Below are 56,071 nucleotides of genomic sequence, written 5' to 3'. Positions count from 1 at the left end.
CATGCCGAAAAAGCTGACGTTGGCGATATGAGGAAGCCGAAGCTCTTGATGTCCGTTTAATTGGAAAGCGTCTTCGCCCAGTTCGGCCTGAAGCGCCTGCAGAAAGGAGTCCCGAACGTCGCGGACATGGCGTATCCTCTCGTCCATGTTGCGGAAGGCGATGTTGGCCGCTTCCGCGAAAGCCGAGATGCCGGGCACGTTCTCGGTGCCGGCTCGGCGGGCGCGTTCTTGCGTGCCGCCGTGGAGCAGCGGCTGAAACGGCGTTCCCCGTTTGACATACAATAAGCCGACCCCTTGCGGGCCGTTGATTTTGTGGGCGGACACGCTGATCAGATCGACGGGGAGGCTTTGTAAGTTCCATCGCTCATAGCCGAACGCCTGGACGGCGTCGACATGCATGACCGCGCCGCGTTCCCGGGCGATCCTGCCGATCTCCTCGTACGGTTGCAGCGTGCCGGTCTCGTTGTTGCCGGCCATGACGCTGACGACGGCCGTCGATTCGTCGATCGCCGCCGCCGCGGCTTCCGGGGATACTCGTCCCGTTTCGTCGGCGGGAAGCACGGTCAGGCGAAACCCTTGCTTTTCCAGCTGCAAGCAAGCATTCAGCACCGCATGGTGTTCCACGGCCGTGGTCACGATGCCTGTCCGGCCTTTGGCGCGCTGGGCAACGGCGGCGCCGAACAGCGCCGAGTTGTCGCTTTCGGTCCCGCTGCCCGTGAACACCAATTCGGAAGGCATACAGCCGAGCAGCCGAGCGAGCGTATCCCGCGCGGCCGTCACCCGGCTTCTCGATGCCCGTCCGAAAGCGTGCAGGCTGGACGGGTTCCCCGGTCCGGCGCCGGCCGCTTCCGCATAAGCGGCGACGGCCTCCGGAATCATCGGGGTCGTCGCCGCGTGGTCGAAATAAATGGAGGTCATGTCTTTCCCTCGCTTAGATGTAGAACATGTAGCTGTCCGGCGTACCTTCGCCTTTGTAGTGGATCAGGTCGGACAGGGTCGTGGAGTCGAGAACGTCCGCGATGCTGTCGCGGATGCGAAGCCATAAGTCCCGTTTGGCCGGATCGTCTTCCTCGGTGAAATCCACCGGGCTGATCGGCCCTTCCAGAATCCGGATCACGTCTCCGGACGTGATGCCTTCCGGATCTTTAGACAGCACATAGCCCCCGTAGGCGCCGCGGACGCTTTTGACGAGTCCGGCGTTGCGGAGGGGAGCGATCAATTGTTCGAGGTAATGTTCGGAAAGCCCGTTTCTTTCGGCGATGCTTTTGAGCGACGTTGGTCCTTCGCCGAATTTGGCCGCCAGTTCCATCATGATCGTTAAGCCGTAGCGGCCTTTGGTTGATATTTTCAAGAGAGAACACCCGCTTTCTTGCCGACAGACAGCACGTAATCGATTGGGGATCGAAAAAGGCAGTATCCCTATTCCAAATCTATGGTAACACATCTGTTCTCTTTGTGGTCAAAAAAAACTTGACATATTCATGAAACGCCCATAAGTGAGTTTATCGAGGGGTTGTGTTAAAATAGGAGAACTTGCGGCCATGTCCGCAGGGAAGGAGGTTGTCATGCAATGGTGTTAAACGATAATCGGTTCGAGGATCCCTCGAAAGTGCGCGTCGTCGTCGGCATGTCGGGCGGCGTCGACTCTTCGGTATCGGCTTTGCTGCTGAAGAAGCAAGGTTTCGACGTCATCGGCGTGTTCATGAAAAACTGGGACGACACCGACGAGAACGGCGTATGCACCGCCGAAGAGGACGCGGAAGACGTCCGGCGCGTGTGCGACGAAATCGGGATCCCTTATTATACGGTAAACTTCGAGGAACAGTATTACGACAAAGTATTCGAATATTTTCTGGAGGAATACCGCCGAGGGCGGACGCCTAATCCTGACGTCATGTGCAACCGGGAGATCAAATTCGGCGAATTCCTGCAAAAAGCGCTGGCGCTCGGCGCGGACGTCGTCGCCATGGGCCACTATGCGCAGGTCGAATTGCGAGATGGAGCTTATCGGCTGCTTCGCGGCGCGGATGCCAACAAGGATCAGACGTACTTCCTCCATCAGTTGGACCAAAACCAGCTGTCCCGGGCGATGTTCCCGATCGGGCATCTCCAGAAGCCGGAGGTTCGCCGGATCGCCGAAGAGGCCGGGCTGTACACCGCGAAGAAAAAAGACAGCACCGGCGTTTGCTTCATCGGCGAGCGGAACTTCAAAGAGTTCCTCAGCCAGTATCTGCCCGCCAAGCCTGGCGACATGGTGGACATCGTCACCGGCGAAGTCAAAGGCCGGCATGACGGCCTGATGTATTATACGCTGGGCCAGCGCCAAGGATTGGGCATCGGCGGATCCGGCACCGGCGAACCTTGGTTCGTCGCCGACAAGGATTTGGAGCGCAACGTGCTGTACGTCGTGCAAGGTGACGTTCATCCGAGCCTGTACTCCGTCGGCCTGACGGCGACGGGCGTGAACTGGATCCGCCCCGTGTCGGGCGAGCCGTTCCGCTGCACGGCGAAGTTCCGCTATCGCCAGCCGGACCAAGGCGTCACCGTCACGCCGCTCGGCAACGGCGAGTTCAGCGTCGATTTCGATCAGCCGCAGAAGGCGGTCACGCCAGGCCAAGCCGTCGTTTTCTATGACGGCGACGAATGCCTCGGAGGAGGCACGATTGACCAAGTCCGCAAGCTCGAGCCCTCCGTCGCGGGGGTATGAGCAGTCGGCATTCACGAGGAGGCTCCCGTTAAGGGAGTCTCTTTTTTGTGCCTCCGTTAACCGTCCTCACCGCCCTATTTATGTAACTATTGGACCTACGTCAAGAAAGTGGACACCAATTAACTAGCTTTACTCTTACTGAAACTGGAAGCGAAACGAACTGGTGATAAATATCCCAGTGCACCGTGGATCCGTTTGCGGTTATAAAAGAACTCAACGTACCGAAACATCTCGTTGTATGCTTGTTGCTTCGTTCTAAATCGTTTGCAGTAAATAAGTTCTTTTTTAAGGATGCTGTGGAATGATTCAATGCACGCATTGTCATAACAATTGCCTTTTCGACTCATGCTTGCTTTCATTCTGTAAGCTTTAAGTTGCTTTTTGTAGTCATCGGATGCGTACTGGCTCCCGCGATCTGAATGGTGGAGAAGCCCCTTCTTCGGCTTCTTGGCTGCATAGGCATCTTGCAAAGCACCGAGCACCAGATCGGTCGTCATACGGTCCTCAAGGCGCCAGCCCACGATCTCACGGGTGCAAAGATCAAGGACGCTCGCGAGATACAGCCGGCCTTCTTTGCACGGAATGTAGGTGATGTCAGCAACCCAAACTTGATTGGGCCGCTGCGTTTCAAACTGTTGATTCAGAATGTTTGGAGCGATCGGCAAGTCGTGATTAGAGTCGGTTGTTTGAACCTTGTATTTACTCGAGACACAGGAACGCAGGCCGAGTTCATGCATGTACAAACCGACTGTCCGCTCAATTACCGTATAACCTTCCTCGCGCAGTAAAAAAGTGATTTTGGGAGCGCCGTAGCGCTTCTCTGAGTCGTTAAAGTGATACGTAATACGCCCCATCAGTTCACGCTTACGTAGTTCCTGATTACTTGGACCAGCAGACCGCCATTTGTAGTAACCGCTCCGGGAAACCCCCATTAATTCGCACATCTTCTCCAAATTGAACTCGGAGCGATGATCTTCAATGAACTGAAATCTTAGTTCTTTGGCTTGCTGAAGATGTGCACTGCCTTTTTTACAATCGTTAGCTCTTCTTCGACATCAGCGATCTTCCGATCTTTCGCGTGAAGTTCACGTTGCTGCTCTTTGACGAGTTGTTCGAGTTCTTTAATGCGATCCAGTGAGGCAATGGGTTCATTCTTAAAATCACGATATTTCGCTTTCCATGAATGTAATGTTCTTGCTGGAATGTCGAGCTCCTGGGCGATCTCCTCGACCGTTTTTGCTTGCTCCTGAAGGAGCTTGATCGTCTGTTTCTTAAATTCCTCATTGAACCGCTGCCGTTGTTCACCCATGTGAACACCTCCTGAGATACATTCATTATTGTGTTCTCTTAACGAGGTGTCCACTTTTTATTCTAGTTGCATATCTTACACAACTCCCCCGTTCCTCCGCTACTTCGACCGATTTATGTAACTTTCTTGCACAACTCCCCCGCTCCCCCGCCCTTTCATCCGATTTATGTAACTTTCTTGCATAACTCTCCCATTCCCCCTGCCACTTCGACCGTTTTATGTAACTTTCTTGCATAACTCCCCCGCTCACCTGCCACTTGGACCGAATTATGTAACTTTCTTGCACAACTCACCCGCTCACCTGCGGGTAGCCTCTTCAGAGAGACGGAGCTTATGGAAGCGATGAGGACCTCCACCCTCCGGGACCAATAGACTTTTATCGACCAGGTTTCGCAACACCTGGCGGGTCGGACCGGCCCCCAATTGAAGCCATTGGCAAGCGTCCGAGATGGAGAAGGGACCGGGATGGATAGCGGCACATCGGATGATCTCGCGTTCATAAACGGGAAGCTCCATCCATTGAACACTCGCAGTATCCCCATACCGGCCCAACAATTCATACACCGACCTCGCGCACATGTCCGGCTTCTTGTCCAGCTCGTCCCAGCTGAACGGCATGTACTTGATGCCGTGCTTTACGAAAGACCTCACCCGCATCTGCTCGAAGGAGTGCCTTTCGCGGGTGATTTTTTCCGCGTGAACGACATAGCCTTCCGCTTCGAACACGATGCGCAAGATCCTGTGGTACACGTCCGCGTAAATTTTGACGCCGGTCTCGCTGACCAGCTCGAACTCCAGCACCAAATCGTCGAGCGTACCGAAAACCGTCCACAGCATCTCGCACAATTTGCGCGTACCCGTCAAATCCCGCTCCAGCAACTCCCTCCGCATGCCGGCTGCCTCATTTCTCTGCTGATCCAAAAACCGATCGAACGCTTCGTTAAACGACAATCGCATCACCGCACCCTCCCCGGAATCGCTGCTAAACAAAAAAAACGCCGCCTGCCCCTAGGGCAAACGGCGTGTGCTTCACGCTTTTCCGCTTTTAAAGATCCACGTTATGATACACCTGCTGCACGTCTTCCTGGTCTTCCAGCGCGTCGATCAGCTTCTCGAACGTGACTTGCGCGTCTTCGGGGAGCTCGACGTCCGTCTGCGGCAGCATCGTGATTTCCGCGACCGTGAAATCCGTGACGCCGGCGCCCTTGAACGCTTCCTGTACGGCATGGAACTGTTCCGGCGCGGCGTAAACGATAACGGTGTCTTCCTCTTCCACGATATCGCGCGCGTCCACGTCGGCTTCCAGCAACAATTCCAGCACTTCATCGGCCGACTTGTCCGCGACGCCGATAACGGCCGTCTCGTCGAACATGTAGGCAACGGAGCCGTTCACGCCCATGTTTCCGCCGTTCTTAGTGAAGGCCGCGCGGACGTTCGCCGCCGTACGGTTCACGTTGTTCGTCAGCGCGTCGACGATGACCATCGATCCGTTCGGGCCGAAGCCTTCGTAACGCAGCTCCACGTAGTTCTCGTCGGACGAGCCTTTGGCCTTCTCGAGCGCGCGGTCGATGATCGCTTTCGGAACGTTGTACGTTTTGGCGCGCTCCAGAACGACCTTCAATGCGCGGTTCGCTTCCGGATCCGGTTCGCCTTTCTTGGCGGCCACGTAAATTTCAACGCCGAACTTGGCGTATACGCGGCTCGTATTGGCGTCTTTCGTCGCTTTTTTGTTTTTAATGTTATTCCATTTGCGTCCCATGGTTTCAATCTCGCTTTCTATACTAGGCTTTAGCGCACTCCTTATATTTTAGCAGAAGATCGCGAAAAGAAAACAACGCAAAGACGAAAGCCCCCGGCTAAACGCCAGGGGCTTCGTGCTCTGTTCGTGATATGAAATCAGTCTTCGCTCAGCGCGAGACTTACAGTTTCACCACGTTGGATGCTTGCGGACCACGGTTGCCTTGCGTGATTTCGAATTCAACCGCTTGGCCTTCTTCCAAGGTTTTGAAGCCGTCGCCTTGGATGGCAGAGAAGTGAACGAATACGTCGTTGCCGTTCTCTACGGAGATGAAGCCGTAGCCTTTCTCTGCGTTAAACCACTTAACTGTTCCTCTCAAATGAAAAACCTCCTAAAATCTCGCCGTCATCGGCGAATGAGGTAATTATAACCGAATCCGCCTGAAGTTGCAATATCCTCAGCACCCGGGGGAAGTCCGCGCCCCGCTTGGGATTCAGCGCTTTCGCACCGCCGCCAGCACCTCGCTCGCGACGGGGGTGAACGGCAGCTTCGACGGCACTGTCCGAACGTCTGCAACCGCCTCCAGATCCTTCACGACGGCCGGCAGGAATGGGCTGGTTTCCCATTTCAGCGACACGAGCGGATACACCCGGATCTCGCCGCCCGGCCGTACGACCCGGAGCAGTTCGGACAACGCATCGCGATGGAACGTTTCGCCGAATTGATCCGCATATAAAAATAGGAAGTGACTGCACACGGCCAAAGCGAAAGTACCGTCCGCGAACGGCAGCTTCGGCAAGGACGCAGCCACGTAACGCTCGGCGGCATCCTCCCGGACGAAATCGGCGGCGAAGCGCTCGAAGGAGGCTTCCCTCAGCCGGCGGTGCCGCTCCGGCGAACCGTAATAGCTCCAATCGTACGAGGCTGCTGCGGCGGCGATCTTGGCCGACGACACTTCGATTTCCTTGCGCGACTCAGACAGGACGGCTTCCGCCGGCTTGCCGTACAGCGGATCCGCGGCGACGGCGGTTATGCCCATATCCCGAAGCTGCGCCGTGAACGACGAAGCCCCTCCCGCCACATCCAGCACGGGGCCTCTTCGCAGAAGCTCCTCATCTAGTGCGAACATGTCCATGTATTCCCGATACGACCTGCAGGTGTGGGCGACGCCCGTCTGTGGATACGCCTGCGGCTTGCCCGCTTGTTCTTTCCTTACTTCTTTGCTCATCTCGTCTCTTCTCCTCTCGGCTCTGCTCTACTCAACTCAACTGTACGCTAAACCCGCTCTCCCTCCGGAGGCGGATTTTCCATATCATGCCACGCGGGGCCCCTTCCGTCAACGGCCGCAACATTGATTTCTTCGCCCATCTCTTCTATGATGAGAAAAACGGCAGCCCCTGCCAAAAACAGGAGAGTCCCCATGTTCGAAAAACATACGGTATACAAGCTCGACAACTACAATATGCTGACGGTGGAAGTGCAAGGCAAAACGCTCGTCGTCCGGGAGATTTCCGACCAATGGGGCGAAGAAACGCACAAGTTCCTGAGCCGGCCCGAAATGATGGATTGGGCGAACCGGCGGTTCCGTCCCGACGACTTCCCGGGCGGAGAAGAGGAATACCGCAAAATCATGGACACCCTTAGAGCCATTTAAGCCATCCCCCGCAGGAGGTCGGATATCCGTTCATGGACAGTTCAACGCTCATTTTCATCATTTCAGCGTTCGCGCTCGGGGTCATTCTGATCCTCAGCCGCAACAAAATCCCGGCATCGCTGAGGCGCGGCATGGCCATCGCCTCGATCCTGCTGATCCTATTTGCTTTTTTCCTTATCGTTTACAGCTTCTTTACGGCCGGAACGTAAAGCTCCGCGCCGGCCGTTCATAAAGCCGTTCGGCAGGGACATACTAATCCGGCAACCATTTCCATTCCGCCGGAGGCCTTTCATGAAGCCGAAAACCCTGCCGATCGCCGCCGCCCTGGCGGCGTTGTCTTTATTGTGCATGACCCTAAATCCGAGGAGGGAACCCACCCCGATGACCCAAGTGCTGAAAAGAAGCGAAGTGCCGAAAGAATCGGTATGGCGGCTCGAAGACCTTTTCCCGAACCAAGCCGCATGGAACGACGAATACGCCAAGGTGAAGAAACTCATCGGAGACGCCGCCGAATTCCAAGGCAAGCTGAAAGACGCGGCCACGATCGCCCGCTGCTTCGCGCTGGAAGACGAAATCTCCCTCCACACGGAGCGCCTGTACGTCTACGCGAACATGCACCATCACGAGGACACGGCGGAGCCGGAGTTCCAGGCGCTGTCGGAGAAATCCAAAAAACTGAGCGTCGAAGTCGGCGAAGCCTTGTCATTCATCACGCCGGAAATTTTGAGCCTATCCGAAGACGCGCTCCGCGGCCTCATCGCCGATTCCTCCCTCGCCAAATACAAGCGGACGCTGGAAGAGATGCTCCGCCAGAAGCCGCACGTCCTGTCCAAAAACGAAGAATCGCTGCTGGCCCAGGTCGGCAACGTTTCGCAGGCGCCCGGCACGATTTTCAACATGATGAACAATGCCGACATGAAATTCCCGAAGATCAAAAACGACAAAGGCGAAGAAGCCGATCTGACCCATGGCAGCTATATCCAGTTCCTGGAGAGCCGCAATCCGGAGGTTCGCCGCAACGCGTTCAAGGCCGTATACGAAACGTACGGCAAGTGGAAGAACACGCTGGCGTCCACGCTGAGCGCGAACGTGACGAAGAACGTGTTCTACGCCAAAGCCCGCAAATACCCGTCGGCGCTCGAAGCGTCGCTCTACGGAGACAACATTCCGAAGTCGGTGTACGAGAACCTGATCTCCACGATCCACGAAAACTTGCCGCTCATGCACCGTTACATGGCGCTTCGCAAAAAGCTGCTCAAGGTCGAAGAGCTGCACATGTACGACCTGTTCACGCCGCTCGTCGAGGAATTCGACATGGACATCACGTACGACGAAGCCAAGAAGACGGTGTACGACAGCCTCTCCCCTCTCGGCGAAGATTACCGCAAAGCGCTGAAGGAAGGCTTCGAAAACCATTGGATCGACGTTTACGAGAACGAAGGCAAACGCAGCGGCGCATACAGCTGGGGCGCGTACGGCACGCATCCATACGTCCTGCTGAACCACAAGGACAACCTGAACAGCATGTTCACGCTCACGCACGAAATGGGCCATGCGCTGCATTCCTACTACTCCGACGAGAATAACGAATACCGCGACGCGCAGTACACGATTTTCCTCGCGGAGGTCGCCTCCACGCTGAACGAGGCGCTGCTCATGCATTACCTGCTGGAGAAATCCACGGATCCGAAGGAAAAAATGTACCTGCTCACCTACTACGCGGACCAGTTCCGCACGACCGTCTTCCGCCAGACGATGTTCGCGGAATTCGAGAAGATCATCCACGAGAAAGCGGAGCAAGGCGAAGCCCTGACCCCTCAGGAGCTGTCGAAGATTTATTACGACCTGAACGTCAAATATTACGGCAACGAAATGGTCGTGGACAAAGACATCGAGATGGAATGGGCGCGGATCCCGCATTTCTACAACAGCTTCTATGTCTACAAGTACGCGACCGGCTTTTCCGCGGCCACCAGCTTCGCCAAGCAGATCATCGACGAAGGCGCGCCGGCGGTCGACCGTTATCTCGGGTTCCTCAAAAGCGGCGGCAGCGACTTCTCCATTAACATCCTCAAAAAAGCCGGCGTCGACATGTCCTCCCCTGAGCCGATCCGCCAGGCGATGAGCGTGTTCGAAGGGCTGATCGAGCAAATGGAGCAAATGACGGCAAGCAAGTAACATTGCGCAGCAAGTAAAAAGGCTTGGAACCCCTTCCGCGCGGAGGGAGCTCCAAGCCTTTCGTCCGTTTACGGCAGCTACTACAGCAAATCCTTGATCACTCGCCAAGCCTCCAGCTTGTCCGGGAATCCCCGATACCGGGGCGTAGGAACGGGACTGGTGGACGGCAGCTTGAGCACCTGCCGTTCGGCGACCTCCGGAGAGGCGCCGTGATGCTTCTGCAGCTCGGCGAACGATTTGTTCCCGTTGCAGACGATCGCGCCGATTTGCGGGTATTGGCGAAGCAAGCCCGGAATGTCGTTCGGGACCGCGTCCTTGATGTCCGCATCGAGGCTGCCCTCCCGTTCGCATGCCGCGATGGAGTCCCATAGCGCGATCCGGTTCCGCAGCGCGAAAGCGATGCGGGAATCATACTCGGGTTCCGGTACACCGTCACCGAACAGCGTGTACAGGATGGCCCACATATGGTTGCGGGGATTCCAATAATATTGGCCGGCTCGAAGGGATGCGGTACCCGGCATGCTTCCGAGAATGAGCAGCTTCGAACGGCTGTCTGCGACAGGCGGAAAAGAATGTACGATCACGCTGGTCCCTCCATTTTCGATGCGCTACAATGAGAGTAGCCTATCATCCGAGAAAAAGAAACGAGTGGTTCCGTTTTGCGCAAACGCACTTTGATCACGCGGGGGTCTCCCCAGCAAGTGCTCGTCTTCGGCTTCGCCCTGCTGGTCGCCGTCGGCACGCTGCTGCTTTGCCTCCCGATATCTATCGCGGAAGGGCACACCTTAAGCTTCCACAACGCGTTGTTCACCGCCACCTCGGCCGCGAGCGTCACCGGGCTTGTCGTCGTCGATACCGGCACCACGTTCTCCTATTTCGGACAAGCCGTCCTACTCCTGCTGATCCAAGCCGGAGGCATCGGCTTCATGACGTTGACGACCATGATCGCGCTGATGATCGGTAAAAAGATCTCGTTCCGAGAGCGGCTCGTCCTGAAGGAATCCCTCAACCAGAACAGTACGGAAGGCATCGTGCGGCTGATCCGCAAGGTCATTCTGTACTCATTGGTCATCGAAGCCGCGGGCACGGTGCTGCTCGCGCTCCACTGGATGGAGGAAATGCCGCCCGGAAAGGCGTTGTACCACGGGCTGTTCCATGCCGTCTCCATCTTCAACAATTCCGGGTTCGACATCATCGGAGGCTTCGCTCCGTACGTCGGGGATTTCTACTTCAACGTCGTCTCCATTGTCCTGATCTTTCTGGGCAGCGTAGGGTTCATCGTGCTTTCCGATCTGATCGATTATCCGAAAAATCGCAAGCTGAGCTTGCACAGCAAGGTCGTGTTGTCGTTTTCCGGCGTGCTGATCGCCGTCGGCGCCGTCATCATTTTCATCTTTGAATTCACGAACGCCGCTTCGACCGGAGCGCTGACCGTCGCGGAGAAGCTGCTCTCTTCCCTGTTCCAATCCACAAGCCTCCGCTCGTCGGGTACGAGCACGCTCGATATCCAGTCGCTGAGGCAAGCGACGCAGTTTTTCATGGTCATCATGATGTTCATCGGCGCTTCGCCGGGCTCGACCGGCGGCGGCATTAAGGTGACGACGTTCGCGATCATGACCGCCGCGTTCGTTACGATGGTCCGCGGCAAACAGGACGTCGATCTGTTCCGCAGCCGGATCTCCAAGGATCTCGTCTACAAGGCGATCACCGTCATGTTCGTCGGCTTGTTCATCGTCGTGAGCGCCACCATTATTTTGTCCTTTTCGGAAAATCAGCCCTTCCTCACCGTGTTGTACGAGACGACTTCGGCGTTCGGGACCGTCGGCTTCAGCGCCGGTTTGACTTCGCAGCTGACCGTCTTCGGCAAGACGGTCATGATCCTCCTCATGTTCGCCGGGCGCCTCGGTCCGTTCACGATCGCGCTGGCGCTGCAGTCTAAAGCCAAAAAAGATCTGTACCGATACCCCGAAGGCAAAATCATACTCGGTTAACGAAAAGCGCCCTGCCTCCGCATATGGAGACAGGGCGCTTGCTTTTTATCCTTTGACGCTGCCTGCGGTTAAACCTTCGATGATTTTCTTCTGCAGGAAGGCGTACAGGACCACGACCGGCAGCACGGAAAACACGATGCCCGTGCAAATGAGCGGATAGTTGGTCTGGTACGCGTCCCGGAAGCCGACCATGCCGGTCGGGAGCGTCTTCAGGCTGTCCGTGCTGATGAAGAAATTGGACAGCAGGTACTCGTTCCAGTTACCCAAATAGTTGATGATGAACACCGTCACCAGCGCCGGAACCGTCAGCGGCAGGATGATGCGGAAGAACAGCCCCTGCGAGCTGAGTCCGTCCACGATCGCCGCCTCCTCGAGTTCCGCCGGAACCGACCGCATGAAAGCGGAGATCAGCAGGATGCTGAACGGAATGGCGCCGGCCGTGTAGGGCAGCAGCAAAGCCATGTGGGTGTTCAGGATCCCCATTTTCTGAATCAGGATATATTGCGAGATAAACAGCACGTTGCCGGGAATGAGCATCCCGATCAGCACGAATTGGTAAATCCATTTGCTCGTGCGCAGGAATTTCATTCTTGTGAGCGCGAAGGCGGTCGCCGAGGCAAGCAGCACGCCCGCCGCCGCCGCGGACAATGAAATGTAAAGGCTGTTGAAGAAATAGACGTTGATCTTGGCTTGTTTCCAAGCCTTCACGTAATTGTCGAAGAACAGTTCCTTCGGAAACCCGAGCGGATGGGACGCGACCTCCGCGTTGGATTCCTTCAGGGAAGAAAAAACGACGATGGCAAAAGGGATCAGGATGACCGCCACGTAAAGCAACAGGACGACATGGGGTATCGTTTTTCGAATGGCTGCCGGCATCAGTATTCGATCCCCTCCTGTCTTTTGGCGATCGTGAATTGGTAGACGGCCGTGAGCACGAGCGCGATCGCGAAAATCAGGATGGACAGCGCCATGGCGTAGCCGTATTCGCCGTACCTCGTTCCTTGATTCACCATATAAGATGCCATGACCTCCGTCGCGCCCGCCGGTCCGCCGTTCGTCATGACAAGCACGATATCGACGACCCGCATCGCTCCCGCGATCGAGAGCATGATGACCACGGAGATGATCGGCATGATGAGAGGAACGGTAATGCGGGTCGCGCGCTGATAGCCCGTCGCCCCGTCGATCGCCGCCGCCTCGTTGATTTCCTTGGGAAGGGACAAAATGGCCGCCAGGATGAGGACGATGTAGAAGCCCATCCACTGCCAGGCGTTCGTGACCAAAATCGAGAACATGGCCCATTTCGTATCGCCGAGCCAACTGACCGGCTCGATGCCGAACAAGCCGAGCACCTTGTTGAACAAGCCGTCCGTCGGGTGATACAGGAAGCCCCACAGTATGCCGATGATCGAAGTCGATAGAATGGACGGCATGAACACCGTCGTTTTGTACAGGCCTTGCAATCTTTTAACTCCGCTGATGAGAAGCGAGAAAAAGACGATCAGAGGAACTTGGAGGACGACCGAAAACAGCAGGAAGAACATGTTGTTTTTGACCGCGACCCAGAAATCCGAGTCGTCGAACGCCTGCTTGAAGTTGGCGAAACCGGTGTAATGGGCCGGTTCTAGCGCGTTCCAGTCGGTGAAGCCGTAACCGATCGAAGTGAGCAAGGTATAGATGAAGAAAAGGAAATACAGCGCCAGGCTCGGCAGCACGAACGCCCAATAAACTACGGGATTTTTTAATGTGTTTTTCATGGCTCCCCCACCCGTCCGAGATACGAAGGGCGCCACTTTATGCAGCCGAGTGGCGCCCCCGTATTCCATTCGCTTGATGTTATTGTGCGGCTGCTCTTTCGGCGTCGGACACTTTTTGGATGGCGTCCGTCACTTCTTGAGCGGTGGCTTTGCCGGCGATCAGCAGCTGGATTTGTTTTTCGACTTCGCCGTTGACTTTGGAGACGACCAGGGAGTCGAAGTGAGGGAACACGGTCGTCGCCGCTTTGTTGGCGTCCAGGATTTTGGAAATGACCGGATCGTCGCTCGTCAGTTGGTCGGCCGGCACTTTCATGGAAGGCAGCACGCCGTCTTCCTTGAAGCCGCGGATTTGGAATTCGTCCGTGTACATGTTTTTAATGAAGGCTTTGACGGCGGCGCGCTCATTGTCGTTCAAGTCGGCCGAGAAGCCGTAGCCGTTGTTTTGGTTGTAGTTGACGGCCGTTTGGTCGCCTTTGCCGTTCGGAACCGACGGAAATGCGACGTATCCGACTTTGCCCGCCAGCGCTTTGCCGATCGCGTCGCCGTCCGCCTTGAAGGAGGATGCGCGCCACGTTCCGTCGAAGAGCATGCCGGCTTTGCCGGTGATGAATTGGTCGGTTTGGCCGGCGTAGTCGATGCCCAGCTCGCCTTTGGTGAAGTAACCTTTCTTCTCCCAATCGGCGTACTTGGCGAACGCGGCCACGACTTCCGGCTCATTCCATTTGTGCGTGCCGTTGCCCAGGCCGGCTTGGATGTCCGGACCTGCGTAACGGGCCATCATCGTGTTCACCATCATGAGCGGAACCCATGCGGCCGAGGAACCCATCGCGAACGGCGTGATGCCGTTTTTCTTGAGCGTTTCGGCGGCTGCTTCGAGCTCATCGAGCGTTTTCGGAGGATTGATGCCGTACTTCGAGAAAATTTCGGTGTTGTAGAACAGGCCTTCGGAGCTTGCGCCGATCGGGAGTCCGTAGATTTTGCCGTCGACCACGAAGGTGGAGACGTCCGTGAATTTGTCCTTGATGCCCAGCTCGTCAAGGATCGGGGTTACGTCCAGCAGCTTGCCGGCTTTCGCGTATTTCTGGCCGTCGCCCGGACCGCCGAACAAGTCGAAAATTTTCGGAGGATTGCCTGCGGCCATTTCCGCCGGCAGCTTCGTCCAGCGGTTAACGGAGTCTTCTACGGCGTCGTATTCATAGTTAGCGCCCGGAACTTCGGCTTCCGACCGCTTCACGACTTCGTCCAGGATGGCTTTGCGGAATTGCTGCGCTTGGCCGACTTGGATGTGACGAAGGGATATGTCGAATTTCTCGACTTTCGCCGGCTCGGACTCGCTCGGAGAAGCGCTTGCGCTCGATGCTGCCGGTGCCGAAGCCGACGGGCTCTGCGATGCTTTGTCGTTGCTGCCTCCGCAGGCCGCCAGTACGGTCGACAAGGCGAGCACGGACGAGATGACCAATGCCAGTTTTCTATTCATGCGGATGACCCTCCCTATAGGAATGTATGTGATCCTGCTTACACCCTTATTGTAAAATCCGTCCGTTGGCGAAGTAAGGGAGTCATTCCTTGAAAGGGGGATAGAATTCTCCAGACGATATTATCCCTTATCCGCTGATAGAAAAAAACAACTTTTAGCAGGATTCGACACGATTCGGCGCGAATAGAAAGGAGGGAACAAGTTAGGAGTGGAGCTCGTGTTTAAAAAAGAACTGTCATCCGAGGATCTGCTGAAAATCATCTTCGAATATACGGCGAAAATCGCCAGCGAAACGGAATTGAAAAGGGTTCTGGTACTCATGGCGAACATGGGCCGGGAAATGATCCTCTCGGATCGTTGCACCGTATGGCTCATCGACGAAGTTCGCAACGAATTGTACACCACCGTCGCGCACGGGGTGAACGAAATCCGGATCCCCTTCGGTACCGGGCTGGTCGGATCTGCGATCACGACCGGGGAATCCATCATCATCAAGGACGCCTATAACGATCCCAGGCATAATGCGGACAACGACCGCAAAACCGGGTATCATACGAAATCGATCATCACCGTTCCGTTCCGCAACAACGACGGCGAAATCATCGGAGCCTACCAAGCGATCAACAAGCTGACCGAAGTCGACTACTTCACCGAGCGGGACCTCGAGCTGCTTTCGCTCGCGGCATCCTACGCCGGCAAGTCGCTCGAATCCGTCATGCTCCACCAGGAGATCGTAGACACCCAGCGAGAGATCATCTCCACCATGGGTGAAATCGGCGAGATCCGTTCCAAAGAGACGGGCAACCACGTCAAGCGCGTGGCGGAATACTCCTACGTGCTGGCGCTGGCCCTCGGCATGGATGTTGCGGAGGCGGAAGTGCTCCGGACGGTCTCTCCGATGCACGACATCGGCAAGGTCGCCATTCCCGACGCCGTTCTGAACAAGCCCGGCAAGCTGACCGACGAGGAATACGACATCATCAAGTCCCATACCAAAATCGGGCACCAGCTGCTGAAGGGATCGAAACGGAAACTCCTGAGCGCGGCGGCGATCGTGGCGGAACAACATCACGAAAAATGGGACGGAAAAGGGTACCCGAACGGCATGAAAGGTGAGGATATCCACATTTACGGCCGGATCACGGCAGTCGCCGACGTGTTCGACGCGCTAAGTGCGGAAAGGGTCTACAAGGCGGCATGGCCGATCGAAAAGATCGAAGCCTTGTTCCGGGAAGAACGGGGCCGTCATTTCGACCCCGACGTCGTGGACGCCTTCTTCCGCGAGCTGCCCGCGCTTCTCGAGATCCGAAGCAAGCTGACGGACGTGGAATAAACGAACCGGCTTATAGAAAAACGGCCCCGCACTTCATGCGAGGCCGTTTTTCATTTGCCTTCCATCGCGACTTTCGCGCTTCCGAGCGTCCGATCCCCGAACCACCATTCCAGTTCGTCCCCTTCGGACAGCGAGCCTACACCTGCCGGCGTCCCGGTGAACAAAACGTCTCCGGGACCAAGCCCGTAGGCTTGTCCCGTAAATTCGGCAAGTTCCCGAAGCCCGAACACCATGTCTTTCACGTTGCCCCGCTGAACTTCCTTCGCGTTAAAATTTAATCCGAAGTCGGTATCCGCAAGCACAGTCTCGCCGGGAAACCCGATCCACGTTCCAAGCGGCGCCGAATTCCGGAAGCCTTTGGCCGCGAGCCATGGGTGCCCTTTCGCTTTCAGGCCGTCCTGCACCTCGCGGAGCGTGAGGTCGAGCCCGACCGTGAGATGCGAGAACAGCTCGTCCGGCGCGATTCCCGGCTCGTAAGGCCGGCCGACGCGGACGACGAGCTCCGTTTCGTAATGGACCGCTCCCCGGTTGCCGGGAACGAGAAGCACGCCGTCCGTCACCGTAACGGCCGCATGCGACGGCTTCATGAACAGCATCGGCGAAGTCGGCACGTCGTTGCCGAGCTCCGCCGCATGCAGGCGGTAATTCCGCCCCACGCAAAATACGTTGCGAATTTCCATCGATGCAAATCCTCCTAGTTGCGAATGGCTTGCAGCCAGCGGTCCGGAAAGTTCGTGCAAATCATGATAGGCTCCGGCCGGTTGACCAGCTTTTTCAAATCGGCGGCTTGGTCCACGGTCCAGGCCATCACGGTGACGCCCGCCTGCTCCGCTTGCTGCAGCAGCGGAAGGGTAAGATGGCGGAACCCGATGGACAGGAACGTACAGCCGAGCGACCGGACGTTCGCGATCAGGCCCGGCGGCTGATCATTGATGATCAACCCGGTCGGCACGATATTCGTCAATTCGCGCACCGCAATCAAAATGGCGGGGTTGAACGAAGTGATCACGACGTCATGCTCCATTTTGCGGACCATAATGGCATCGAGAACCCTACGCGCGGCCAGCGGCGGATGAGCATCCTCGGCTTTGATTTCGACGTTGAGACGGCAGCGGCCCGCGGACAGGGCCAGCACCTGGTCCAATGTTGGCACGCCTTCCTTGGAGTAGGAGGGATTGAACCAGCTGCCCGCGTCGAGCGCGGCCAATTGGGCGGCGGTGTAGTGGGAAACCCGTCCTTGCGCGTTCGTCGTCCTCTTCAGCGTCGCATCGTGGATGACGACCGGTATTTGGTCTCTGGACAGGTGAACGTCCAGCTCCATCCATTGCACTTCGGGCATCGCCAAAGCCATCCGGAATGCGGCCATCGTGTTTTCCGGGGCTTTGCCGGAAAATCCCCTGTGCGCCACGCAAGGGTGCTGCTTCATGCGCTCCACTTCCGTCAACGGCATGAAATCCATCCTCTCTCGCAACCAGCGTTTCCGTCGATCCCACGCTTTTTTCATTCCGTATTTAACGATTCGCCACAATTTCACCGTTCTCCTCTACCGTTGCCGCCGTCGAAACGGCGGACAAATGCGCGAGCAACGCTTTCCCGGCGGCTTCGTCCATAGGCGCCGGCTGCGCGCTCGTCGCTTTCATCGGGTGCAGGGTTAAGGAGCATGACCCTTCTTTGCTGCATTCCGCCGTCAGAAGGCCCGTGTCGGCCGATTTAGGCGATTTCGTGCCCGAAAATACGAAATTGCCGAGACTGTAGGCGATCCACTTGCCTTTGTAAGATTCGAAGCCCTGCAAGACATGGGGATGGCTGCCGATGACCAAATCCGCTCCCGCGTCGATGAATTTGCGGCCTTTGAGCGTCTGGTCGGCAATGGGCTTGTCGGTGTATTCCACGCCCCAGTGTACCATGACGACGACGAGGTCCGCGTTTTTCTTCGCGGCTTTGATCGCCTCGACGGCCCTGGAAGAATCGTACGTTTCCGCCACGCCGGGATGGTTGCGGCCGGCCTTCCAGCCCACGTTCGGCACGACGTTGCTCACGCCGATGAACGCGGTGGTGATGCCTTTGGACTCGACGTAGACCGGCGTAAAAGCTTCGGCGTCGTCGAGTCCGGATCCCATGTGTTTAATCTTATGATCGTCCAATGCGTCCATCGTATCCTGCAAACCGACCCAGCCATAGTCCAGCGTATGATTATTGGCAAGGCTTAAGACGTCGAAACCGGCGTCTTTGATGGCCGGAAGCGTCAGGGCGGAGCCTCGGTACAAATATTCTTTATTCTGCTCCGGCGTTCCGCGTTCGGTAATGGATGATTCCAGATTGCCCGCCGTGATGTCCGCGGATTGCAGCAGAGCGCTCGTCTGGCGGAACGGATAGTCGAAGCCGTTCTTCTCCATTAGACGGGCCACGCTGCTTGCGGGCAGAATGTCCCCGACGAACGCGAACGTAATCTTATCGCTAGATTCCGCGGGCGGGGCGCTTTCAGATGCGATTGGCGAGTCTGACGGATCCGCACTTTCCTCGGACGGCTCGGCTGCGCTAGCCGCAGGCGATGCATTCGGGAAACTCTCCGTTGCCACGGGCGCGGGCTGCGCGACCCCATTGTCCATCCGGTCCGTGTAATACCATACGAAGGCGACGACGGCTATCAGCCCCAGCAGCACGAGATTGAGTACAGCCAAAAAGCGGACTCGGCTTTTGCGTCTTGAACGCTTTTTCTCGTTCGTGCGGGTGCGCGAATAGGACATGAATCTACCTCCGGATAAAATGTATCTTCTTCTTCGACATTATAGCATTTGGCAGGGAAAGGGCATACAAGGGGATAAGAAAAACGGCCTTTCGGCCGCCCTCTTCTAGGTCTTTGGAAAGTCATTGCAGCCACTATCCCTTTGGCTCAGGTGTGGGTCCTACCCGAACTGCGTTCTGGCCACTATCCCTATCGCTCAGGCCGTCTGGGCTTCCCCCTTCCCTGAGCGATAGGGATAGTGCTCATAATACGCACAACCTGAGCAAAGGGAATAGTGTTCAGAATATGCGTACCTGAGCGAAAGGGATAGTGTTCATAATGCGCGAAAACACGATATGTTCAGGCATGCGCGAGCCACCCGACGAGCCCTTAGCTGCCGCGGGGATAGTCACCGACAGTGATCGGAAGACGAGCCGTTGCGGTCACCCTGCCGGACAGCACGCCGGCCAGAGCGGTCATCATCGCGGGCTTGTTTTCGTAAGCGCAAATATAAACCGGTACCCCGGGGTTCTCCAACAAATCGTACGGCGTCCGCCCGGCTGCCAGGATGAAACGGCCCCCGTGGCGAGCGGAAATTTCGCGGATCAACCCGGATTGCTCAGGTGAGAAACCTGCATTATAGGAGACGAACACGACGGTTCCGCTCTTTCCGTCCACGGAGGCCAACACGGAATCCGCCTCTTCTTTCGTCGGCTGGGTCCCGACCCGCACTTCGTTCACCGCGTAACCTTCGGCGGAAAGCGCCGCTCCCAGCGTCCATTCCTGGGCGATCACTTCGATGACTTCCGTTCCCGCGCGGGCTTCCGTCCAAATGACCGTAACGGGTTCGTTCGCCGGAAGCGGAAGCTCCGACCTGCCCTTCACGAGCGTGACGGCTTTCTCGCTCAGCTTCCGGGCGACTTCGGCTGCGGCTGCCGAGTCGGGTGCCTTCCCGTTGCCCGCGAACAGGCCGCGTTTCTCCTTCAACGCCATAATCCGAGCCACCGCGTCGTCGATGCGGCTCTCGGGAATTTCCCCGGCGTGCACTGCTTCCAACACCGCTTCCAAAGCGGCCCTTTGCCGATCCAAGCGGTGGCTGACAAGCACGATGTCTGCGCCGGCTTTGATCGCCTGGACGGCTCCGCGCGCAACGCCGATCGTCTCGGAGATCGCGTTCATTTCCATGCAGTCGGTGACGATGACGCCTTTGAAGCCCAGCTTCTCGCGCAGCAATCCGGTCAGAATCCGCGGCGATAACGTGGCTGGTACACCGTCCGGCTCGAAAGCGGGAAACACGACGTGCGCGGTCATGATCGCGTCCACGCCGCGCTCGATCGCTTTCCGGAACGGGACGAGCTCCACCCGGTCCAAGCGCTCCTTGTCGTGAGGAACGACGGGCAGCTCATAGTGGGAGTCCGATGCGGTGTCCCCGTGGCCGGGGAAATGTTTGGCGACGGCGACCATTCCGCCTTGCTGGAAACCTTCCACTGCAGCGGTGCCGAGACGGGCGACCTGCGCCGGATCTTCGCCGAAAGAACGGACGCCGATGACCGGATTCCGCGGATTGTTGTTCACGTCCAGGCAAGGCGCGAAGTTCATGTTTACGCCGATGCTGCGAAGTTCTGCGGCGGCCAGCTTCGCCGACTCGAACGTGAGCTTCTCGTCGTCCGCCGCCCCTTGCGCCATCGCGCCCGGCATGACGGTTACGCCTTCTTCCAAGCGCACGACCATGCCGCCTTCTTGGTCGATGGACAGGAACAGCGGCGTACCGGCCGCCTGCTGCAGCCGTTCGGACAAGGCGGCGACCTGCGCCGCGTCCTTCAAGTTCCGGCGGAAGTATACGACGCCGCCGATGCCGTAGTCCCGGATTAAGCTCAAAATACCCTCATCAGGCTCCGTCCCTGGGAAACCGCACATGAAAAGCTGCCCGATTTTCTCCTTCAAACCCCATTGCCGCCATTCGTTCGATTGTGCCACGATTACCGTTCTCCTCCCAATGGCCATGACTGAAGCTCCGCCACGCCTTTTTGATTCTGATGTTTCTCCCTGAATTCCGAAGGAAGCATGCCCGCGTATTTGCTGAATACCCGGGTAAAATACCGCCTTTCGGCATAACCGACCATTTGGCCGACTTGCGTAACGCTTTTATCGCTTAAGGCGAGCAGCGACTTGGCCATTTCCATGCGCTGCCTGGTCACGTATTCCACGAACGTTTCCCCGAAATGCTGCTTGAACAGCAAGCTGAAATAGCTGCCGCTGATGCCCAAATAATCGGCCAGCGTATCAATGCTGAGATCGGTGGACAGGCTGCGTTCGATGTAATCGCGCGCGGAAAGCATGAGCACGTCGCTCGTCTTTTTTTTCATGACGCTCTCGAGAGACTGGTCTACCAGCTTATTGATGACGGCCAGCGTATCCCGGATGCCCGGGTTGCGGTCGATCCGCTCCCAGATCGCCGTTTCCTCCTCCCGGGAGAAGACGTCCATCGCGCGCATTTCCCGGAACAGGTGCAAGCACAGGTAATGCAGAATCGGTTCCGCCCGGTCGGAGGACGTTTCCGGAAGCCTGCGGAAGCTGTCGTTCAATTCCCGCAGCGCCGTCTCGGTTCTTCTCCTGTCGCACCGTTTCAGCCCGGAAACCATCTCTTCGATCCAGTTCCAGAGCATTTGCGAGGACGAGTCCTGGCTGCCCCGGTTTTTCTCCGGCACGATAATGCCTACTGCCGTGGACGACGTCAAGTTGAGCAGCCTTTGCAAGCCTTTATGGGCGCGCGCCAACCGCTCGATCGGAACGGGCGCCGGATCCAGCGCGACCCGGATGCCCAGCTTCAAATAACTTTCGACGGACGAACGGAGCAATTCCGCCCACTCGAGGATTTGGCTGCGGTCGAACGGATCGGACGGCCGCCTCTCGATGAGCACGCACCATTCCCCGCTTCTCACCTGGAGAACGGAGTGATGCAGGCTCAAGGAGGCCAAGCTTTCCTGCAAAATGTTCTGCACCGCGAAGTTCCAAAGCTTCCGCTCCTTCTCCTCCCACGTATGTTCCTTTTTGGAGTAGTCGGCGACGTCCACGAGCATCATCGCGAAGGTCAGTCCTTCGGCTTCCGCCTCATGCATTTGGAGAATCGTGCGGGAAGAGCCGCCGCCTAAATCGACGAGCAAGTCGTAGAGCACCTTCTCGTAAGCAAGATGGAAAACGCGTCGCCATTCCCGCTGCATCGATTGCTGTTCCACGCTGCGCTCGCGTACCCCGTTTGCCAGTCGCTCGACCGTATGGCTCAATTCCTCGTAGTCGATCGGCTTAAGAATGTAATCCTTCACTTCATAGCGGATGACCGAACGGACGTAGCTGAAATCTTGGTAGCCGGTCATCATGATGACTTCCGCTTCGGAATCGAACTTCCGGAGCTCCTCGAGAAAACGGATGCCGTCCATCACCGGCATGCGAATATCGCAGAGGATAATCTTAGGCCGTTCCTGCTTGGCGATTTCGAGCGCCTGCTCGCCGTTGCGGGCGGTGCCGACGACTTCGATGTCCATCGTTTCCCAAGGAATGACCGCTTTCAGGTTTTTGAGGATGTTGGCTTCGTCATCCACCAGAAGAGCTTTGACCTTCATGCGCTTCACCTCCGGCCGATTTGGGCACGACGAGTTTGATGACCGTTCCGTACCCCGGGTAGCTGCATAGGATCAAACCGCACGAAGGGCCGTAATGGATGCGCAGACGATCGGCCACGTTGCCGACGCCCAGCCCCCTCCGTTCCCCCGTTTCGGGCGATTCCGCGTACATTTCCTCCAAACTGGTCACGCCCTGAAACGCGAACCGGGCCAGCGTCTCCTCCGGAATGCCGATGCCGTTGTCCTCGACGAAGAAGGCGATATGGCTGCCTTCTTCTTTCGCGGTGACGCGAATGCGGCCCATATATGCGATGCCTTCGAAACCGTGCTGGATGCTGTTCTCCACGAGCGGCTGCAGGGTCAGCTTCAAAATCCGCTCCCGCAGCAGCTCCCTCGGCACGTCGATTTCGTACTCGAACAGATCGTCGAAGCGGTATTTTTGGATTTCCAGATAGCTTTGCAGATGCTCGAGTTCCTGCTCGATCCGGATTTCTTCCCTCTGCTGAATGCTGATTCGCAAAATTTTGGCGAGCATCTGCACCATCTTGCTGACTTTGCGACCTTCGTTCTGGATGGCCAAAATGTTGATCGACTCGAGCGCGTTGAACAGGAAATGAGGCTTGATCTGCGCTTGGAGCAGCATCATTTCGGCCCGTCGTTTGCGGCGCTGCTCCTGCTTGACGTCCTCCAGCAGTTCGGAAACCCGGTGGACCAAGCTGTTGAAGCCTTTGGAAAGGCTGGTCGTTTCGTCGTTGCCGATGACCGGCACCTGCGTCGTGAGATCTCCCCGTTCCACGCGTCGCATCGCCTTCACGACCCGGATGATAAACGAGATGGTCCGGCGGACGAACAAAAGGTTGAACACGACGGCGCAAGCCAGTGAAGCGACGGTGATGAAGATCATCCAACGGAGCACGATTTGCATGTCCCCCGACAGATACTGCCACGGCGTGACGGATACGAGCTTCCATCCGCCCCCGACGCCCAAACGCTCCAAATCCTGAAGATCGGCGACGGACACGAGGCTTTTGACGCCTTGGAAAGCAAGCGTCTTGCTCTGGTATTCGGTCGTTTTGAGGTTGAGTCCCTTCGGGGTGGCCGTGTCGGCCAAATCCGCGAAACCGGCCCCTTGAAGCTCCGACTTGGAATCGAAAATGACCGTGCCGTTCTTCCCGACGATCAGGTAACGGCGGTCCAGCTTGCTCTCGTTGCTGTAAAAGCTGAAAATGCGGTTCAGTTCCCGCATTTGGTAGCGGATGACGAGAATGCCCTTCTTTTGAAGGGTGTCCACGTCCAGAAGGACCCGGATTTGCGTAAAGAGATTGTTCGCCCCGGTCAGTCTTTTGTCCTCGAAGGGCGCGACCCAGACCGGGGAGCCGTTTTTGCGGAGCACTTCCGGGAAAATCGGGTTTGCTTCCAGCTCTTCGAGGGGGATCGTCGTGTCGGGAAAATAGTTGACTTTGATAACCCGGTCATCGTTGCGATAGAGTGTAACCGATTTCAAATCCGGACTGGTGAGCAGCACCCGGCGACGGAGAAGCTCCTGCTCGCGCAGGCTCTCGTATTCCTGGTTTTGCTTTTTCGCTTCTTCGCTGACCGCATTCGGATCGTACGCCCCTTGCAGGCTTTCTACGCTGTCTTTGGTCGTGACCCAGAAGTCGGAAAACGAGTTCGCTTCCCGGATCATGTTGCTGATATTCCGTCCGATCGCCTTCAGCGTCGTTTCGGTCTGCTCGGCGTATTTCTCCTGATTGATATGCTGGAACATGAAATACGACACGCTGCCCAGCACGAACAAAGGCACGATAATAAAGGCGATGAAGGCGGCGAAAATGCGTTTGGACAAGCTCATGCGGCTCGTTTCCGTCCTCTCCCGTCGGGTCGCTCTCATCCATTATAGCAGGGATTCACGAGATCAAATCGACTACGGAGGGATAAAAATCTCTTATATGGACATGGCGACAAAAAAAAGCGGACCGCGGTCCGCCTTCCTTATCGCTTTAAGTATAGAGTCCGGACATGCTCAAGCAAGGGCTCGAAACGCCGCTCATCCGTTCGAAAAACAGGGAATCCGGACTGACGCGCGGCTTGTTCCGCCAATGGAGCGGAGGTGCGAAGCGCGACGCCGGCGATGTTCGGGAGCCGGAGCAGCTCGGCATCGTCATCCCCGCGGAGTAATACGAGCTTGGGATGGTCAGCGTTTTTGAAGCCTTCCACGATGACGGCGTCCACGCCTTCCGCTTCCATGCCGGCCAGAAGCTCGTCCAAGGAGGCCGGCTTTTCGCGCACCCACATCGTGCGGGAATCTGACGAAAGCGCGGTGAAACGGGCGCCTGCCTCCCGGTGCCGCCTCGTATCCGCGCCTTCCGGTTCGGGATCGGCGTCGTGGGCATCCCGCTTCAACGTGCCGACGATCAGACCGGCGGAAGCGAACAACCTGACCAGCTCAGAGGCGAGCGTCGTTTTACCCGCGTTTTTGTAGCCAACGACCTGCAGCACGATCATGCGGAGCCGCTCCTCCATTCTCCAAGCGGGATCACCGGCACCAGCGTTCCCCGCTCCAAACCTTCCTTCAGCGGGGGAATGACCATCAGGCTGTCGGCTTCCGCGATCGTCGTCATCAAGCTGGAGAAATCGTCTCCCGCCGGACGGACCCAAGCGGAGCCGTCCCGCATTTCGATACGGCTTCGCACGTAACGGGGATAGGCGTTGATTTTCAGAAACGGCTCGTCCAAACGGGCTTGGAACGTCGCATTCTCCGGATTGGGCATCCGCATCATCTTCCGCAGCACGGGGGCCGCGAACAGATGGAAGCCGACGAAGCAGGCTCCCGGGTTGCCGGAGAGCGCCAGCAACAGTTTCCCGTTCAGGACGGCCGCCGTCGTCGGACTCCCCGGGCGCAGGGTCACCTTGTTGAACAGCGTTTCCCCTTCCCACCGTGCCAGGATGTCGACGAGCACGTCGAAATCCCCGACCGAAACGCCCCCGGTCGTGATCATCAGGTCGTTCTCCGCCAAGCCCTGGCGGATGAGAGATTCGACCTCGCCCGGCGTATCGGAGACGCTGCCGTAGAGGACCGGCTCCGCCCCGGCTTCCCGCAGCAGCGCCGCCAGCATCGGCGCGTTGCTGTTGCGGATGCGGCCGGGCGCGAGCGGCTCGTCCGCGCCGAGCAATTCGCTGCCGGTGGCCAGCACGCCGACGCGCGGTCGCCGCGCCACGGGCACGTTCGCGAAGCCGAAGGCGGCCAGCAGCGCCGTCTCTCCAGCACCGACGCGGCGCCCTTCGGCGAACAGCGGCGTGCCGGCGGCGACCTCGCTGCCGATGCCGGCGACGTTGCGGCCTCGGGCCACGTTTTTGCGGATGCGGACGAAGTCCAGTCCGCCGCTCTTATCCGACTCCGTCATCTCCAGCATGACGACGGTGTCGGCGCCTTCCGGCATCATGCCGCCGGTCATGATGCGGGCCGCTTGGCCCGGCCCGACGGCGAACCGGGGCACCGCTCCGGCCGGCAGCGATTCCAGCACCCGAAGGCGGACGCCTTCGGGGGAGTCCGCGGCGGGCAGGTCTTCCGCCCGCACGGCGTAGCCGTCCATCGCCGAGCGGCGGAACGGCGGCAGCGGATGGGGAGCGGCGACCGCTTCCGCCAAGCGCCGGCCCCAGGCATCGTGAAGCGGCACGGTCTCCGCTTCAAGCGGATTTACGCGCGGAAGGATCCGTCCGAGCGCTTCCTCCGGGGAGATCGCGCGGCGGCGGAACCTGTCGGGCAATGGGGAAGCGTTCATGGCTGCCTGCCTCCTTAACGAATCTCGGAATCTTCGACTCTGCGAAGTCGCTCGTAAGCTTCCGGCGTATCAATGTCATCGGCGAAGCGGTCCGGGACGCCCGCGTCTCGGAACCGTTCCTCCGGAATGCCGGTCCAGGACATGCGATCAAGCAGCGCGGTCATGCGCCTTTCGCCTTGTTGAAGAAGTTCTTCCGCGACAACGTGAACTTCTTTTCGGTAGACCGCATGAAGCGGCTGAGGACGCCCGCCGATGATCGGCAAGACGGCGAAGACGCCCTCTTCCCGCATCCGTTCGCAAAGAAGCGAGGCCGCCCGGGCATCCGCCCAGGGCTGATCGCAAGCCAGCAGCCATACAAGCGGGTGGCGAGCCGCGGCGAAACCCGCCTGAAGGCCGGCCAGCGGCCCTTCTCCGGCAAAACGATCGATCACGACGGCGACGTCTCCTCGCCGTCTGAGGTCCTCGGCGAAATCGCCGTCTTCCGCGACGACCACGATGATGTCGTCGGTCCAGCCGCTCGCCTCGCGAATCTGCCGTTCGATGAAAGGAACGGCTCCGAACGTCAGCAGCGCCTTGTTCCGGCCGCCCATGCGCCGGCCTTGACCGCCCGCCAAAATAACCGCCGAAGCCTCCATCCCATCATTCCCCCCGTTACTCGTTCAACAAGCGGACGATCGATTCCGCCGCCTCTTTCCCTTGCGCCACGCAATCCGGCAGCCCGACGCCGCCGAACGGCTGGCCCGCGGCCAACACGCCGGGCAAGCGATCCGCGAGCTCCGTCAGGAAGGCGTCCGCCGCTAGGCGATGGCCGACCGGATATTGAGGCATGGAGTGCCGCAGCCTGGTGATTTCCACGAACTCCGGCTCGGCATCCAAGCCCATCAGCGCCTTCAAATCGCGGCGGACGCCCGCCGTGATATCCTCATCGGAAAGCTCAACGTTGCTTTCCTCGCCCGCGCGGCCGACGTAACAGCGGACGAGCCGCTTTCCTTCCGGCGCGGTGTGCAGCCACTTGGACGAAGTCCACGTGCTGGCCGTGATGAGGCTTCCTTCGCCGCGGGGCACGAGGAAGCCGGAGCCGTCCAGCGGATGGCCGAACCCCGCCGCATCGTAACCGAACACGACGTTTGCGACCGAGATGTAGTTGATTCCGCGCATCGAGCTCACGTCGACGTGCGGCTCAAGCAGCCCCGCGATGCCCGACGCGGGCAGCGCGACGATGACGGCATCCGCGTCAATGGGCTCCCCCTGCTCCAAGAGCAATCGATAAGCCGGCGACGAGTTGGGTTTCTCCAGCCCGACGACGCGGGCACCGAGGCGAATCTCGCAGCCGTACTCTCTCAGCCGAGCCTCCAAAGCTTCAACGACGGTCGTAAGCCCCCAGCGGAACGTCAGGAACGCCGAACCGATCGATCTTTCGGCCGCTTTGTCCTCGGGATTTTTCTGTTGCGCCGCTTTCCGCGCTTCCGTCATGCCCCGGATGAGGCTGCCGTACTGCCGTTCCATGTCGCGGAACTGCGGGAACGTCGCTTCCAGGCCCAAGGCGTACAAATCCCCGGCATGGATGCCCGCCAGCAGCGGCTCGAAAATCCGTTTCACCATTTCTAAACCGAAACGCCTCTCCAAAAACGCGCCCACCGTCTCGTCGGGCGCTCCGGCAGGCAACGGCGGAACGTCGACTTCCTCGAGCGCTCTTTTCTTACCTTCTTCGGAAAGCAGGCCGGTTTTCAGGAACGCTTCCGCGTCCGTCGGCACGCCCAAGTTCAAACCCGCAGGCATCGGGTGCAGAACGCCTTCACGGGCGATGTACGTTTTCTTCGCCTCCGGGTTCGTTCCCGTGAGCTGATCGCTTAAGCCTAGCTCTTCGGCCAACCGGACCATCGGCAGCTTACGGGCGAGAAAGGAATCCGGCCCCCGCTCGATGAAGAAACCGTCGCGGCGCAGCGTATTCACCCTGCCCCCCAGCCGGTCCGTGCCTTCCAGCAGCACAACGTCGATCTTGATCCCTTGCTCTTCGGCGGCCCGGTACAAATAAAAAGCGGCGGCGAGGCCCGTAATTCCGCCTCCCAATACCGCCACTTTGCGAATGTTTGCTTGTGTCATTCTGCAGTCCCCCCGAGCGCCTCCCGGACCGATTCGGCTATGGCCGCCATGTACCGGGGGTCGTCATTCAGCATGTCGATCCGCTCCAGGCGCATTCCCAAACCGGCCGCATGCTTTTTCGCTTCGAGATCGATGTCGTACAGCACTTCCAAATGGTCGGACACGAATCCGACGGGCGTCACGAGAACTTCCTTCGTTCCTTCCGCCGCCAGGCGATCCAGCGTTTCGAGAATGTCCGGACCGAGCCATGGCTGGCCGGTCTGTCCGGCGCTTTGCCACGTGAACTGCCAGTGCTGCACGCCGGCAGCCTCCGCCACCGCGCGGGAAGTTTCCAGCAGCTGCTCCGGATAGGGATCCTTCATTTCGAGGATCTTCTCCGGCAAGCTGTGGGCGCTGAACAGCACCATCACCTGCTCCTTCCGGTCGCCGAAACGGTCCAGCGCGTTGCCGACGCGTTCCGCGAGCGATCTGATCAGCGCGGGATGCAGGTGGTATTGCTTCACGAAGGTCATGGAAATGCCATGTTTCTCCGCTTCTTCCGCCGCACGCTTGATATACCCGCCTACGCTCATGGAGGAATACTGAGGCGTCAGCACGATGCCGACCGCTTGCGTAATCCCGTCCTTCGCCATCGCGGCGACTCCGTCCTCGATATACGGCGGGGCATGCTTGAGCCCTTGGTAGCAGACAAAGCGGCCTTTGCCGGCCATTTCGTCGAACGTCCGCTGCAGCGCGGCAACCTGCCTGTCCGTATTCTCCCGAAGCGGAAACACTCCGCCTACGATGGACTTATACCGGCCGGTCAAGTCTTCGAGCTGCTCCGGCGTCGGAGGGTGTCCCCGGCGGATGTGGGTATAGTAAGACTCAACCTTGTCCATATTTTCCGGCGTTCCGTACGACATGACGAGCACGCCGATTTTGTTGTTCGCGGTATCGCTCATGCTCTCACCTCCGGCCGAAGCTTCTCCGAGGAATATTCGTGAATGAATGCGGTCAAATCCCGGAGCTTCTCCAAGGAAGCTTCCGGATAAAGTCCGTGACCGAGATTGAAAATGAAGCCGTCTTCCTGCATGCCTTCATCCAGCAGCCGTTTCGCGTGCTCCCGAATGACCGCTTCGGGCGCTTCCAGCACGTACGGATCCAGATTGCCCTGGACGGCGAAACGGCCTTCGGTCCGGCTGCGGCCTTCCGCCAGCGGTACCCGCCAATCCAGGCCGACGACGTCCGCCTGCAGTCCGGTCAGAGAAGAAAGAAGTTCACCGGAGTTGACGCCGGGAAAATAGATTTTCGGAATCGGCAGGTCGGAGATCTGCTCGAAAATGCTTTTCACGTGAGGAAGCACGTACTCCCTGAAATCGTGCGGAGCCAGAGCGCCGACCCAGCTGTCGAACAGCTGGACCGCCTTCGCTCCCACTTGATGGTGCGCCCGAAGATAAGCGACCGCCATGTCGGACAGCTTGCCCATCAAGCTGTGCCAAACCGCCGGCTCCCGGTACATCAGCGATTTGGTGAGCTGATAAGACCTCGACGGCTTGCCTTCCACGATGTAGCTCGCCAGCGTGAACGGCGCTCCGGCGAACGTGATCAGCGGAACCTCGAGTTCCCGGTCCAGGATCCGGATCGTTTCGAGGACGTGAGCCAGGTCCTTCTCGACGTCGATCGGTTTCAACCGCTCGACGTCCGCCGCGGTCGCCACCGGGTTGTGGATGACCGGGCCGACGTTCTTCACGATGTCGAAATCGATGCCGATCGAAGCGACGGGGTTCATGATGTCGGAATACAGAATCGCCGCGTCGACGCCGAGCTTGCGCACCGGCATGAGCGTGACTTCGGCCGCCAGCTCGGGCTGGCGGCAAATTTCGAGAAGCGAATATTTTTCTTTGATTTTACGGTAATCGGGATCGTACCTTCCGGCCTGCCTCATGTACCATACGGGCACCCGATCGACGGGCTGCTTGCGGCAAGCGCGGAGAAAACGGTCGTTATAGGCCATCCGGCATCCTCATTTGCTTGGAGTGATTGGTTTTCCTTTCTTTTCATTATGCCCTTTATCCACAGCGCCCACAACCTGCCGGGGCCCGCGGAGTATGACAAAAGCATGACAATCGGATTATACTGTCAATACTTGATGGGACGGACTGGAAGGAGTCGAAAATCGTGCAGCGCTGGAAAATCAACCTTACCGTACTATGGTTCGGCAATTTTCTCGTCATGGCGGGCATGACGATGATTACCCCGTTTTTATCGCTTTACTTAAAACAAGACCTCGGCCTGACGAACGAACATGAAATCGGCGTCTGGGCCGGTCTTATTTTTGCGGCCAACTTCGTGACCTCTTTCCTGTTCCAGCCGATCTGGGGCAAACTTTCGGACCGTTACGGCCGCAAAATCATGCTGCTCCGCTCCGGCTTCGGCATGGCCATCGTGATGGCCGCCATGGGCTTCGCGCAAACGCCGCTGCACATGCTGCTGCTCCGGATGGCGAACGGCATCATCTCGGGCTTCTCGCCCGCGGCCGTGTCGCTCGTGTCCGCCGGCACCCCGAAGGAACGGATGGGCTTCGCCATGGGCACGCTGCAGTCGGGTGGCACAGCGGGCGTCATTCTCGGCCCGTTTCTCGGAGGACTCATGGCGGACAGCTTCGGCTTCCGGCCGATTTTCTACATCACCGGTTCGCTGCTGTTCATCGCGTCGGTCCTGTCCTGGATCATGGTGCGCGAAAACTTCGACCGTTCCGCCGCGGCCAAAGCACCGGAGGTCAGCATCGTCAAAGGCCTTCGCGAACTTCTCGACATTCCGCAAATCCCGGTGCTGCTGACCGTTACGCTGCTGATCCAATTCGCGATGCTGAGCCCCATGGCGTTAATCCCGCTGTATGTCGAAAAACTCAACGTGCCGCCGGAGACGCTCGGTTTCTGGTCCGGATTCGTCGGCTCCGTCACCGCGATGTCCAACATGATTTGTTCCCCCTTGCTCGGAAGACTGGGGGATAAGATCGGCGCGACGAGAATCCTGCTGATATCGCTGCTCGGATCCGCCGTCATGTTCGTGCCGCAGGCGTTCGTCGGCACCGTAGGCGAGCTGCTCGTCTGGCGCTTCATGCTCGGATGCTTCATGGGCGGCTTGATCCCGACCGTCAACGCGCTGCTTCGAAAATACACGCCGGACGGCAAGGAGAGCCGAGCCTTCGGCTTCAACGGGAGCGCCCTCAGCCTCGGCAACATGCTCGGCCCCGTCATCGGCGGCGCTTTATCCGGCCCCTTCGGCATCCAGGGGCTGTTCATCTTGTCCGCCGCGCTGCTCTTTGCCACCGGCGTCTGGTATTACTTCACCATGGCCAAGGCAAGACCGTCGTAAGCCGGCAAATGGGCGCCCGTGAGCCGCGGATCCTGCGCGATCCGGCGGTTGAACTCGCGCATCGCGAGGACGGACGGCCCCATTTTGTCGGGGTTGACCGTTCTTCCGCGGAGCAGCGTGTTGTCGGCAGCGATGACCGCGCCGGGCCGGGCAAGCCGGATCGCTTGCTCCAAATAGTTCGGATAGTTTTCCTTATCCGCGTCGATGAAGAAGAAATCGAATCGCCGCCCTTCCACCGCGAGCTTCTCCAGCGTCGCGGAGGCATCCCCGACGATCGTCTCCGCGCGTTCCCCGTAACCCGCAGCCGCCAGGTTGCTACCCGCGAAAGCCGCGTAATCCTCCCGAAGCTCCAAAGATGTCAACCGTCCTTCCCCCGTCATGCCCCGCATCAAGCAAATCCCGCTGTATCCCCCCAGCGCGCCGATCTCCAATACATTCCGAGCTTTCGTCAACGCCACCAGCAGCGTCAGCAGCCGTCCGTACCCGGGCGCAATCGAAATCTCCGGCATGCCCCGTTCGCGTATCCCTTCAAGCACGCGCTCCAGATCGGCATCCTTATCGAAAAGCGAATCCAAATAGCTTTCGATTTGTTCGCTCATGACCATCTCTCCTCCTAAAATCAACCGCTATCGCAACTTATTCTCCCATTTTATCGTATATGGGGTGCCTCAACATTATTTTCGCATTGTTTCTCCATGATTTATCGTTTGTAAAACTTTACCCGCTCGGGCTATACTGAAATTTGATTTCCGGTAAAGGAGCCATCCATACATGCTTACGCAATTGCAGACTCAAGCTCGCAAAGGCTTGCGAATTTCCTTGAACGGTCTCCGCTACTTCCCGTTCTGGGCGGCAGCGCTGATGATCGTGGCCATGCTGTACAAATTGGCTTACTTGGACCGGCATCTGAACGTCGGCGGCATGAATCATTGGAAATGGGAAGTGAACCTCGGCGCCATGCTGCTGGCCGCCAGCTGGACGGCCCTGCTCGGTCCCCGCGCGAGGATGCTGGCGCTCGTCATCGTCGACCTGCTTCTGTCGACGGTCATTTTCTCCGACTTGGTGTATTTCCGCTATTTTAAAGACTTCATTTCCGTTCCGGTGCTCATGCAAGCCGGGCAGGTCAGTTCCCTGCAAGACAGCATTTCGAGTCTGATCATTTATAAAGACGCCATTTATTTCGCGGACTTGCCGATCGCCATTCTGATGGCCGTTTGGGTCTTCCGCAAGCGCAGCCCCAAAAGGGGCTACAAACAGCCGGGCACGCGCAAATTCCGCCTGTCCATCCGCGTTGCCACCGCCATCCTGGCGTTCGTCATCGGCTACCAGTTGATCGCCATCCCGGTCGCGGAGCAAAAGAAGGGCTGGGCTGCCGGTTTGTTCGAAGGCAACTGGTGGAACATTCCGATCTATAACGTAACCGGGCTGTTCGGCTTCCACGGTTATGACGCCTACCGTTATGCCAAGGAAAATTGGCTGGGCGGCGGTCTCTCCGACAAAGAGCTTCAGGAAACGAAAGATTGGATGAGCAGCCGCAAGGAGCTGCAGAAGCAAGCCGAATCCGATCCGCTCTTCGGAGCTTACAAAGGCAAAAACGTACTCGTCGTTCAAGCCGAGGCGTTCCAAGCATTCTTGATCAACCAGAAAATCGGCGGCGAAGAAATTACGCCGAACTTGAACAAGCTCATCGGTCAGAGCGTATACTTCCCGAACTTCTACCACCAGACGGCCAACGGGCGGACGTCGGATGCGGACTTCGCAACAAGCTGTTCCCTTCATCCGGTAACCTCGGGCTCGGTCTTCATCCGCTTTGCCGGACACGATTTCGACTGCCTGCCCCAGATGCTCAAAAACGAAGGCTACGGCGCGACCGTCCACCACGCTTACGACGGAAGCTTCTGGAACCGCAACAACATGTACCACAACATGAATTACGACAAGTTCTACAACATCAAGGACTTCAAAATCGACGAGCCGCTCGGCTGGTCTCTCGGGGACAAATCGTTCTTCCGCCAAACCGTCGAGCAAATCCAGGAAGCCGGCAAATCGCCTTTCTATGCCATGGCCATTACGTTGTCCAGCCATCATCCTTATGCGATCGGTAAACACGAGCTCAACATCGGTGACCTGAACGGCTCGCTGCTCGGCACTTACGTGCAAGCCGCCCACTACGTGGACGAAGCGGTCGGCGACCTGGTGAACGAACTGAAGCAAGCGAACCTTTGGGATAACACCATTCTGATGTTCTACGGCGACCACGACAACTCGATCAGCAACTGGGACGATTACGCCAAGCTGTTCGGCCGTCCGGTCACCGAGCTCGAAAAAAGCACGATTCTGAAAAAGGTGCCTTTCTTCATTCATCTGCCGAACGACGAGCACGCGGGAATCAACGAGAAAGCCGTCGGCCAGATGGACACGGCACCTACGATCCTTCACCTGCTCGGCATCTCGACGGAGAATTACGGCATCATGGGCATCAGCGCGTTGTCCTCCACGCCGAATACGGTCGTCTTCCGTAACGGAGGCTTCACGGACGGCAACCTCTTCTTCGTGCCGAGCAACGAAGGAATTCTCGGCAAGGGAACGTGCTACTCCATGAAGGACGGCTCCGTGCAGGACGTTGCGGCATGTCAGCCGGGCGCCAAAGCGGCTCGGACCGAGCTGCAAGTATCCGACCGGATCGTGGAACATGATCTGGTCCCCGACGTTCGAGAGGGTACCGCAGCAACAAAATCCTAAATTTAATCGAAAAAAACCGTTCCGCTGCAGTCGATCAACTGCGGTCGGAACGGTTTTTTTACTTCTTCACGTATTTGCTTGCTTTCTCGACGGCCTCGTCCTCGGTCGGAGCCGTGACGTAACGGCCGTTCACGAACACGAAGGCGTACCTCGAGCAAGGTCCGCAGTAAGACTTGCAGCCGACCTTCACTTCCGTGCCCGGCGCGATTTTCTGCAGCTTGGAAACCATCGATTTCACCCGGATGTGGCGGCATTTGTCGCAGATGCGGATATCGTTGGGGCCGTTTCCCGCCGCAGTCGATCCGTTTTCAGTGGTCGCCATGGTTGCCTTTGCTCGGATTGGTGATCACGAAGCCTTCTTGTGGAAAATAGAGATAGTCGATTTTCACGCCGTCCAGCAAATCTTCGCCCCTAGTGAGGATGACGTCGATGTCTTTGTCCGTGGGGACGACTTCGTCTTTATCGGTCGGCTGGCCCAAATCCAGACCGTAATGCGCATGGTCTCCGTGGCTGTGCGTAATGACGACGCGCAGCTTTTTATCGGCGTTTTCCGGCTTGTCCAATTCGCGCCGGAGCACGTTGGCCGCGTTGCGGGTAATTTTGCACTTCATCTCGTTCCACTCCCGTCATGGTCTCGTTCTATTGTACTGGTTTCCCGAAACGTTTTCCAGCGCGTATTTCCGTTCCATTCTGCGGGCGTACCATGCCGCTGCAAAGACGGTCACGGCAATGTCGTCGATCGGAACGAACGGCATCACGTCGGGTAGAACCCAGTATAAGGCCACGGGAACGATGAACCCCAGCTTGTCCGCCAGCTTCACCTGCGGGGAACGCAAGATGTTCCACACGCGGGAAGGCAGCCGGCTCCAAAGCCGGCCAAACGATTTTCGGGGCATGGGGGGCCCTCCTCTCCGCCTCTCGGCGTCCTGTCGATTGCCCCCAGTTTACCCTCACGGCGCTGAAATGAATCTATAACGGAAGATCGAGCGCTTCTGCGAAGAGCCTGTTCAGCTTCTCGGAAATGGACGGAAACTCCGCCGGCGGCAGCGGATTTCGGCCGAATCCGGCCTCTACCGTGAACCCTGGGCGCCGGAACGTTTGAAGGAACCAATCCTTATAGCCGGCATCGCTTCCTTCCAAATACACCGCCCGGTAACCGGCCGCCTTTGCCAGCCGCTCCGCCCAATCTCCGGCTTCGGGAGGCTCGTATCCCCGGTAGTTCCAATAGATCTCTTCTCCTTGCGTATGCAAGGAGAGCACGGCGTGAAAGTCCATAAGCGCCGTCCATTCCGCCAGCGCCCGAGCCTCCGGTTCACTGAGGGGCGCCGGCCCGCCGTAATCCCGGGGACCGGGTCCTGCCGTTCCCCTGCGTTCCCGCTCCGTCTCCCAATGGGCCGGAAACTGGTCATTCAAATCTACCCCCCGCGCATTCGCTTTCCATTCGTCAAATCGCGGGTTGTAACCGTTCCAGTGAAGGAGTTCCCGGTACAGAGGATGGGCGGGGGATAAGCCTTGCTGAACCAACTCCACGCCGTCCGGATTCAGCATGGGGACGACCCACAGCGTGTTATTGCGAAACAGCTCGCACGCCGGTTTGCCGCCGATCTTTCCTTCTACGCAACATGCCTCGGCGTACGCTTCCGCAAAGCGCATGACCAGCGGTGTCGTGATCCATTCGTTGGCGTGGCAACTTGCGTTAAAGTGCCACCTGAACGGGCCATGGCCGATCCGCAGCGCGTAAATCGGCATGCCCAGCACGCTGCAGCCGATCGTGCATACCTGAAGAAAAGGATACTTCAAACTCAACCGCCAAAGCTCCCTCGTCAACTCCGCGGAGCCGTATCGGCCTGCTCCCGTCATTCCGCTCTCCCCTTCTCGCAAGACTGTTACTGATGATGTATGTTCGAGAAGGTTCTTGCATGTGTCTCGCAACGAAAAACGCCCGGATTCGAGGAATCGAATCCGGGCGCTCGTCACTTCGCTTCGCGATGTCAGCCCCCGAGCTGGGGCACCCGCCAGACGACGGGGGTCAAACGGATTTGTTCGCCCAGCCAGGCCGAGGCGATTTCCTGGAACTTGCGCGGTTCCCCGCTGCAAAAGAACTGGTGAACCGGTACTTCGTCCCGTCCCGCGAGCACGTTATTCTCATGGAGAATCGTGCTGATCTCCCTCGCGGTTTCCTCCGCCGAACTGATCAAGCTCACTTCGGGTCCCATCACTTCGGAGATCGTCTCCGAGAGAAACGGATAATGCGTGCACCCGAGAATGAGGCAATCCATGGCCCCCTGTTTGATGGAAGCCAGAGATTCGGTTACGACACGGTGAGTTTCAGCCGACCGGAAATTGCCGTCTTCCACGAGGGGAACGAAATCCGGACAGGCTCTGCTCACGACTTCCAAACGCGGCGACAACATCCGCAGCGCCGTTTCGTAAGCGCCGCTTTTGATCGTCCCCTCCGTCCCGATCACGCCGATCACGCCGGTCTTCGTACGGCCGATGGCCGCCCTGGCTCCCGGATTGATCACGCCTACGACAGGGATGTCCACGCGGCTCCGGATATCCTGGAGAGCGACGGCGGTGGCGGTATTACAGGCAATGACGATCATTTTGGGGTGGTACTGCTGCAAATAGTCCACGATCTCACGGGTAAAACGAACGACTTCCTCCGCAGGTCTGGGTCCGTATGGAGTTCGAGCGGTGTCGCCCAGATACAAAATTTTCTCCCGGGGCAATTGGCGCATCACTTCTTTTACGACGGTCAGTCCGCCCACTCCGGAGTCCAGGACTGCAATCGCCTGCTGCACGAGAACACCGCTTTCTTCTGTATAGAGTGGAGTCGATTCTTGTTAAATTATGAGGCCCTACCTGAAAAGGTACCTACATCTTAGCCTATATTTAGACAAGGTTCAAGGCAGCCGAAACAGCGCGAAGCCCGGCGGGAGCGGGCTTCGCGCTGTCGATCGGTACGCTTGCCGGCGGTCAGAGAGCCGCGGAACGGTCCTCCGACTCTACTTGAACGTCGACTGCGTTCTCTGCCGTTTCGGATTCCGCGTTTCCTTTGCGGGAACGGATATCCGTGACGAAGCGTCCTGCGGCTTGCTTGGCGTCGGAAGCCAATTCAGACGAACGCTTCGCGAAAGATTGGACGGCCGCACCGGCTTGGCGTCCCACTTCCGCGGTTTTGCCGCCTACTTTCTGTGCGGTCACGGAAATGTCCTTACGCAGCTCTTTGCCGGATTTCGGCGCCAGCAGCAGAGCGGACACCGCACCCGTGACCGCTCCCGTCAGCGCGCCCCACATAAACGACTTCACGATTTTTTTGTTTGCCATTCTGACTCACTCTCCCGAATAAATATCATCCGCACTCACTCCCGGGCGGCAATTTGGGGCCGCGGCTTTGCTTAACTGCGTTCGCGAATGCTCTGCCACAACCGGCGAACGATCCCGGCGACATCGGGCTCAGGATCGCTCGCCTCGCCGTCTCCTTCGCCGTTCTGATGGCGCAAGGTCAAACGGTCGTGCCAGAACGCGGCGGCGCTAACGGCGGCTTGCGCGGCCGTTTCCGCGGCTTCTCCGACGGCCCTCGCCCCCTCCGCGAGCCGGGAGAAGCCGGCAATCGAATCGCGGCATGCGGCTGCCGTTTCCCGCGCTTCTTCCGCCAGTCGGGCGTATTCCTCCAGCGCGAAACTCGTCTTGGCCGCCAATCGCAGCGCCATCCGATCCCATCTACGCAAAGCACGAGCCAAGCGCCAAGCAATGGCGCCTATCACGACAGCCGCTGCAATCGCGGCAGCGGCTACCGCGTAAGCGGCCACGTCCCATGCCATCGCCATCCCCTCCTGCCAATCGTGTCACCCGGGCGAATGCCCATGCGGTTAATGACAGTATAGTGAGGCGGCGCTCGTCTTGACACAGCGGACATCGCAATCATTTTCCGGCATTATGAACACTATCCCGTCGGCTCAGGTGGATGAAGAGGCAAATACGGTAATTTTGCGTTTCCCGCTATGTCGGAGAACTTTTTCGCCGGTTTGAACAGCCAGATTGAAGGAATCGCGCGTCGCATCCTCATTTTCGGACGTTATGACCATTATCCCCTCGGCTCAGGTGAGGTGGGGGAAGAAGGCTGCAGAATCGTGGAAAACACCTTGTCACCAGAACGTATGTTTGGTAAAATTAGTTAAGCAGAACAAACGTTCCTATTGGCGAGGTCGTAATGATGGAAAAGATGTTCGATTGCGAAGAAACCTGCGTGAAACTCCTCTACCGCGCAAAGTGGCCGGACGGCTACATCTGTCCTCGCTGCGGTCACGGGCAGTGCTTCACCATTCAAATCCGGCGGCTCCCCCTGTTCGAATGCCGTTCATGCGGGCATCAAGCTTCGCTTACGGCAGGCACGGTCATGGAAGGAAGCCGGTTGCCGCTGAGGTATTGGTTTCTGGCGATCTATCACCACGCACACAGCGAGGCCATCAGCGCCTCACGGTTAAGCCAAATCCTCCAGGTCACCTACAAAACGGCCTGGCTCATGGGACATAAAATCCGCCACGCGATGAGCCAATCGGGCGGGCATCAGCTGCTCACGGGGCTCGTTCGGATCACGCCGGCTATTTACGGGAGAGCCTATAACTCAACGGCTTGCCGGCACCCGCAGGAGCATCCGCTTTTGATCGGCGCAGCTCTGAACGGACACGGTGAACCTCACTCTATCAAAATCGCGCAAATAGAAGGAGACGACATTAACGGCCGTTCGCCCTGTTATTCCGGAGTGTGGAAGTTTCAACAACGCCATGTAAGTCCGAGAGCCATCGAAGTTATTTCCGACAATCGAAGACCGATCCACGATCGCTCCAAACAGCTCATGCAGATTGGCAGAAGGGCATCCAAATGGCTCAACGACACCTTTAAAGGCATCGGCCCCAAGCACCTTCAACCTTATCTGGATCAATTCTGCTTCTTATGGAATCATGAAAAAAATCCCCTTACGACATTCAACCACTCATTGACTTGCTGCGTGACTTTCCCTCGCATTACTTACAAAGCTTTAACTTCTCGCCCGGACCGCAAGCCCGCTGCGTTAGACTACTATCGAGTACGCAAAATGAAACGAAAATTCGCAAGTTAACGTGTGAATTGTGCTGCTTAGCCAGTCCCTCTGTGTGCACCAGTTTTTCTTGATTTCACGCTTTTTTGAAGATCAACTTTGCCCTTCCATTAAACTGAGCGAAGTATATGATGGCCATAACGGAGGATTTGCGCTAGCTACTTAGGTGTCGACACGAAGCCTCTGCAAGTTACCTTGACCCCCATCCTGAGCGATGTAAATAGTGGTCATAATCTCTGAAAAGAGGGAGTATACCCGGCTTCAGCACGAAAAATGGGACAAACAAAAACCCAGACGCGGAAGCGCTGGGTTCGTGTTATCGGCGATATATGAGGCTAAGCCCGGTTTTTGCGAATGAGGTAGGTGCAGCGCTGACTACCGTCGGCGAGGCACTCGGTGCGTTCTACTTCGGCACCCAAAAGACGCTCGAACAGCTGACGCTCGCAACTGCAGGCTTGACGGTAACGGTTCGCGACTTGCGCCACGGGACAGTTGTATTCGTACAGTTTATAGGCGCCGGGCTCCTTGTCGTCGGGCACCCAATCGGCCATGTACCCGCCGATATTCTGGATGGAGGCGAGCTCGGCGACGCGCTCTTCCAGGCTTCGATTGGACATCCGCTCGCGAAACCGAGTTTCGAGCTTATCGCGGCGCCCTTCGAACATTCTGTCGATCATTTCGGCCCCGCCCTGCTGCTCCTCCAACTCGCTCAGCAAATCCAGGGTCAACTGAGGGTAGTTCTTGGGGAATAGATCATCGGCTTGCTCCGTGAGCGCGTAGCGGTACGACGGGCGTCCCATCGCCTGCCTGACCAATGTGGAGTTGATCAGCCCGTCTTTCTCCATGGACTGGATGTGGCGTCGGACGGCCATTTCGGTAATGCCCATCGCCTTGGCCATGTCGCTGGTGCTGCAGCTCCCCTGCGTTTTCAGCATCTGAAGCAATTGGCTGCGGGTAGAGCGTTCTTCCTGCGGCTGCATGAGCATCCCTCCTTGTCCGGCGGCCGATCGATCACCGTTCGACACGAATTCGCCGTTTGATCCCATTGTACCGGAAACGGCACGTACCGTAAATCGCCCCTTTGGCGGAGGAATCACGTGTCTAGTTCATTATGCAAGTACTGTTTGACCTGCTCGCCAAATCGAGTCAGTACTCCCGGCATGTCCGGGGTTAACGGATGCAGCTCGTGACGAGGCCAATCATAATATTCCTGAACCAAAGGCTTGCGCAGGGAAACCAATCGCCGCAGCGTGTCCGCGACCTCGGCCGGCACGACACCCTCGCCTGCGATAATGTCCACGATGTCCTCGTAGCTGCTGGCATCCCGCATGATAAACCCGTCGATCAGTGAACTTCCGACGTCCGTGACGATTTCGATGGCGAGGTGCAAAGCTCTCTCCTGTGCCAGGCCCTGCGTCAATGTTCCTTTCCAATCCGAAGCCGCTTCCGATAACGCTTGGGCGACATCCGGAATGCTGGCCAACCGAAGGTCGATGCTCTCACGGTTTACGTAATACACGCCGATCGGCCTCCTTCTACTTGCGTTTGCGCTTTCCTCTGCGTTTCAGCCATAAAATCATGACGACGGCGCTGATGAGAATGACGATGAGGTAAGTCATCATCTCGAACAAATCGCCGTTGCCCATATCCACTTTTTCCGCCAACAACATGGATGACACCCGCCCTATCAGGACTCGTAATCGGCGCTGACCGAGGATTCCCGAGCCGTCGCCATATGCTCGATGACTTTTTGGTGGACCGGATGCACTTGATAAGCCTGCAAGGCCTCCATCGAGGCGAATCGGGTCGTAAGCGCGATGTCGTAAGAACGCTCGGAGTGCAGGACGTCAATGCCGACTTCGATGGACAGCAGCTCTTCGATTTTGCCTTCCATGTCGCGCAAAACCTGCGCAGTGCGTTCCACGCTTTCCGGCGAGCGGTCCTTCAACTTAAACAAGACGATATGAGTAATCACGTTCGTTATCCCCTTCCGTTTTTGGAGGTATCCTACCGGCAGTCCGCGCGCATACTACGGGCATCACTCGGCCGAAGGGAGCTTCGACATGTTTTATCCCGTCACCTTAGCCTTCACGCTGTTCGGCGCCGCGTTATGCTTGTTCAACTATTCCGGATACGATCCCCATAATGTGTTCCTGTTCATGTTCAGCGTTCCCATCTGGTTCGTGGAACTGTTCACCGACATCCATAAGGTTAACGTGTGGTTCATGTACCTTTTGACGATTCTCAGCTACGCCGTGATCGGCTATCTGGCCGATCTCGGCATCAAGCGGCTGAAAAGTTGGAGACACCTGTAACACGCAGATTGCGGATGTGCGCATAATGGGAAAAAAGGAGCCTATTAGGCTCCTTTTGACGTCAAGACACGACTATGGTCGATTGCATGTTTGCGTGTCCTTGACCGCACATGACCGAGCAGTGAAGCTCATAGGTGCCGGGCTTGTCGAACGTGACTTCCGCGGTCGGATTGTTCTCGTTCAGATTGATCCCGAGGTCCTTGATCTCTGCGCCGTGTTTGCCCAATTTGTTGGAAAATTTGATCGTGTATTTGGTTCCGGCTTTGACGTGGTACTCCTTCTGGTCGAACTCAAAGTTGGAAGCCGAAATCTTCAGCAATTCCTCTCCCGCCGGCAGAACTTCCTCTTTCGGTTTCTCCGGCAGCCCCGACGCCAACAAGTAAACGCCAAAGGCACAAGCGATGGTCACGATCGTGGACATGATCCATTTGTACATCGAGTGCTCCCCCTGCTCATCCAAAATGTCTACCTCTTATATTACCTAAAATGAGCAATTGAACTCAAGCAGGGATTGAAGTTGGGACGTCAACTTTTTTTCACTTTTGACAAATTCATGAACGCCTCTCGTCGTCCGCACGGTCGCGCAAAATTTGAACCATTCTTTTCACGCTTCCGGGAAGAGGCAAGCCCAGGCGTCCGTAATTCTCCACGACGGACAGCAGCTCATTGACCAAGTAAAAAGAAACCGCTCCACCCATCACCATATTGACGCCCAGCAAAACGTCGATCCGATGCGCCAGAAGGATCACCAAAAACGTCAGCCCTTTTTTGCCTAGGCCCCAAAAGCCGACGGAGCTGTTCAGCCCCGTCCCGCTTCTCACGGCGGCCACGACCCCGGTCAAGTAGTCTATCCCCATTAAGACGGCCAGCAGGGTCAACGACTCCTGCCAAATGCCGAAAGAAAACGTGATGACGGATCCGATCACCGCCGTTGCGGCACCCGCGTAAAACTGCATGTCCCATCCCTCCCCCAACAATACGCCGAGATGCTACAGCATATGGGTTGGAAGGACGGGCGGGAACGGCTTACACCGGGGTGGAGAAAGGATAAAGCTTGCCTTCCATCGCGAAAGAGGACTTGCCGGTTTCTTCGGAGACGACGATCACCAGCGCATCGCACCGTTCGGACATTCCCCGCGCCGCCCTGTGTCGGGTTCCTTCCTTGCCGCTTCGCGCTCCTTGTTCGGACAGGGGAAGGACGCTGGCGGCCGAGTGGATTTTGTCTCCGCGGATGATGGCCGCCCCGTCATGGAGCGGACTGCCGGGAATGAAAATCGATTCGAGCAGGGAATGGGTCAGCTCGGCATCAATCTTCACTCCCGGCGTTACGAACAGATCGACAGGATCGCTTCGCTCGATGACGGCCAGAGCGCCGTGCCGGCGTGCGCTCAGATGCTTCACCGCCAGCGCCAGCTCGCGATAACGGTTCGTGAACGAAGCCAAATAACAGCGCAAATAGAACCCTGCCGCCAGCGATTCGATCTCCGCGAAACGTCCGCCGATTTGATCGAATTCGCTCAGCATGCAGTAGCTTTCGTTTTCCAGCCCTTCCATCAAGTGCGAAATGTTCTCCGATATGTCCTGCAGCTTGGTCCTGAGTTCCTTTTTCAAGCCCGTATTGTCGCAATCGTCGTACACGGTTCGACCACCTTTACCGACTCGTATGCCCCTATTGTTACCCGCAACGAAAAAACTCTTCGCGCAAAACGCGAAGAGTTCCGATCAAGCGGAAGGTTATGCTTGGAAAGCGGTAGTGATTTCGCCGATGACGCGATCCGCGTCGGCGTATGGGATCTGGCAGGTTCCGGCCGCTTCATGCCCGCCGCCGCCGTATTTGCGCATCAAGTGGCCGACGTGGGTACCGCAGGTGCGATTCACGATGCTGTGTCCGCACGCGATCGAGACATTTTGTTTTTGGAAGCCGTCCACGACCCATAAAGAAACGTTTTGTTCGGGGAACAGCGCATAGACCAGGAAACGGTTGCCGGGATAAATCGTCTCTACGCCGCGCAAATCCGTCACGATCACGTTTCCTTCGGTGCGGGTATATTGCTGGAGCATGGCGCGGAATTCCGCATCCAATTCGAAATAGCGCTTCACGCGTTCCGCAACGTCGGAATCCTGTAAAATCCGTTCCACCGGCTCCGTCGCGCAGAGATCGACCAGCTTCTCCATCAGTTGGTAGTTGCTGATCGTGTAATCCCGGTACCGGCCAAGCCCGGTCCGCGAATCCATAAGAAACGACAACAGGTCCCAGCCTTCCGGACGCATAATGTCTTCCCGGCTGAATTTCGCCGAATCCGCTTTGTCGACGCCCCGCATCAGGTCGTCCAATTCGCCGCCGAATTTATCCCGCCCGCCGAAATACTCATACACCACGCGAGCCGCGCTGTCGGCGATTCTGACTTCGCCTTTGAATTCGAAACCTTCGTCCTGCGACCGCTTCAGCTCGCTCGCGTGGTGGTCAAACCACATCCCGCAGCCCGGAACATAGGGCACGTTGGTTAGAATGTCATCGGCCGTTACCGTGACCGTCCCGTCCTGCATGTCTTTGGGGTGAACGAATTTCATCTCTTCGATCATTCCCAGCTTCTTCAGAAGCACTGCCGTCACCAAGCCGTCGAAGTCGGAACGGGTAACTAAACGCATCTGTTTTCATCCTCCAGTTTACTAGGACAAACCTACCATTTTGGTGTCTATTGTACTAGAAACCTGTCGATTTCGCACGGAAAACTTTGCCTGTTTGGATTGGACGATTGCGGATGATCCCGGAAATGTGCGTTCGACCATCTTTCGGGCCATTTCCGTGGGGCAAGCATCACGATTTATACCGTCCGAATATGCTGACATCATCAAGTGACAAGGAGGGATTTGTGAATGCGTTATGAACCCGTGAAGCCTTCGCCAGTTAACGTAACGCCTGTTAACGTATCGCCCGTGAACGTCATGCCGAACTTGCCGATGCCTTATCCGGTCGCTCCTGTGAATGTGGCGCCCGTTGCGGAAAATGTCCCCTATCATCCGCACCACCATCACCACTGCTTACCGTGCTATCCCGTCCACTATCACCCGTGCCACCACTTCGGTTGGTATGACGACTGGCTGTTGCGCAGAAAATAAACGACAACCCCGTCGGCAGCCGCTGACGGGGTTTCGTCATATCTTTCCACCATTTGACAAGTTGATCTTCCCACCTGCAGCGTTTATTCTTAAAGTATCTTATTTCACGGGGGATTACGAACGAGATGCTTCAGCCATTATTCGACCGATACTGTAACCACGTTGCCTACCTTGGCAACAACCGTTACTTGTTCGATACCGATTTGAATTGGATCGCTTTCGTGGACAACCGGCAAGCCTGGTCCAAGGAACTGAAGTGGATCGGGCCGATCAACGGCGTGATTTGCATGGACAAAGACGGCAAAGTCGTCGCTTGGGGCATGGGGCAGAAGGTCATGGGAGACCCTTCCGTTCACCGGAAGCCGAAATTCCCGCCTCGGCTGCCGGAGGAACCGACCTCCTTCCTCCGCCCGATGCCCCAAAACCCGCCGATCCCCGCAACGCCGCTGGTCGGATGGTCCAACTTGTCTTTCGCCGATTGGGTGAAAGGCTGATCGCGAAGAACCCCGCTTGCCGCAGACGGCAGGCGGGGTTCTTGTTTATGCGGACGGGAAGGAAATCTGAAAATGGGTTCCTTCCCCGACCTTGCTGGCGACATTGATTTTGCCGAGCATGTTGTGAATGATGTTGAACGAGACCATCGTACCGAGGCCCGTCCCCTTCTCCTTGTTCGAGAAATACGGGGTACCCAGGCGGTTGATTTGCTCGGGGGTCATGCCTTTGCCGGTATCGCCGATCAGCAGCACGATTTCGTCCTGCTGCCGGGTCACCTTGAGGTTGAGCACTCCGCCGTTTTCCATCGATTCGATGCCGTTTTTGGAAAGGTTGATGATGCACTGCCGGAGCTGCTGGCGGTCTCCCAAAATGTGCAAATTGTCCTCTGTCTCCACGCGAACCTCGATATCCTGGGTGTCCTGATAGGAGGATAGAACGGAACTGACGTAGGCGATTTCTTCTCCCAGGTCGATTTTCTCCCTGACTTCCGGATATGGGCGGGATAGAGACAGGTAATCGGTAATGATGCGCTGCGCCCGGTCGATTTCCTCGAGGGCGATTTTGCCGTAAAACTGTCTCTTCTCAGGAGGAGGCTCCGTCGGACCGCTGAGCAGCTGGATGAATCCTCTCACCGAGGTCAAGGGGTTCCGGATCTCGTGCGCCATCGACGCGGAAATGATGCTGGCCACCCTCAGTCTCTCCGACGCGAGCAGGTCTTTTTTCAGCTGCATGTTTTTGAGAACGGATTCGATCGTATACAAAGCCAGGGCCATAAAAACCCCTTCAATCACGTTCAAGGGAAGACGCGGGTTCACCAAAATGCCGGAGTCGATAAAGAAGTAGAAAATCACTTTCGCCGTCAGCTTGGACAAAAACGATACGAGAAACGTAAGCACCATTTTCACGGGAAGGCGCAGCGTCCGATATTTGCGGATGTAAAAATAAAAGAATGCGAAGCTGATCATATCGTACAGATAGGACAAATACTGCCCTTGCCCACCGATGAACCAGCGGAAAAGCATGGAACTTACGCAAACAAGGAAGGAAACGAACGGGTTGGTGTAAAGACAGGCCATGATGAAAGGCACAGAGTGTAGGTTTTGGTAAAATCCGTCGGTATCGTTCACCGGCATCAGCAGGCACAGCACGATCGGCAGCATGAAGATCGAATAAAGCAGGGCGTTACGCAGCGCCGGCTTCGCCTCGATTCGATCCTTGGACACGAATTGGTAGAAAATCAAAGGAAACATAATGAAAAATAAGTTCAACAGGAACGTTTCGACTTTATAGTCGAAGAGCGTCATCTCGCCATCACCTGCAATCATTCTTTCGGTGCATTCCCGGCATTCGCCCATCTTTTCGCGGTTTGCCCCGGACAATCATCACGGTGGGCAGCCGGAGAATACGATGAAGCATCCATACAAGAAGGAGTGGTTGCGAACTTGGCTTTAACCCCTTACCCCCACGGACAGTATCCGGGTCCTTACTATCATCCCTATTACGCTCATCCGCACTATCATCCCTACTACTATCATCCGCATCATGTCCATCCCTATTACCATCCCTACGGATATCACGGTCCCGTCGTCATTTACGGAGGATATCCGCGCGAGGAAGAAGATTTCTTCTGAAACCCGTTTGAGGAGGCGGTCCGTCCGTCTCCTCATTCGCCGTTTGCCGGTTCCTCGGCGGGTCGGAAACGATCCTTGCAGAAAAAGAAATAGAAGAGTACGGAGATCAACGTATAGACGACGGCCGTAATCGAAAATGCGTACGCGTACCCGTAATAGGAGCCGTATTGCGCAATGAGGCCGGTACTGACCGGTGCCGCGAGGAACCAGCCCAGGTTAAACATCGCTTCTCCGGAGCTGGAGGCTAGGCCCCGCATGGCGGGATCGACGTACTTCATTTTGATCGTATTGTAAAATGGGGTGGCGGCGTTCATGAGCGCTTGGCGGAACAGATATCCGGTGCCGGCGAGGTAGAAGTTCGTGGAGTAGGCCGTAACCAGCATGAAGGGAATCGAGCTGAGCTGCAGGACGACGACGGCTTTGGCGTCACCCAGCTTGCGGGCGAAAACCGGCCCGAGCAAGTACGCGAGCGCGGTCGCACCCTGTCCCAGCGAGACGATGAGCCCGATAAGGGTATTGCTGATGAGAAACCGATCTTCGAAGTAAACGTTCAGGTAAGGCACGATCATGCCGCCGGCGCTCGAGGAAAGGAGGCTCAGGAAGGCGAACAGCGCGATGATCTTCAACGAGGCTCGTTGCCGCCCCGACAGGCGTTGCCATTGCACGCCCGGTTTTCCGCTCACGGCTGCCGTCGTACCGTCGGAAGAATACGCCAGCACGGGGACAAGCCCTAGGGCGATGAACCCTACGCCGATCATGAGCGTCCATCGCAAGCTGACGACTGCGTCCAATCCGAGAAGATAGTGGAACATGTCGCTGAACGAGCCGCCGATCAGGTTGCCAAGCACGCTCGCGATCATGGCCAGCGCCATGTTCAAGCTGAACAGGTGCACCCGCTGGGCCGGAGTGGAGTTGTTCGCCATGAACGGCAGGATCGTCGCCGACACGACCGCCTGGGCCATGCCGCCGAGAAACGCCGAGAACATCAGTCCCTGGCGCCCTTCCAGCAGAGATCGGGCCGTCAAGGCGGCCAGAACCAGCAGCAGGCCGTAGGACACGACGCGCCTCGGGCCAAGCCTGTCGTTGAGGATGCCGGCAGGAATCAGGATGATCGCGGACGCCACCGCGGTCATGCCGACCAGGCTCCCGACCATGGTGTGCTCGAAGCCGAGCGCCCGAACATAGAGATTATAGACAAGCCCGAACGTGCCCAGCCCCGCATTCCACATGAAATTAAACAGGAGAAACAAGCGGATGTTCCGGCTGTATCCGGCGAGCTGCATTTTCCATTCGTTTATGAATATAGACATAGCTTAAGGGTACTCGATAAGATGTAGTTGTTCAATCTTAACATGACGAGGGGATCCCATGCCGCAAAATTTAACGTATTTCGTCTTATATTACTTCTTCTTTTACATGGGTAACGCGGTTTACGGCACGTTTATCCCTCTCTATTTTCAAGAGAAAGGGTTTCTCCCTTCCCAGATCGGCACCCTGCTGAGCGTCGGCCCGCTTGTCGCCATTCTGGCCCAGCCGCTCTGGGGACTGCTCAGCGACCGGGCGGTCACGAAAAACCGGGTTCTCCTGCTGCTTCTCGCCGGCAGCGGCGCGGCCGTGCTGCTTTTCCAGTTATCCGGCGCCTTCGCGTATTTGCTGCTCATGATTTGCGTGTTCACTTTTTTCCAAACTTCCGTGCCGGCCGTCACTGATGCCATTACACTGGAAGCATTGGAGCAGAGAAAGCAAGGACATTTCAGCCGCATCCGCATGGCCGGCACAGTCGGTTTCGCGCTTATGTCGATCCTGTTCGGTCTCATCGCGGAGAAACGCGTCGACCTGCTTTTCTCCGTTTACGCGCTGATCATGGCGGTCTCGTTTCTGCTCGTCCTTCGTTTTCCTCGCGTCGCGGGCCACCAAGCCGGAGGACGCAAAATGCAGGTGTGGGCGCTGTTTCGCAATCGAAAGCTCATGCTTTATTTCGGGGTAAACTTTATCCTGCACATCACGCTTGGTTATTACTACACGTTTTTCCCGTTGTATTTTGCCGACATGGGCGGCAGCAACGCCTTGCTGGGGTGGTCGATGGTGATCTCTTCGTTAAGCGAAATCCCTTTCCTGTTGGCCGCCAATCGGTTATTCCGGCGCTTCGGCGTTCACCACATCCTGCTGGGCGCGGGAGCGGCCTCCACTCTGAGATGGCTGCTGTTCTCGGTCATCCAGGATCCGTTGTGGGCGCTGCCCGTACAGCTGTTGCACGGCTTGATTTTCATCGTGTTATCCGTGACCATGGCGACGGTCATCAATCGCGAGGCGCCGGACGAGCTCAAGGCGAGCGGACAGACGCTCAACGCCTTGCTCAGCCTGGGACTCGCCCGCATCATCGGAAGCTTCGCCGGCGGGTGGGCCAGCGAGGCGTTTGGCATGAGCCGCGTTTTCTTGTTCAACGCGGTCGTCGCCGTCGTCTGCGTTGTAACTTTCGCGGCCGTATTCCGCGAACGCAAAAAAGACACCTTCGCTTGAAGGTGTCTTTTTGTGTTTGGCCTGGCGACGTCCTACTCTCCCAGGACCCTTCGGTCCAAGTACCATTGGCGCTGGAGGGCTTAACGGTCGTGTTCGGGATGGGTACGCGTGGAACCCCTCCGCCATTGCCACCAGATCGGATTTGTTCAAGGTTTACACCCTGAAAACCGGATAGCGAAACGTGAAAGCAGTGCTGAAGAAACAATCACCTGTGTTACTGCGTAGGATAAGCCCTCGACCGATTAGTACCCGTCAGCTGCACGCGTTGCCGCGCTTCCACCCCGGGCCTATCAACCTGGTGTTCTTCCAGGGGTCTTACGAATTGGGAAATCTCATCTTGAGGCGGGCTTCGCGCTTAGATGCTTTCAGCGCTTATCCCTCCCGCACTTGGCTACCCAGCGGTGCTCCTGGCGGAACAACTGGTACACCAGCGGTGCGTCCATCCCGGTCCTCTCGTACTAAGGACAGCCCCTCTCAAATTTCCTACGCCCGCGACAGATAGGGACCGAACTGTCTCACGACGTTCTGAACCCAGCTCGCGTACCGCTTTAATGGGCGAACAGCCCAACCCTTGGGACCTACTTCAGCCCCAGGATGCGATGAGCCGACATCGAGGTGCCAAACCTCCCCGTCGATGTGGACTCTTGGGGGAGATAAGCCTGTTATCCCCAGGGTAGCTTTTATCCGTTGAGCGATGGCCCTTCCATTCGGTACCACCGGATCACTAAGCCCGACTTTCGTCCCTGCTCGACTTGTGGGTCTCGCAGTCAAGCTCCCTTATGCCTTTGCACTCTTCGCGCGATTTCCAACCGCGCTGAGGGAACCTTGGGGCGCCTCCGTTACTTTTTAGGAGGCGACCGCCCCAGTCAAACTGCCCGCCTGACACGGTCCCTTCACCGGATTCACGGTGACAGGTTAGAACTCCGATACGATCAGGGTGGTATCCCAACGTCGCCTCCACCGAAGCTGGCGCTCCGGCTTCCAAGGCTCCCACCTATCCTGTACAGACCGTACCAAAGTCCAATATCAAGCTGCAGTAAAGCTCCATGGGGTCTTTCCGTCACGTCGCGGGTAACCTGCATCTTCACAGGTACTAAAATTTCACCGGATCTCTCGTTGAGACAGCGCCCAAGATCGTTACGCCATTCGTGCGGGTCAGAATTTACCTGACAAGGAATTTCGCTACCTTAGGACCGTTATAGTTACGGCCGCCGTTTACTGGGGCTTCGGTTCACAGCTTCGGGTTGCCCCTAACCGCTCCCCTTAACCTTCCAGCACCGGGCAGGCGTCAGCCCGTATACTTCGCCTTACGGCTTCGCACAGACCTGTGTTTTTGCTAAACAGTCGCTTGGGCCTCTTCACTGCGGCCCCCTCGCGCTATTCACGCTACCGGGGCACCCCTTCTCCCGAAGTTACGGGGTCATTTTGCCGAGTTCCTTAACGAGAGTTCTTCCGCGCGCCTTAGAATTTTCATCTCGCCTACCTGTGTCGGTTTACGGTACGGGCACCTTCGCCTGGCTAGAGGCTTTTCTCGGCAGCGTGAGCACAAGACCTTCGGTACTGCAATTTTCCCTCCCCATCACAGCTCAAGGTTATAGTGCACGGATTTGCCTATGCACACCCCTTACTGCTTGGACGAGCTATTCCATCAGCTCGCGTCCTTGCCCTCCTGCGTCCCCCCATCGCTCGTAACGGCTTACGGTGGTACAGGAATTTCAACCTGTTGTCCTTCGACTACGCCTTTCGGCCTCGCCTTAGGTCCCGACTTACCCTGGGCGGACGAACCTTCCCCAGGAACCCTTAGGCTTTCGGCGGACAAGATTCTCACTTGTCTTTTCGTTACTCATACCGGCATTCTCACTTGTATGCAGTCCACCAGTCCTTCCGGTCTGACTTCTACCCGCATACAACGCTCCCCTACCCAAGTCGTAGCCTTCACTTCACTCTGGTGTGTTTAGCTGGGGCATTTGGTCAGAATCCTTGATCGACCTTTAAAGTCGATTCTGACTAATGTCCCGGTGCCAACCAGAACAAAGTGAAGACTACGACATGCCATAGCTTCGGTGGTGTGTTTAGCCCCGTTACATTTTCGGCGCAGAGTCACTCGACCAGTGAGCTATTACGCACTCTTTAAATGGTGGCTGCTTCTAAGCCAACATCCTGGTTGTCTTCGCAACTCCACATCCTTTCCCACTTAACACACACTTGGGGACCTTAGCTGATGATCTGGGCTCTTTCCCTCTTGACGACGGATCTTAGCACTCGCCGTCTGACTCCCGAGTACACATCCATGGCATTCGGAGTTTGACTGGACTTGGTAACCCTTGGCGGGCCCCGCACCCAATCAGTGCTCTACCTCCATGATGCTAAACCTCGAGGCTAGCCCTAAAGCTATTTCGGGGAGAACCAGCTATCTCCGAGTTCGATTGGAATTTCTCCCCTACCCCCACGTCATCCCAGAGCTTTTCAACGCTCACGAGTTCGGGCCTCCAGTGCGTATTACCGCACCTTCACCCTGCACAGGGGTAGATCACACGGTTTCGGGTCTACGACCACGTACTTAAGCGCCCTATTCAGACTCGGTTTCCCCTCGGCTCCGCCTCTACAGCTTAACCTTGCACGTGAACGTAACTCGCCGGTTCATTCTACAAAAGGCACGCCATCACCCATTAATCGGGCTCTGACTTCTTGTAAGCGCACGGTTTCAGGTTCTTTTTCACTCCGCTCCCGCGGTGCTTTTCACCTTTCCCTCACGGTACTGCTTCACTATCGGTCGCCAGGGAGTATTTAGCCTTGGCAGATGGTCCTGCCGGATTCCCACGGGGTTTCACGTGTCCCGCGGTACTCGGGATCCGTCTCGGAGAGAGCAGGCTTTTGGCTACAGGGCTTTTACCTTCTATAGCGGGACTTTCCAGTCCTCTTCGCCTAACCTGCTCTTTTATCACTCCATGTGAGACGTCCCACAACCCCAGGGAGCAAGCTCCCTGGTTTGGGCTAATCCGCTTTCGCTCGCCGCTACTGACGGAATCACTCTTGTTTTCTTCTCCTCCAGGTACTTAGATGTTTCAGTTCCCTGGGTGTGCCTCTTCATGAGCTATGGATTCACTCATGAGTAACTGCGCATTACCGCAGCTGGGTTTCCCCATTCGGAGATCCCCGGATCAACGCCCACTTACGGCTCCCCGAGGCATATCGCTGTTCGTCGCGTCCTTCATCGGCTCCTGGCGCCTAGGCATCCACCGTGCGCCCTTATTAGCTTAACCTTGCTGTGGATCCTGAGATCCGCAGTTGCAGTCAAGACACAAGGTGCTTGATGTTTTCTTCAGCGCATTGCTTTCGTTTCGCTATCCAGTTTTCAAGGTGCAAGTTGAGATGAGTGATGCTTGCGCATTGCTCTCTCAAAACTGAACTCGAGCGTAATACGTGCCACTCTGCCGAAGCAGCTGTGGACTTTAATGCCCCGAAGGGCTCCTTAGAAAGGAGGTGATCCAGCCGCACCTTCCGATACGGCTACCTTGTTACGACTTCACCCCAATCATCTACCCCACCTTCGACGGCTGGCTCCTTGCGGTTACCCCACCGGCTTCGGGTGTTGTAAACTCTCGTGGTGTGACGGGCGGTGTGTACAAGACCCGGGAACGTATTCACCGCGGCATGCTGATCCGCGATTACTAGCAATTCCGACTTCATGCAGGCGAGTTGCAGCCTGCAATCCGAACTGAGACCGGCTTTGCTGGGATTGGCTCCGCCTCGCGGCTTCGCGACCCGTTGTACCGGCCATTGTAGTACGTGTGTAGCCCAGGTCATAAGGGGCATGATGATTTGACGTCATCCCCGCCTTCCTCCGGTTTGTCACCGGCAGTCAGCCTAGAGTGCCCACCTTTACGTGCTGGCAACTAAGCTCAAGGGTTGCGCTCGTTGCGGGACTTAACCCAACATCTCACGACACGAGCTGACGACAACCATGCACCACCTGTCTCCCCTGTCCCGAAGGCCGCCTCTATCTCTAGAGGATTCAGGGGGATGTCAAGACCTGGTAAGGTTCTTCGCGTTGCTTCGAATTAAACCACATACTCCACTGCTTGTGCGGGTCCCCGTCAATTCCTTTGAGTTTCAGTCTTGCGACCGTACTCCCCAGGCGGAGTGCTTAATGTGTTAACTTCGGCACCGAGGGGTGGACCCCCCCGACACCTAGCACTCATCGTTTACGGCGTGGACTACCAGGGTATCTAATCCTGTTTGCTCCCCACGCTTTCGCGCCTCAGCGTCAGTTACAGTCCAGAGAGCCGCCTTCGCCACTGGTGTTCCTCCACATCTCTACGCATTTCACCGCTACACGTGGAATTCCGCTCTCCTCTTCTGCACTCAAGTCTCCCAGTTTCCAGTGCATCACGGGGTTGAGCCCCGCACTTAGACACCAGACTTAAGAAACCGCCTGCGCGCGCTTTACGCCCAATAATTCCGGACAACGCTTGCCCCCTACGTATTACCGCGGCTGCTGGCACGTAGTTAGCCGGGGCTTTCTTCTCAGGTACCGTCACCCAGGGAGCAGTTACTCTCCCTGGCGTTCTTCCCTGGCAACAGAGCTTTACGACCCGAAAGCCTTCCTCACTCACGCGGCGTTGCTCCATCAGACTTGCGTCCATTGTGGAAGATTCCCTACTGCTGCCTCCCGTAGGAGTCTGGGCCGTGTCTCAGTCCCAGTGTGGCCGTTCACCCTCTCAGGTCGGCTACGCATCGTCGCCTTGGTGGGCCGTTACCTCACCAACTAGCTAATGCGCCGCAGGCCCATCCATAAGCCACAGCTTGCGCCGTGTTTCCCAGCAAGATCATGCAACCTCGCTGCGTATCCGGTCTTAGCATTCGTTTCCGAATGTTATCCCGGTCTTATGGGCAGGTTGCCTACGTGTTACTCACCCGTCCGCCGCTAACCTCTTCGGGAGCAAGCTCCCTCAGAGATCCGCTCGACTTGCATGTATTAGGCACGCCGCCAGCGTTCGTCCTGAGCCAGGATCAAACTCTCCATAAAGGTAAAACCTTATTGAAGAACCTTGAAGGCTCAAAAGTTAAAGCTGGTTTGTTCGAGCCGAAGCTCAAACCGTATTACGCTCGATGTTCAGTTTTCAAGGAGCAATTTCTTGCTTTGCTCACCGCACCGTTTCCGGCGCAGGAATTACATCTTATCAAATCGGCAAGCACCGCGCAACCCACAATGTTTTCCAGATTACTTCGTTCTTGCTCGACCCCGCCGCGTTTCCGCGACAGGAGTTACATCTTACCGCGTTCGAGACGCGGCCGCAACCCCAAAATGTTGCCAATCGGAGCTGCAGTTGGGCGATAAAAAAGATACCTTCGAATGAAGGCATCCTTCATGTCCCGGCCTGGCGACGTCCTACTCTCCCAGGACCCTTCGGTCCAAGTACCATTGGCGCTGGAGGGCTTAACGGTCGTGTTCGGGATGGGTACGCGTGGAACCCCTCCGCCACTGCCACCAGATCGGATTTGTTCAAGGTTTACACCCTGAAAACCGGATAGCGAAACGTGAAAGCAGTGCTAAAGAAACAATCACCTGTGTTAACTGCGTAGGATAAGCCCTCGACCGATTAGTACCCGTCAGCTGCACGCGTTGCCGCGCTTCCACCCCGGGCCTATCAACCTGGTGTTCTTCCAGGGGTCTTACGAATTGGGAAATCTCATCTTGAGGCGGGCTTCGCGCTTAGATGCTTTCAGCGCTTATCCCTCCCGCACTTGGCTACCCAGCGGTGCTCCTGGCGGAACAACTGGTACACCAGCGGTGCGTCCATCCCGGTCCTCTCGTACTAAGGACAGCCCCTCTCAAATTTCCTACGCCCGCGACAGATAGGGACCGAACTGTCTCACGACGTTCTGAACCCAGCTCGCGTACCGCTTTAATGGGCGAACAGCCCAACCCTTGGGACCTACTTCAGCCCCAGGATGCGATGAGCCGACATCGAGGTGCCAAACCTCCCCGTCGATGTGGACTCTTGGGGGAGATAAGCCTGTTATCCCCAGGGTAGCTTTTATCCGTTGAGCGATGGCCCTTCCATTCGGTACCACCGGATCACTAAGCCCGACTTTCGTCCCTGCTCGACTTGTTGGTCTCGCAGTCAAGCTCCCTTATGCCTTTGCACTCTTCGCGCGATTTCCAACCGCGCTGAGGGAACCTTGGGGCGCCTCCGTTACTTTTTAGGAGGCGACCGCCCCAGTCAAACTGCCCGCCTGACACGGTCCCTTCACCGGATTCACGGTGACAGGTTAGAACTCCGATACGATCAGGGTGGTATCCCAACGTCGCCTCCACCGAAGCTGGCGCTCCGGCTTCCTAGGCTCCCACCTATCCTGTACAGACCGTACCAAAGTCCAATATCAAGCTACAGTAAAGCTCCATGGGG

At 57.2% G+C, this 56,071-nt stretch carries 56 protein-coding genes, 5 rRNA genes and 1 pseudogene (2 of these 62 cut by a window edge); 15 read left to right on the top strand and 47 right to left on the bottom strand.

What is annotated here, in order from left to right:
* Window positions 1-918, bottom strand: the 5' portion of a protein-coding gene (locus EAV92_RS03220; protein WP_123039735.1) for a cysteine desulfurase family protein. The gene continues 234 nt to the left of window position 1, outside the view; the window shows 918 of its 1,152 coding nt (coding positions 1-918); it begins with the start codon at window positions 916-918; its stop codon lies off the left edge, out of view.
* Window positions 919-931: 13 nt separating this feature from the next.
* Window positions 932-1,351 (bottom strand): cysteine metabolism transcriptional regulator CymR, encoded by a 420-nt coding sequence (gene cymR, locus EAV92_RS03215; protein ID WP_123039734.1) that lies wholly within the window; start codon window positions 1,349-1,351, stop codon window positions 932-934.
* A 219-nt stretch (window positions 1,352-1,570) separates the two neighbouring features.
* Between cymR and mnmA the strand changes: the two genes are divergently transcribed.
* Window positions 1,571-2,707, top strand: a complete 1,137-nt coding sequence (mnmA, locus tag EAV92_RS03210; protein ID WP_123039733.1) for a tRNA 2-thiouridine(34) synthase MnmA — start codon at window positions 1,571-1,573, stop codon at window positions 2,705-2,707.
* 119 nt (window positions 2,708-2,826) lie between these two features.
* On the opposite strand, the gene EAV92_RS03205 is transcribed toward mnmA, so the two are convergent.
* The 6 genes from EAV92_RS03205 to EAV92_RS03185 form a co-directional block, all read right to left on the bottom strand.
* Complete coding sequence (locus tag EAV92_RS03205) at window positions 2,827-3,687, bottom strand: IS3 family transposase (RefSeq protein WP_241158525.1); 861 nt, start codon at window positions 3,685-3,687, stop codon at window positions 2,827-2,829.
* An 11-nt stretch (window positions 3,688-3,698) separates the two neighbouring features.
* Window positions 3,699-4,016 carry a transposase gene (locus EAV92_RS24695; RefSeq protein ID WP_206424278.1) on the bottom strand — a complete coding sequence of 106 codons (318 nt, stop codon included), beginning with the start codon at window positions 4,014-4,016 and terminating at the stop codon, window positions 3,699-3,701.
* Window positions 4,017-4,313: 297 nt separating this feature from the next.
* Window positions 4,314-4,973, bottom strand: coding sequence for a hypothetical protein (locus EAV92_RS03200; protein ID WP_123039732.1), 660 nt, complete (start codon window positions 4,971-4,973; stop codon window positions 4,314-4,316).
* An 88-nt stretch (window positions 4,974-5,061) separates the two neighbouring features.
* Window positions 5,062-5,775, bottom strand: coding sequence for a YebC/PmpR family DNA-binding transcriptional regulator (locus tag EAV92_RS03195; RefSeq protein WP_123039731.1), 714 nt, complete (start codon window positions 5,773-5,775; stop codon window positions 5,062-5,064).
* Window positions 5,776-5,935: 160 nt separating this feature from the next.
* Window positions 5,936-6,133: a cold shock domain-containing protein gene (locus tag EAV92_RS03190; RefSeq protein ID WP_123039730.1), complete on the bottom strand. Its 198-nt coding sequence runs from the start codon at window positions 6,131-6,133 to the stop codon at window positions 5,936-5,938.
* Between the two features lie 114 nt (window positions 6,134-6,247).
* Entirely contained in the window at window positions 6,248-6,982 is a 735-nt protein-coding gene (locus EAV92_RS03185; RefSeq protein ID WP_123039729.1) for a methyltransferase domain-containing protein, read from the bottom strand.
* A 192-nt stretch (window positions 6,983-7,174) separates the two neighbouring features.
* Here EAV92_RS03185 and EAV92_RS03180 point away from each other — a divergent pair, with 192 nt between their 5' ends.
* The 3 genes from EAV92_RS03180 to pepF all read left to right on the top strand — a co-directional run bounded on the left by EAV92_RS03180 (window position 7,175) and on the right by pepF (window position 9,586).
* Window positions 7,175-7,408 carry a hypothetical protein gene (locus tag EAV92_RS03180; protein WP_123039728.1) on the top strand — a complete coding sequence of 78 codons (234 nt, stop codon included), beginning with the start codon at window positions 7,175-7,177 and terminating at the stop codon, window positions 7,406-7,408.
* Window positions 7,409-7,440: 32 nt separating this feature from the next.
* On the top strand, window positions 7,441-7,617 hold the full coding sequence (locus EAV92_RS24390; RefSeq protein WP_164472619.1) for a DUF3810 domain-containing protein: 177 nt from the start codon (window positions 7,441-7,443) through the stop codon (window positions 7,615-7,617).
* A gap of 172 nt (window positions 7,618-7,789) precedes the next feature.
* Window positions 7,790-9,586 carry an oligoendopeptidase F gene (gene pepF / locus EAV92_RS03175; RefSeq protein WP_123043540.1) on the top strand — a complete coding sequence of 599 codons (1,797 nt, stop codon included), beginning with the start codon at window positions 7,790-7,792 and terminating at the stop codon, window positions 9,584-9,586.
* Window positions 9,587-9,666: 80 nt separating this feature from the next.
* Here the strand turns inward: pepF and EAV92_RS03170 are convergent, their stop codons facing one another.
* Entirely contained in the window at window positions 9,667-10,170 is a 504-nt protein-coding gene (locus EAV92_RS03170; RefSeq protein ID WP_123039727.1) for a DNA-deoxyinosine glycosylase, read from the bottom strand.
* 75 nt (window positions 10,171-10,245) lie between these two features.
* Between EAV92_RS03170 and EAV92_RS03165 the strand changes: the two genes are divergently transcribed.
* Window positions 10,246-11,577: a TrkH family potassium uptake protein gene (locus EAV92_RS03165; protein WP_206424277.1), complete on the top strand. Its 1,332-nt coding sequence runs from the start codon at window positions 10,246-10,248 to the stop codon at window positions 11,575-11,577.
* Between the two features lie 45 nt (window positions 11,578-11,622).
* Here EAV92_RS03165 and EAV92_RS03160 read toward each other — a convergent pair whose 3' ends face one another.
* From EAV92_RS03160 to EAV92_RS03150, 3 genes are all read right to left on the bottom strand, one after another.
* Window positions 11,623-12,453 carry a carbohydrate ABC transporter permease gene (locus EAV92_RS03160; RefSeq protein WP_123039725.1) on the bottom strand — a complete coding sequence of 277 codons (831 nt, stop codon included), beginning with the start codon at window positions 12,451-12,453 and terminating at the stop codon, window positions 11,623-11,625.
* Complete coding sequence (locus tag EAV92_RS03155) at window positions 12,453-13,334, bottom strand: carbohydrate ABC transporter permease (protein ID WP_123039724.1); 882 nt, start codon at window positions 13,332-13,334, stop codon at window positions 12,453-12,455. The genes EAV92_RS03160 and EAV92_RS03155 overlap by 1 nt, the downstream gene beginning before the upstream one ends.
* A gap of 79 nt (window positions 13,335-13,413) precedes the next feature.
* Window positions 13,414-14,811, bottom strand: a complete 1,398-nt coding sequence (locus tag EAV92_RS03150; protein ID WP_123039723.1) for an extracellular solute-binding protein — start codon at window positions 14,809-14,811, stop codon at window positions 13,414-13,416.
* A gap of 217 nt (window positions 14,812-15,028) precedes the next feature.
* On the opposite strand from EAV92_RS03150, the gene EAV92_RS03145 reads away from it, so the two are divergent.
* Window positions 15,029-16,144 carry an HD domain-containing phosphohydrolase gene (locus tag EAV92_RS03145; protein ID WP_241158420.1) on the top strand — a complete coding sequence of 372 codons (1,116 nt, stop codon included), beginning with the start codon at window positions 15,029-15,031 and terminating at the stop codon, window positions 16,142-16,144.
* A gap of 50 nt (window positions 16,145-16,194) precedes the next feature.
* On the opposite strand, the gene EAV92_RS03140 is transcribed toward EAV92_RS03145, so the two are convergent.
* The 12 genes from EAV92_RS03140 to hemE all read right to left on the bottom strand — a co-directional run bounded on the left by EAV92_RS03140 (window position 16,195) and on the right by hemE (window position 30,367).
* On the bottom strand, window positions 16,195-16,824 hold the full coding sequence (locus EAV92_RS03140; RefSeq protein WP_123039721.1) for a fumarylacetoacetate hydrolase family protein: 630 nt from the start codon (window positions 16,822-16,824) through the stop codon (window positions 16,195-16,197).
* Window positions 16,825-16,838: 14 nt separating this feature from the next.
* Window positions 16,839-17,594 carry a glycerophosphodiester phosphodiesterase gene (locus tag EAV92_RS03135; RefSeq protein WP_241158419.1) on the bottom strand — a complete coding sequence of 252 codons (756 nt, stop codon included), beginning with the start codon at window positions 17,592-17,594 and terminating at the stop codon, window positions 16,839-16,841.
* A gap of 61 nt (window positions 17,595-17,655) precedes the next feature.
* Complete coding sequence (locus EAV92_RS03130; protein WP_123039720.1) at window positions 17,656-18,891, bottom strand: CapA family protein; 1,236 nt, start codon at window positions 18,889-18,891, stop codon at window positions 17,656-17,658.
* A 368-nt stretch (window positions 18,892-19,259) separates the two neighbouring features.
* Window positions 19,260-20,846: a beta-N-acetylhexosaminidase gene (gene nagZ / locus EAV92_RS03125; protein WP_277424218.1), complete on the bottom strand. Its 1,587-nt coding sequence runs from the start codon at window positions 20,844-20,846 to the stop codon at window positions 19,260-19,262.
* 2 nt (window positions 20,847-20,848) lie between these two features.
* On the bottom strand, window positions 20,849-22,489 hold the full coding sequence (locus EAV92_RS03120; RefSeq protein WP_123039718.1) for a response regulator: 1,641 nt from the start codon (window positions 22,487-22,489) through the stop codon (window positions 20,849-20,851).
* A complete protein-coding gene (locus EAV92_RS03115) occupies window positions 22,461-24,341 on the bottom strand; it encodes a cache domain-containing sensor histidine kinase (RefSeq protein ID WP_164472618.1) in 1,881 nt (626 codons plus the stop codon). Before EAV92_RS03115 ends, EAV92_RS03120 begins: the two co-directional genes overlap by 29 nt.
* Window positions 24,342-24,481: 140 nt before the next feature.
* Entirely contained in the window at window positions 24,482-24,994 is a 513-nt protein-coding gene (mobB, locus tag EAV92_RS03110; RefSeq protein WP_164472617.1) for a molybdopterin-guanine dinucleotide biosynthesis protein B, read from the bottom strand.
* Window positions 24,991-26,271 carry a molybdopterin molybdotransferase MoeA gene (locus EAV92_RS03105; protein ID WP_123039715.1) on the bottom strand — a complete coding sequence of 427 codons (1,281 nt, stop codon included), beginning with the start codon at window positions 26,269-26,271 and terminating at the stop codon, window positions 24,991-24,993. The genes mobB and EAV92_RS03105 overlap by 4 nt, the downstream gene beginning before the upstream one ends.
* Before the next feature lie 14 nt (window positions 26,272-26,285).
* Entirely contained in the window at window positions 26,286-26,906 is a 621-nt protein-coding gene (gene mobA, locus EAV92_RS03100) for a molybdenum cofactor guanylyltransferase (RefSeq protein ID WP_123039714.1), read from the bottom strand.
* A 16-nt stretch (window positions 26,907-26,922) separates the two neighbouring features.
* Window positions 26,923-28,374 carry a protoporphyrinogen oxidase gene (gene hemG, locus EAV92_RS03095; protein WP_123039713.1) on the bottom strand — a complete coding sequence of 484 codons (1,452 nt, stop codon included), beginning with the start codon at window positions 28,372-28,374 and terminating at the stop codon, window positions 26,923-26,925.
* Complete coding sequence (gene hemH, locus EAV92_RS03090; protein WP_123039712.1) at window positions 28,371-29,315, bottom strand: ferrochelatase; 945 nt, start codon at window positions 29,313-29,315, stop codon at window positions 28,371-28,373. Before hemH ends, hemG begins: the two co-directional genes overlap by 4 nt.
* A complete protein-coding gene (gene hemE / locus EAV92_RS03085) occupies window positions 29,312-30,367 on the bottom strand; it encodes a uroporphyrinogen decarboxylase (protein WP_123039711.1) in 1,056 nt (351 codons plus the stop codon). Before hemE ends, hemH begins: the two co-directional genes overlap by 4 nt.
* 164 nt (window positions 30,368-30,531) lie before the next feature.
* Here hemE and EAV92_RS03080 point away from each other — a divergent pair, with 164 nt between their 5' ends.
* Window positions 30,532-31,731 (top strand): MFS transporter, encoded by a 1,200-nt coding sequence (locus EAV92_RS03080; protein WP_123039710.1) that lies wholly within the window; start codon window positions 30,532-30,534, stop codon window positions 31,729-31,731.
* On the opposite strand, the gene EAV92_RS03075 is transcribed toward EAV92_RS03080, so the two are convergent.
* The gene (locus EAV92_RS03075) at window positions 31,698-32,336 is read right to left on the bottom strand and encodes an O-methyltransferase (protein ID WP_420888801.1); all 639 of its coding nucleotides are present in this window, start codon (window positions 32,334-32,336) and stop codon (window positions 31,698-31,700) included. The genes EAV92_RS03080 and EAV92_RS03075 overlap by 34 nt on opposite strands.
* Window positions 32,337-32,502: 166 nt before the next feature.
* Between EAV92_RS03075 and EAV92_RS03070 the strand changes: the two genes are divergently transcribed.
* Window positions 32,503-34,473 (top strand): LTA synthase family protein, encoded by a 1,971-nt coding sequence (locus EAV92_RS03070; RefSeq protein WP_123039708.1) that lies wholly within the window; start codon window positions 32,503-32,505, stop codon window positions 34,471-34,473.
* A gap of 58 nt (window positions 34,474-34,531) precedes the next feature.
* On the opposite strand, the gene EAV92_RS03065 is transcribed toward EAV92_RS03070, so the two are convergent.
* From EAV92_RS03065 to EAV92_RS03035, 7 genes are all read right to left on the bottom strand, one after another.
* A complete protein-coding gene (locus EAV92_RS03065; protein ID WP_123039707.1) occupies window positions 34,532-34,795 on the bottom strand; it encodes a YuzB family protein in 264 nt (87 codons plus the stop codon).
* Window positions 34,782-35,084, bottom strand: a complete 303-nt coding sequence (locus EAV92_RS03060; RefSeq protein WP_123039706.1) for an iron-sulfur cluster assembly accessory protein — start codon at window positions 35,082-35,084, stop codon at window positions 34,782-34,784. The genes EAV92_RS03065 and EAV92_RS03060 overlap by 14 nt, the downstream gene beginning before the upstream one ends.
* A gap of 15 nt (window positions 35,085-35,099) precedes the next feature.
* Window positions 35,100-35,369 (bottom strand): hypothetical protein, encoded by a 270-nt coding sequence (locus tag EAV92_RS03055; protein WP_123039705.1) that lies wholly within the window; start codon window positions 35,367-35,369, stop codon window positions 35,100-35,102.
* 73 nt (window positions 35,370-35,442) lie between these two features.
* A complete protein-coding gene (locus EAV92_RS03050; protein ID WP_123039704.1) occupies window positions 35,443-36,333 on the bottom strand; it encodes a M14 family metallopeptidase in 891 nt (296 codons plus the stop codon).
* 131 nt (window positions 36,334-36,464) lie between these two features.
* On the bottom strand, window positions 36,465-37,277 hold the full coding sequence (gene racE, locus EAV92_RS03045) for a glutamate racemase (protein WP_123039703.1): 813 nt from the start codon (window positions 37,275-37,277) through the stop codon (window positions 36,465-36,467).
* A 175-nt stretch (window positions 37,278-37,452) separates the two neighbouring features.
* Entirely contained in the window at window positions 37,453-37,803 is a 351-nt protein-coding gene (locus tag EAV92_RS03040) for a YtxH domain-containing protein (protein ID WP_241158418.1), read from the bottom strand.
* 71 nt (window positions 37,804-37,874) lie between these two features.
* Entirely contained in the window at window positions 37,875-38,300 is a 426-nt protein-coding gene (locus EAV92_RS03035; RefSeq protein WP_123039702.1) for a hypothetical protein, read from the bottom strand.
* Window positions 38,301-38,689: 389 nt separating this feature from the next.
* On the opposite strand from EAV92_RS03035, the pseudogene EAV92_RS25170 reads away from it, so the two are divergent.
* Together EAV92_RS25170 and EAV92_RS03030 are read left to right on the top strand one after the other, a co-directional pair.
* Window positions 38,690-38,839, top strand: a pseudogene (locus EAV92_RS25170) (transposase); the annotation flags it as partial.
* Window positions 38,840-38,875: 36 nt separating this feature from the next.
* Entirely contained in the window at window positions 38,876-39,598 is a 723-nt protein-coding gene (locus EAV92_RS03030) for a hypothetical protein (protein ID WP_241158417.1), read from the top strand.
* A gap of 314 nt (window positions 39,599-39,912) precedes the next feature.
* On the opposite strand, the gene EAV92_RS03025 is transcribed toward EAV92_RS03030, so the two are convergent.
* The 4 genes from EAV92_RS03025 to EAV92_RS03015 all read right to left on the bottom strand — a co-directional run bounded on the left by EAV92_RS03025 (window position 39,913) and on the right by EAV92_RS03015 (window position 41,552).
* Complete coding sequence (locus tag EAV92_RS03025) at window positions 39,913-40,557, bottom strand: helix-turn-helix transcriptional regulator (RefSeq protein ID WP_123039700.1); 645 nt, start codon at window positions 40,555-40,557, stop codon at window positions 39,913-39,915.
* Window positions 40,558-40,670: 113 nt separating this feature from the next.
* Window positions 40,671-41,096 (bottom strand): DUF86 domain-containing protein, encoded by a 426-nt coding sequence (locus tag EAV92_RS03020; RefSeq protein WP_123039699.1) that lies wholly within the window; start codon window positions 41,094-41,096, stop codon window positions 40,671-40,673.
* 16 nt (window positions 41,097-41,112) lie between these two features.
* Entirely contained in the window at window positions 41,113-41,247 is a 135-nt protein-coding gene (locus EAV92_RS25005; protein WP_277424217.1) for a hypothetical protein, read from the bottom strand.
* A gap of 17 nt (window positions 41,248-41,264) precedes the next feature.
* The gene (locus tag EAV92_RS03015) at window positions 41,265-41,552 is read right to left on the bottom strand and encodes a Dabb family protein (RefSeq protein WP_123039698.1); all 288 of its coding nucleotides are present in this window, start codon (window positions 41,550-41,552) and stop codon (window positions 41,265-41,267) included.
* Between the two features lie 88 nt (window positions 41,553-41,640).
* Here EAV92_RS03015 and EAV92_RS03010 point away from each other — a divergent pair, with 88 nt between their 5' ends.
* Entirely contained in the window at window positions 41,641-41,892 is a 252-nt protein-coding gene (locus tag EAV92_RS03010) for a hypothetical protein (RefSeq protein ID WP_123039697.1), read from the top strand.
* 61 nt (window positions 41,893-41,953) lie between these two features.
* Here EAV92_RS03010 and EAV92_RS03005 read toward each other — a convergent pair whose 3' ends face one another.
* From EAV92_RS03005 to EAV92_RS02990, 4 genes are all read right to left on the bottom strand, one after another.
* Window positions 41,954-42,328 (bottom strand): cupredoxin domain-containing protein, encoded by a 375-nt coding sequence (locus tag EAV92_RS03005; protein WP_123039696.1) that lies wholly within the window; start codon window positions 42,326-42,328, stop codon window positions 41,954-41,956.
* 115 nt (window positions 42,329-42,443) lie between these two features.
* On the bottom strand, window positions 42,444-42,848 hold the full coding sequence (locus EAV92_RS03000; RefSeq protein ID WP_123039695.1) for a phage holin family protein: 405 nt from the start codon (window positions 42,846-42,848) through the stop codon (window positions 42,444-42,446).
* 70 nt (window positions 42,849-42,918) lie between these two features.
* Complete coding sequence (gene cdaS / locus EAV92_RS02995) at window positions 42,919-43,530, bottom strand: sporulation-specific diadenylate cyclase CdaS (protein ID WP_123039694.1); 612 nt, start codon at window positions 43,528-43,530, stop codon at window positions 42,919-42,921.
* Between the two features lie 96 nt (window positions 43,531-43,626).
* Window positions 43,627-44,541, bottom strand: a complete 915-nt coding sequence (locus tag EAV92_RS02990; protein WP_123039693.1) for a DHH family phosphoesterase — start codon at window positions 44,539-44,541, stop codon at window positions 43,627-43,629.
* A 228-nt stretch (window positions 44,542-44,769) separates the two neighbouring features.
* Between EAV92_RS02990 and EAV92_RS24385 the strand changes: the two genes are divergently transcribed.
* The gene (locus EAV92_RS24385) at window positions 44,770-45,012 is read left to right on the top strand and encodes a hypothetical protein (RefSeq protein ID WP_164472615.1); all 243 of its coding nucleotides are present in this window, start codon (window positions 44,770-44,772) and stop codon (window positions 45,010-45,012) included.
* 125 nt (window positions 45,013-45,137) lie between these two features.
* Window positions 45,138-45,506: a 4-fold beta flower protein gene (locus tag EAV92_RS02985; RefSeq protein ID WP_123039692.1), complete on the top strand. Its 369-nt coding sequence runs from the start codon at window positions 45,138-45,140 to the stop codon at window positions 45,504-45,506.
* Window positions 45,507-45,551: 45 nt separating this feature from the next.
* Here the strand turns inward: EAV92_RS02985 and EAV92_RS02980 are convergent, their stop codons facing one another.
* Window positions 45,552-46,811 (bottom strand): sensor histidine kinase, encoded by a 1,260-nt coding sequence (locus tag EAV92_RS02980; RefSeq protein WP_206424276.1) that lies wholly within the window; start codon window positions 46,809-46,811, stop codon window positions 45,552-45,554.
* A 138-nt stretch (window positions 46,812-46,949) separates the two neighbouring features.
* Between EAV92_RS02980 and EAV92_RS02975 the strand changes: the two genes are divergently transcribed.
* Window positions 46,950-47,138, top strand: a complete 189-nt coding sequence (locus tag EAV92_RS02975; RefSeq protein ID WP_123039690.1) for a hypothetical protein — start codon at window positions 46,950-46,952, stop codon at window positions 47,136-47,138.
* A 32-nt stretch (window positions 47,139-47,170) separates the two neighbouring features.
* Here the strand turns inward: EAV92_RS02975 and EAV92_RS02970 are convergent, their stop codons facing one another.
* The gene (locus EAV92_RS02970; protein ID WP_123039689.1) at window positions 47,171-48,448 is read right to left on the bottom strand and encodes an MFS transporter; all 1,278 of its coding nucleotides are present in this window, start codon (window positions 48,446-48,448) and stop codon (window positions 47,171-47,173) included.
* 58 nt (window positions 48,449-48,506) lie between these two features.
* On the opposite strand from EAV92_RS02970, the gene EAV92_RS02965 reads away from it, so the two are divergent.
* Window positions 48,507-49,658: an MFS transporter gene (locus EAV92_RS02965; protein ID WP_123039688.1), complete on the top strand. Its 1,152-nt coding sequence runs from the start codon at window positions 48,507-48,509 to the stop codon at window positions 49,656-49,658.
* 19 nt (window positions 49,659-49,677) lie between these two features.
* Here EAV92_RS02965 and rrf (EAV92_RS02960) read toward each other — a convergent pair.
* The 5 genes from rrf (EAV92_RS02960) to EAV92_RS02940 form a co-directional block, all read right to left on the bottom strand.
* Window positions 49,678-49,794 (bottom strand): 5S ribosomal RNA (rrf, locus tag EAV92_RS02960).
* Window positions 49,795-49,880: 86 nt separating this feature from the next.
* Window positions 49,881-52,921: ribosomal RNA gene (locus tag EAV92_RS02955) — 23S ribosomal RNA — on the bottom strand.
* Window positions 52,922-53,134: 213 nt separating this feature from the next.
* Window positions 53,135-54,687, bottom strand: a 16S ribosomal RNA gene (locus EAV92_RS02950).
* 350 nt (window positions 54,688-55,037) lie between these two features.
* A 5S ribosomal RNA gene (rrf, locus tag EAV92_RS02945) occupies window positions 55,038-55,154 on the bottom strand.
* Window positions 55,155-55,241: 87 nt separating this feature from the next.
* Window positions 55,242-56,071: ribosomal RNA gene (locus EAV92_RS02940) — 23S ribosomal RNA — on the bottom strand; it runs 2,101 nt beyond the window's last position.
* The 16S, 23S and 5S rRNA genes sit together here, the layout of an rRNA operon.

The sequence above is a fragment of the Cohnella candidum genome (assembly GCF_003713065.1).
Classification (GTDB): domain Bacteria; phylum Bacillota; class Bacilli; order Paenibacillales; family Paenibacillaceae; genus Cohnella; species Cohnella candidum.
Note: the sequence above shows the minus strand (reverse complement) of the source record. Positions and strands in the feature narration are given on the sequence as shown.

Bases quoted from the DNA above. Each gene is read 5' to 3' on its own strand.
- mnmA (WP_123039733.1), top strand. From the start codon at position 1,571: ATGGTGTTAAACGATAATCGGTTCGAGGATCCCTCGAAAGTGCGCGTC.
- EAV92_RS24695 (WP_206424278.1), bottom strand. From the start codon at position 4,016: ATGGGTGAACAACGGCAGCGGTTCAATGAGGAATTTAAGAAACAGACG.
- EAV92_RS03200 (WP_123039732.1), bottom strand. From the start codon at position 4,973: ATGCGATTGTCGTTTAACGAAGCGTTCGATCGGTTTTTGGATCAGCAG.
- EAV92_RS03195 (WP_123039731.1), bottom strand. From the start codon at position 5,775: ATGGGACGCAAATGGAATAACATTAAAAACAAAAAAGCGACGAAAGAC.
- EAV92_RS03185 (WP_123039729.1), bottom strand. From the start codon at position 6,982: ATGAGCAAAGAAGTAAGGAAAGAACAAGCGGGCAAGCCGCAGGCGTAT.
- EAV92_RS03180 (WP_123039728.1), top strand. From the start codon at position 7,175: ATGTTCGAAAAACATACGGTATACAAGCTCGACAACTACAATATGCTG.
- EAV92_RS24390 (WP_164472619.1), top strand. From the start codon at position 7,441: ATGGACAGTTCAACGCTCATTTTCATCATTTCAGCGTTCGCGCTCGGG.
- pepF (WP_123043540.1), top strand. From the start codon at position 7,790: ATGACCCAAGTGCTGAAAAGAAGCGAAGTGCCGAAAGAATCGGTATGG.
- EAV92_RS03160 (WP_123039725.1), bottom strand. From the start codon at position 12,453: ATGCCGGCAGCCATTCGAAAAACGATACCCCATGTCGTCCTGTTGCTT.
- EAV92_RS03155 (WP_123039724.1), bottom strand. From the start codon at position 13,334: ATGAAAAACACATTAAAAAATCCCGTAGTTTATTGGGCGTTCGTGCTG.
- EAV92_RS03150 (WP_123039723.1), bottom strand. From the start codon at position 14,811: ATGAATAGAAAACTGGCATTGGTCATCTCGTCCGTGCTCGCCTTGTCG.
- EAV92_RS03140 (WP_123039721.1), bottom strand. From the start codon at position 16,824: ATGGAAATTCGCAACGTATTTTGCGTGGGGCGGAATTACCGCCTGCAT.
- EAV92_RS03135 (WP_241158419.1), bottom strand. From the start codon at position 17,594: ATGCCGTTGACGGAAGTGGAGCGCATGAAGCAGCACCCTTGCGTGGCG.
- EAV92_RS03130 (WP_123039720.1), bottom strand. From the start codon at position 18,891: ATGTCCTATTCGCGCACCCGCACGAACGAGAAAAAGCGTTCAAGACGC.
- EAV92_RS03120 (WP_123039718.1), bottom strand. From the start codon at position 22,489: ATGAAGGTCAAAGCTCTTCTGGTGGATGACGAAGCCAACATCCTCAAA.
- EAV92_RS03115 (WP_164472618.1), bottom strand. From the start codon at position 24,341: ATGAGCTTGTCCAAACGCATTTTCGCCGCCTTCATCGCCTTTATTATC.
- mobB (WP_164472617.1), bottom strand. From the start codon at position 24,994: ATGATCGTGCTGCAGGTCGTTGGCTACAAAAACGCGGGTAAAACGACG.
- EAV92_RS03105 (WP_123039715.1), bottom strand. From the start codon at position 26,271: ATGAACGCTTCCCCATTGCCCGACAGGTTCCGCCGCCGCGCGATCTCC.
- mobA (WP_123039714.1), bottom strand. From the start codon at position 26,906: ATGGAGGCTTCGGCGGTTATTTTGGCGGGCGGTCAAGGCCGGCGCATG.
- hemG (WP_123039713.1), bottom strand. From the start codon at position 28,374: ATGACACAAGCAAACATTCGCAAAGTGGCGGTATTGGGAGGCGGAATT.
- hemH (WP_123039712.1), bottom strand. From the start codon at position 29,315: ATGAGCGATACCGCGAACAACAAAATCGGCGTGCTCGTCATGTCGTAC.
- hemE (WP_123039711.1), bottom strand. From the start codon at position 30,367: ATGGCCTATAACGACCGTTTTCTCCGCGCTTGCCGCAAGCAGCCCGTC.
- EAV92_RS03075 (WP_420888801.1), bottom strand. From the start codon at position 32,336: ATGGTCATGAGCGAACAAATCGAAAGCTATTTGGATTCGCTTTTCGAT.
- EAV92_RS03070 (WP_123039708.1), top strand. From the start codon at position 32,503: ATGCTTACGCAATTGCAGACTCAAGCTCGCAAAGGCTTGCGAATTTCC.
- EAV92_RS03065 (WP_123039707.1), bottom strand. From the start codon at position 34,795: ATGGCGACCACTGAAAACGGATCGACTGCGGCGGGAAACGGCCCCAAC.
- EAV92_RS03060 (WP_123039706.1), bottom strand. From the start codon at position 35,084: ATGAAGTGCAAAATTACCCGCAACGCGGCCAACGTGCTCCGGCGCGAA.
- EAV92_RS03055 (WP_123039705.1), bottom strand. From the start codon at position 35,369: ATGCCCCGAAAATCGTTTGGCCGGCTTTGGAGCCGGCTGCCTTCCCGC.
- EAV92_RS03050 (WP_123039704.1), bottom strand. From the start codon at position 36,333: ATGACGGGAGCAGGCCGATACGGCTCCGCGGAGTTGACGAGGGAGCTT.
- EAV92_RS03040 (WP_241158418.1), bottom strand. From the start codon at position 37,803: ATGGCAAACAAAAAAATCGTGAAGTCGTTTATGTGGGGCGCGCTGACG.
- EAV92_RS03035 (WP_123039702.1), bottom strand. From the start codon at position 38,300: ATGGCATGGGACGTGGCCGCTTACGCGGTAGCCGCTGCCGCGATTGCA.
- EAV92_RS03030 (WP_241158417.1), top strand. From the start codon at position 38,876: ATGGAAGGAAGCCGGTTGCCGCTGAGGTATTGGTTTCTGGCGATCTAT.
- EAV92_RS03025 (WP_123039700.1), bottom strand. From the start codon at position 40,557: ATGCAGCCGCAGGAAGAACGCTCTACCCGCAGCCAATTGCTTCAGATG.
- EAV92_RS25005 (WP_277424217.1), bottom strand. From the start codon at position 41,247: ATGTTGTTGGCGGAAAAAGTGGATATGGGCAACGGCGATTTGTTCGAG.
- EAV92_RS03010 (WP_123039697.1), top strand. From the start codon at position 41,641: ATGTTTTATCCCGTCACCTTAGCCTTCACGCTGTTCGGCGCCGCGTTA.
- EAV92_RS03005 (WP_123039696.1), bottom strand. From the start codon at position 42,328: ATGTACAAATGGATCATGTCCACGATCGTGACCATCGCTTGTGCCTTT.
- EAV92_RS03000 (WP_123039695.1), bottom strand. From the start codon at position 42,848: ATGCAGTTTTACGCGGGTGCCGCAACGGCGGTGATCGGATCCGTCATC.
- EAV92_RS02990 (WP_123039693.1), bottom strand. From the start codon at position 44,541: ATGCGTTTAGTTACCCGTTCCGACTTCGACGGCTTGGTGACGGCAGTG.
- EAV92_RS24385 (WP_164472615.1), top strand. From the start codon at position 44,770: ATGCGTTATGAACCCGTGAAGCCTTCGCCAGTTAACGTAACGCCTGTT.
- EAV92_RS02985 (WP_123039692.1), top strand. From the start codon at position 45,138: ATGCTTCAGCCATTATTCGACCGATACTGTAACCACGTTGCCTACCTT.
- EAV92_RS02980 (WP_206424276.1), bottom strand. From the start codon at position 46,811: ATGACGCTCTTCGACTATAAAGTCGAAACGTTCCTGTTGAACTTATTT.
- EAV92_RS02970 (WP_123039689.1), bottom strand. From the start codon at position 48,448: ATGTCTATATTCATAAACGAATGGAAAATGCAGCTCGCCGGATACAGC.
- EAV92_RS02965 (WP_123039688.1), top strand. From the start codon at position 48,507: ATGCCGCAAAATTTAACGTATTTCGTCTTATATTACTTCTTCTTTTAC.